The sequence below is a fragment of the Synechococcus sp. ATX 2A4 genome (assembly GCF_024346375.1).
Classification (GTDB): Bacteria; Cyanobacteriota; Cyanobacteriia; order PCC-6307; family Cyanobiaceae; genus MW101C3.
The window spans coordinates 56,289-112,550 of the sequence record NZ_JAGQCV010000011.1 but is presented as its reverse complement, the minus strand read 5'-3'; the positions used below and the strand labels follow the sequence as shown (position 1 = coordinate 112,550).

Annotated in this window: 50 protein-coding genes, 1 pseudogene and 1 riboswitch (1 of these 52 cut by a window edge); of the genes and pseudogenes, 32 read left to right on the top strand and 19 right to left on the bottom strand. The window is 67.4% G+C overall.

Features of this window, described 5'->3' with window-relative positions:
• Positions 1-44 precede the first annotated feature (44 nt).
• Together KBY97_RS11535 and KBY97_RS11530 are read left to right on the top strand one after the other, a co-directional pair.
• Positions 45-2,246, top strand: coding sequence for an FAD-dependent oxidoreductase (locus KBY97_RS11535; RefSeq protein WP_255147128.1), 2,202 nt, complete (start codon positions 45-47; stop codon positions 2,244-2,246).
• A gap of 41 nt (positions 2,247-2,287) precedes the next feature.
• Entirely contained in the window at positions 2,288-3,457 is a 1,170-nt protein-coding gene (locus tag KBY97_RS11530; protein ID WP_255147126.1) for a methyltransferase domain-containing protein, read from the top strand.
• A gap of 12 nt (positions 3,458-3,469) precedes the next feature.
• Here the strand turns inward: KBY97_RS11530 and KBY97_RS11525 are convergent, their stop codons facing one another.
• From KBY97_RS11525 to KBY97_RS11500, 6 genes are all read right to left on the bottom strand, one after another.
• Positions 3,470-4,246: a phosphate ABC transporter ATP-binding protein gene (locus KBY97_RS11525; protein WP_255147125.1), complete on the bottom strand. Its 777-nt coding sequence runs from the start codon at positions 4,244-4,246 to the stop codon at positions 3,470-3,472.
• 2 nt (positions 4,247-4,248) lie between these two features.
• Positions 4,249-5,118: a phosphate ABC transporter permease PstA gene (pstA, locus tag KBY97_RS11520; protein WP_255147123.1), complete on the bottom strand. Its 870-nt coding sequence runs from the start codon at positions 5,116-5,118 to the stop codon at positions 4,249-4,251.
• Entirely contained in the window at positions 5,111-5,992 is an 882-nt protein-coding gene (pstC, locus tag KBY97_RS11515; RefSeq protein ID WP_255147122.1) for a phosphate ABC transporter permease subunit PstC, read from the bottom strand. The genes pstA and pstC overlap by 8 nt, the downstream gene beginning before the upstream one ends.
• Positions 5,958-6,824, bottom strand: coding sequence for a phosphate ABC transporter substrate-binding protein (locus KBY97_RS11510; protein WP_255147120.1), 867 nt, complete (start codon positions 6,822-6,824; stop codon positions 5,958-5,960). The genes pstC and KBY97_RS11510 overlap by 35 nt, the downstream gene beginning before the upstream one ends.
• A gap of 18 nt (positions 6,825-6,842) precedes the next feature.
• Positions 6,843-7,442 (bottom strand): TVP38/TMEM64 family protein, encoded by a 600-nt coding sequence (locus tag KBY97_RS11505; RefSeq protein WP_255147119.1) that lies wholly within the window; start codon positions 7,440-7,442, stop codon positions 6,843-6,845.
• Between the two features lie 390 nt (positions 7,443-7,832).
• Positions 7,833-8,366, bottom strand: coding sequence for a cytochrome b (locus KBY97_RS11500; RefSeq protein WP_255147118.1), 534 nt, complete (start codon positions 8,364-8,366; stop codon positions 7,833-7,835).
• Positions 8,367-8,809: 443 nt separating this feature from the next.
• Here KBY97_RS11500 and KBY97_RS11495 point away from each other — a divergent pair.
• The 3 genes and pseudogenes from KBY97_RS11495 to KBY97_RS11485 all read left to right on the top strand — a co-directional run bounded on the left by KBY97_RS11495 (position 8,810) and on the right by KBY97_RS11485 (position 10,555).
• Positions 8,810-9,493: pseudogene (locus tag KBY97_RS11495) on the top strand (Coq4 family protein).
• Positions 9,494-9,681: 188 nt separating this feature from the next.
• Positions 9,682-10,023: a hypothetical protein gene (locus KBY97_RS11490; RefSeq protein ID WP_255147117.1), complete on the top strand. Its 342-nt coding sequence runs from the start codon at positions 9,682-9,684 to the stop codon at positions 10,021-10,023.
• A gap of 55 nt (positions 10,024-10,078) precedes the next feature.
• Complete coding sequence (locus KBY97_RS11485) at positions 10,079-10,555, top strand: hypothetical protein (RefSeq protein ID WP_255147116.1); 477 nt, start codon at positions 10,079-10,081, stop codon at positions 10,553-10,555.
• A 3-nt stretch (positions 10,556-10,558) separates the two neighbouring features.
• On the opposite strand, the gene KBY97_RS11480 is transcribed toward KBY97_RS11485, so the two are convergent.
• Genes KBY97_RS11480 through KBY97_RS11470 form a run of 3 tightly spaced genes read right to left on the bottom strand, consistent with a single transcriptional unit; the run spans position 10,559 to position 16,690 of the window.
• Complete coding sequence (locus KBY97_RS11480) at positions 10,559-11,620, bottom strand: acetate/propionate family kinase (RefSeq protein ID WP_255147115.1); 1,062 nt, start codon at positions 11,618-11,620, stop codon at positions 10,559-10,561.
• A 30-nt stretch (positions 11,621-11,650) separates the two neighbouring features.
• On the bottom strand, positions 11,651-14,188 hold the full coding sequence (locus KBY97_RS11475) for a glycogen/starch/alpha-glucan phosphorylase (protein WP_255147114.1): 2,538 nt from the start codon (positions 14,186-14,188) through the stop codon (positions 11,651-11,653).
• Positions 14,189-14,236: 48 nt separating this feature from the next.
• Positions 14,237-16,690, bottom strand: coding sequence for a phosphoketolase (locus KBY97_RS11470; protein WP_255147113.1), 2,454 nt, complete (start codon positions 16,688-16,690; stop codon positions 14,237-14,239).
• A 338-nt stretch (positions 16,691-17,028) separates the two neighbouring features.
• Here KBY97_RS11470 and KBY97_RS11465 point away from each other — a divergent pair, with 338 nt between their 5' ends.
• Positions 17,029-18,372, top strand: a complete 1,344-nt coding sequence (locus KBY97_RS11465) for a cation:proton antiporter (RefSeq protein ID WP_255147111.1) — start codon at positions 17,029-17,031, stop codon at positions 18,370-18,372.
• Between the two features lies 1 nt (position 18,373).
• On the opposite strand, the gene KBY97_RS11460 is transcribed toward KBY97_RS11465, so the two are convergent.
• The gene (locus tag KBY97_RS11460; RefSeq protein WP_255147110.1) at positions 18,374-18,688 is read right to left on the bottom strand and encodes a hypothetical protein; all 315 of its coding nucleotides are present in this window, start codon (positions 18,686-18,688) and stop codon (positions 18,374-18,376) included.
• Positions 18,689-18,729: 41 nt separating this feature from the next.
• Here KBY97_RS11460 and KBY97_RS11455 point away from each other — a divergent pair, with 41 nt between their 5' ends.
• Both KBY97_RS11455 and KBY97_RS11450 read left to right on the top strand, forming a co-directional pair.
• Positions 18,730-19,611 carry an alpha/beta fold hydrolase gene (locus KBY97_RS11455; RefSeq protein WP_255147108.1) on the top strand — a complete coding sequence of 294 codons (882 nt, stop codon included), beginning with the start codon at positions 18,730-18,732 and terminating at the stop codon, positions 19,609-19,611.
• A gap of 3 nt (positions 19,612-19,614) precedes the next feature.
• Positions 19,615-20,508: a galactose mutarotase gene (locus KBY97_RS11450; protein WP_255147106.1), complete on the top strand. Its 894-nt coding sequence runs from the start codon at positions 19,615-19,617 to the stop codon at positions 20,506-20,508.
• On the opposite strand, the gene KBY97_RS11445 is transcribed toward KBY97_RS11450, so the two are convergent.
• Complete coding sequence (locus KBY97_RS11445) at positions 20,495-21,700, bottom strand: FAD-binding oxidoreductase (protein ID WP_255147104.1); 1,206 nt, start codon at positions 21,698-21,700, stop codon at positions 20,495-20,497. The two genes, KBY97_RS11450 and KBY97_RS11445, sit on opposite strands and share 14 nt — an antisense overlap.
• Before the next feature lie 14 nt (positions 21,701-21,714).
• Between KBY97_RS11445 and KBY97_RS11440 the strand changes: the two genes are divergently transcribed.
• Positions 21,715-23,097, top strand: a complete 1,383-nt coding sequence (locus KBY97_RS11440; RefSeq protein WP_255147103.1) for a four-carbon acid sugar kinase family protein — start codon at positions 21,715-21,717, stop codon at positions 23,095-23,097.
• Here the strand turns inward: KBY97_RS11440 and bla are convergent.
• The 4 genes from bla to KBY97_RS11420 all read right to left on the bottom strand — a co-directional run bounded on the left by bla (position 23,030) and on the right by KBY97_RS11420 (position 27,771).
• Entirely contained in the window at positions 23,030-23,965 is a 936-nt protein-coding gene (gene bla, locus KBY97_RS11435) for a class A beta-lactamase (RefSeq protein WP_399217723.1), read from the bottom strand. The two genes, KBY97_RS11440 and bla, sit on opposite strands and share 68 nt — an antisense overlap.
• A gap of 85 nt (positions 23,966-24,050) precedes the next feature.
• Positions 24,051-24,815, bottom strand: coding sequence for an amidohydrolase (locus tag KBY97_RS11430; protein WP_255147101.1), 765 nt, complete (start codon positions 24,813-24,815; stop codon positions 24,051-24,053).
• Between the two features lie 60 nt (positions 24,816-24,875).
• Positions 24,876-26,291 carry a (Fe-S)-binding protein gene (locus KBY97_RS11425; protein WP_255147100.1) on the bottom strand — a complete coding sequence of 472 codons (1,416 nt, stop codon included), beginning with the start codon at positions 26,289-26,291 and terminating at the stop codon, positions 24,876-24,878.
• Positions 26,292-26,325: 34 nt separating this feature from the next.
• On the bottom strand, positions 26,326-27,771 hold the full coding sequence (locus KBY97_RS11420; RefSeq protein ID WP_255147099.1) for an NADP-dependent isocitrate dehydrogenase: 1,446 nt from the start codon (positions 27,769-27,771) through the stop codon (positions 26,326-26,328).
• Between the two features lie 152 nt (positions 27,772-27,923).
• On the opposite strand from KBY97_RS11420, the gene KBY97_RS11415 reads away from it, so the two are divergent.
• The 14 genes from KBY97_RS11415 (at position 27,924) to KBY97_RS11350 (ending at position 46,120) form a co-directional block, all read left to right on the top strand.
• A complete protein-coding gene (locus KBY97_RS11415; protein ID WP_255147098.1) occupies positions 27,924-28,385 on the top strand; it encodes a hypothetical protein in 462 nt (153 codons plus the stop codon).
• A gap of 77 nt (positions 28,386-28,462) precedes the next feature.
• Complete coding sequence (locus tag KBY97_RS11410; RefSeq protein ID WP_255147097.1) at positions 28,463-29,176, top strand: heme oxygenase (biliverdin-producing); 714 nt, start codon at positions 28,463-28,465, stop codon at positions 29,174-29,176.
• Between the two features lie 53 nt (positions 29,177-29,229).
• The gene (locus KBY97_RS11405; RefSeq protein WP_255147095.1) at positions 29,230-30,279 is read left to right on the top strand and encodes a glycosyltransferase; all 1,050 of its coding nucleotides are present in this window, start codon (positions 29,230-29,232) and stop codon (positions 30,277-30,279) included.
• A gap of 81 nt (positions 30,280-30,360) precedes the next feature.
• Positions 30,361-32,187: an ABC transporter ATP-binding protein gene (locus KBY97_RS11400; RefSeq protein WP_255147093.1), complete on the top strand. Its 1,827-nt coding sequence runs from the start codon at positions 30,361-30,363 to the stop codon at positions 32,185-32,187.
• On the top strand, positions 32,180-33,352 hold the full coding sequence (locus KBY97_RS11395) for a glycosyltransferase (protein WP_255147092.1): 1,173 nt from the start codon (positions 32,180-32,182) through the stop codon (positions 33,350-33,352). Before KBY97_RS11400 ends, KBY97_RS11395 begins: the two co-directional genes overlap by 8 nt.
• Positions 33,349-34,668, top strand: coding sequence for an O-antigen ligase family protein (locus KBY97_RS11390; protein ID WP_255147091.1), 1,320 nt, complete (start codon positions 33,349-33,351; stop codon positions 34,666-34,668). The genes KBY97_RS11395 and KBY97_RS11390 overlap by 4 nt, the downstream gene beginning before the upstream one ends.
• Before the next feature lie 16 nt (positions 34,669-34,684).
• Positions 34,685-35,701 (top strand): hypothetical protein, encoded by a 1,017-nt coding sequence (locus tag KBY97_RS11385; protein WP_255147090.1) that lies wholly within the window; start codon positions 34,685-34,687, stop codon positions 35,699-35,701.
• Positions 35,698-36,864: a glycosyltransferase gene (locus KBY97_RS11380; RefSeq protein ID WP_255147089.1), complete on the top strand. Its 1,167-nt coding sequence runs from the start codon at positions 35,698-35,700 to the stop codon at positions 36,862-36,864. Before KBY97_RS11385 ends, KBY97_RS11380 begins: the two co-directional genes overlap by 4 nt.
• Positions 36,857-38,128, top strand: a complete 1,272-nt coding sequence (locus KBY97_RS11375) for a glycosyltransferase (protein WP_255147088.1) — start codon at positions 36,857-36,859, stop codon at positions 38,126-38,128. The genes KBY97_RS11380 and KBY97_RS11375 overlap by 8 nt, the downstream gene beginning before the upstream one ends.
• Entirely contained in the window at positions 38,121-39,323 is a 1,203-nt protein-coding gene (locus tag KBY97_RS11370; RefSeq protein ID WP_255147087.1) for a glycosyltransferase, read from the top strand. The genes KBY97_RS11375 and KBY97_RS11370 overlap by 8 nt, the downstream gene beginning before the upstream one ends.
• Before the next feature lie 513 nt (positions 39,324-39,836).
• Positions 39,837-42,212 carry a UvrD-helicase domain-containing protein gene (locus KBY97_RS11365; protein WP_255147085.1) on the top strand — a complete coding sequence of 792 codons (2,376 nt, stop codon included), beginning with the start codon at positions 39,837-39,839 and terminating at the stop codon, positions 42,210-42,212.
• A gap of 528 nt (positions 42,213-42,740) precedes the next feature.
• Complete coding sequence (locus KBY97_RS11360) at positions 42,741-43,736, top strand: hypothetical protein (protein WP_255147084.1); 996 nt, start codon at positions 42,741-42,743, stop codon at positions 43,734-43,736.
• Between the two features lie 106 nt (positions 43,737-43,842).
• A complete protein-coding gene (locus KBY97_RS11355) occupies positions 43,843-44,709 on the top strand; it encodes a sulfotransferase (RefSeq protein WP_255147083.1) in 867 nt (288 codons plus the stop codon).
• 58 nt (positions 44,710-44,767) lie between these two features.
• The gene (locus tag KBY97_RS11350) at positions 44,768-46,120 is read left to right on the top strand and encodes a CCA tRNA nucleotidyltransferase (protein ID WP_255147082.1); all 1,353 of its coding nucleotides are present in this window, start codon (positions 44,768-44,770) and stop codon (positions 46,118-46,120) included.
• Here KBY97_RS11350 and KBY97_RS11345 read toward each other — a convergent pair.
• Positions 46,086-46,712, bottom strand: a complete 627-nt coding sequence (locus tag KBY97_RS11345) for an HAD family hydrolase (RefSeq protein ID WP_255147081.1) — start codon at positions 46,710-46,712, stop codon at positions 46,086-46,088. The genes KBY97_RS11350 and KBY97_RS11345 overlap by 35 nt on opposite strands.
• Complete coding sequence (gene kdsA / locus KBY97_RS11340) at positions 46,709-47,557, bottom strand: 3-deoxy-8-phosphooctulonate synthase (RefSeq protein ID WP_255147079.1); 849 nt, start codon at positions 47,555-47,557, stop codon at positions 46,709-46,711. The genes KBY97_RS11345 and kdsA overlap by 4 nt, the downstream gene beginning before the upstream one ends.
• A 26-nt stretch (positions 47,558-47,583) precedes the next feature.
• On the opposite strand from kdsA, the gene KBY97_RS11335 reads away from it, so the two are divergent.
• The 3 genes from KBY97_RS11335 to kdsB all read left to right on the top strand — a co-directional run bounded on the left by KBY97_RS11335 (position 47,584) and on the right by kdsB (position 49,641).
• The gene (locus KBY97_RS11335) at positions 47,584-48,294 is read left to right on the top strand and encodes a glycosyltransferase (protein ID WP_255147077.1); all 711 of its coding nucleotides are present in this window, start codon (positions 47,584-47,586) and stop codon (positions 48,292-48,294) included.
• Positions 48,285-48,755 (top strand): diadenosine tetraphosphate hydrolase, encoded by a 471-nt coding sequence (locus KBY97_RS11330; RefSeq protein WP_315857165.1) that lies wholly within the window; start codon positions 48,285-48,287, stop codon positions 48,753-48,755. Before KBY97_RS11335 ends, KBY97_RS11330 begins: the two co-directional genes overlap by 10 nt.
• A gap of 112 nt (positions 48,756-48,867) precedes the next feature.
• Positions 48,868-49,641: a 3-deoxy-manno-octulosonate cytidylyltransferase gene (gene kdsB / locus KBY97_RS11325; protein ID WP_255147143.1), complete on the top strand. Its 774-nt coding sequence runs from the start codon at positions 48,868-48,870 to the stop codon at positions 49,639-49,641.
• A gap of 43 nt (positions 49,642-49,684) precedes the next feature.
• Here kdsB and KBY97_RS11320 read toward each other — a convergent pair whose 3' ends face one another.
• On the bottom strand, positions 49,685-50,683 hold the full coding sequence (locus KBY97_RS11320) for an SIS domain-containing protein (protein ID WP_255147074.1): 999 nt from the start codon (positions 50,681-50,683) through the stop codon (positions 49,685-49,687).
• A gap of 67 nt (positions 50,684-50,750) precedes the next feature.
• Positions 50,751-51,248, bottom strand: coding sequence for an SsrA-binding protein SmpB (gene smpB, locus KBY97_RS11315; RefSeq protein WP_255147073.1), 498 nt, complete (start codon positions 51,246-51,248; stop codon positions 50,751-50,753).
• 59 nt (positions 51,249-51,307) lie between these two features.
• Here smpB and ruvB point away from each other — a divergent pair, with 59 nt between their 5' ends.
• The 6 genes from ruvB to thiC form a co-directional block, all read left to right on the top strand.
• Positions 51,308-52,390: a Holliday junction branch migration DNA helicase RuvB gene (ruvB, locus tag KBY97_RS11310; RefSeq protein WP_255147072.1), complete on the top strand. Its 1,083-nt coding sequence runs from the start codon at positions 51,308-51,310 to the stop codon at positions 52,388-52,390.
• The gene (locus KBY97_RS11305) at positions 52,390-53,136 is read left to right on the top strand and encodes a tetratricopeptide repeat protein (RefSeq protein ID WP_255147071.1); all 747 of its coding nucleotides are present in this window, start codon (positions 52,390-52,392) and stop codon (positions 53,134-53,136) included. The genes ruvB and KBY97_RS11305 overlap by 1 nt, the downstream gene beginning before the upstream one ends.
• 98 nt (positions 53,137-53,234) lie before the next feature.
• Positions 53,235-54,371 (top strand): amidohydrolase, encoded by a 1,137-nt coding sequence (locus tag KBY97_RS11300; protein WP_255147142.1) that lies wholly within the window; start codon positions 53,235-53,237, stop codon positions 54,369-54,371.
• Positions 54,368-54,604: a DUF3188 domain-containing protein gene (locus KBY97_RS11295; RefSeq protein WP_255147070.1), complete on the top strand. Its 237-nt coding sequence runs from the start codon at positions 54,368-54,370 to the stop codon at positions 54,602-54,604. The genes KBY97_RS11300 and KBY97_RS11295 overlap by 4 nt, the downstream gene beginning before the upstream one ends.
• A gap of 12 nt (positions 54,605-54,616) precedes the next feature.
• Positions 54,617-55,237: a HEAT repeat domain-containing protein gene (locus KBY97_RS11290; protein WP_255147068.1), complete on the top strand. Its 621-nt coding sequence runs from the start codon at positions 54,617-54,619 to the stop codon at positions 55,235-55,237.
• 50 nt (positions 55,238-55,287) lie between these two features.
• A riboswitch (TPP riboswitch) is annotated at positions 55,288-55,413 on the top strand.
• A 93-nt stretch (positions 55,414-55,506) separates the two neighbouring features.
• On the top strand, positions 55,507-56,262 hold the 5' portion of the coding sequence (gene thiC / locus KBY97_RS11285; protein ID WP_255147067.1) for a phosphomethylpyrimidine synthase ThiC. 630 nt of this gene lie beyond the right edge of the window; only the first 756 of its 1,386 coding nucleotides appear in the window; it begins with the start codon at positions 55,507-55,509; its stop codon lies off the right edge, out of view.

Genomic DNA, 56,262 nt, shown 5'->3' with positions numbered 1-56,262 from the left:
CCGCGCCACGGTGTTGCCGGTAGGTCTAGGGAAGCGCCTCCTCCATGTCCTCGTCTGTTTCCACGCCGGCCGGCCCGCAACGCTGGCGCCAACCCCTGCTGATCGCCGCCATCGTCCTGGTGGTGGTGCTGTTCTTCGGGCTGGGACTGCACCGCCAGCTCACCCTCGAGGGCCTGCAGCGCGCCCACGGCGCCCTGCTGGAGCGGCGGGCGCAGGCGCCGTTGCTGGTCGGGGGCGGCTACGTGCTGATTTATGTGCTGGTCGCGGCGCTGTCACTGCCGGGGGCCGCGGTGCTCACCCTGGCCGGTGGGGCGATCTTCGGCGTAGGGCTCGGCACCCTGCTGGTGTCGTTTGCCTCCAGCCTGGGCGCCCTGCTGGCCTTCCTGGTGGCCCGCACCCTGCTGCGGGATCTGGTGCGGCGTCGCTTCGCCCGCCAGCTGGCCCCGATCGAAGCCGGCGTGGCGCGCGATGGGGTGCTCTACCTGCTCAGCCTGCGGCTGGCGCCGGTGTTCCCGTTTTTTCTGGTGAACCTGCTGATGGCGCTGACGCCGATGCGGGCCGCCAGCTTCTATCTCACCAGCCAGATCGGCATGCTGCCCGGCACGTTTGTGTACGTGAATGCCGGCACCCAGCTGGCCCAGTTGCGCGGCCTCGGCGGCATCCTCAGCCCGCCGTTGCTGGGCTCCCTGCTGCTGTTGGCCCTGTTCCCCTGGCTGGCCAAGGCGGCCACCAGCTACTGGCAAACCTGGCGCCTTTACCGCCGCTGGCCGCGGCCCCGCCACTTCGACCGCAACCTGATCGTGATCGGTGCCGGTGCGGCAGGGCTGGTCACCTCTTACATCGCCGCCACGGTGAAGGCGCGGGTGACGCTGGTGGAGCGCGCCGAGATGGGCGGCGACTGCCTCAACACCGGCTGCGTGCCCAGCAAGGCGCTGATCAGCTCGGCGCGGCTGGCGGCCCGCATGCGTCGCGCCGACCGCTACGGCCTCGAGCCGGTGGAGCCGCGCCTGAGCGTGCGCCAGGTGTTCGCGCGGGTGGCCGCCAAGGTGGAGGCCATCGCCCCCCACGACAGCGTGGAGCGCTACGAGGGCCTGGGGGTGGAGGTGCTGCGCGGCCACGCCCGCCTGCTCGATCCCTGGACCGTGGCGATCCGCACGGGCGACGGCGCCGAGCAGAAGCTCACGGCCCGCGTGATCGTGCTGGCCACGGGCGCTGAGCCGGTGCGGCCCGACTGGCCCGGCGCTGACGCGGTGCCCCTGCTCACCAGTGAGACGGTGTGGAGCTGGCTGGGCAGCTCTGACCTGGAGCGCCCGCGGCTGGTGGTGCTGGGGGGCGGCCCGATTGCCTGCGAACTGGCTCAGGCCCTGGCCCAGCTGGGCCTGCCGATCACCCAGATCCAGCGCAGCGAGCGCCTGCTGAACAAGGAAGACGCGGATGTGGCCGCCGAGGTGCAGCAGGCCCTGGCGGCCGATGGCGTGACCCTGCTCATGGGCGCCCAGGTGCTCGGCTTCGAGCGGCAGCCCGGCCCCGGGGGGGCAGCGATGGTGCTGGTGCAGCGCGGCGATCGGCAGGAGCGGATCGCCTGCGATGCCGTGCTCTGCGCCCTGGGCCGCCGCGCCCGGCTCACGGGCTACGGCCTTGAAGACCTGGGCATCCCCACCGGCGCCACGGTCACCACCAACGCCTACCTGCAGACGAACTACCCGAACATCTACGCCGCCGGCGATGTGGCCGGACCGTTCCAGTTCACCCACACCGCCGCCCACCAGGCCTGGTATGCGGCGGTGAACGCCCTGTTCGGCAACCTGCGCGCCTTCAAGGCCGATTACCGGGTGATCCCCCGCACCACCTTCACCGAGCCGGAGGTGGCCAGCGTTGGGCTCACCGAAGCCGACGCCGAGCAGCAGAGCATCGCCGTGGACGTGACCCGCTTCCCCCTGCACGAACTCGACCGCGCCATCGTGGAGAGCGCCGAGCAGGGCTTCGTGAAGGTGCTCACCCCGCCCGGCAGCGACCGCATCCTCGGCGCCACGATCGTGGGCGATCACGCCGGCGAATTGCTGGCTGAGTTCGTGCTGGCGATGAAGTGGGGCCTGGGGCTGAGCAAGATCTTTGCCACCATTCACGCCTACCCCACCATGGCGGAGGCCAACAAGTTCGCCGCCGCCAGCTGGAAGAAGCAGCGCGTGCCCCACCACCTGATGCCCTGGCTGCGCCGCTACCACGCCTGGCGTCGTCGCAGCTGAGCCCCCCGAAGCCCTCACCTCCATCCCTCTTCATCCAACCCATGGCCAGCCCCACCGACACCAGCTGCTGCAGCCCGACGGCCACCAGCCAGGCGGCCACCAGCGCCCCTGATACCAGCCCCACCGACGTCAGCCGCGGCGTGCAGGAGTACTACGGCTCCACGCTCAGCAGCAGCGCCGACCTGCGCACCGACGCCTGCTGCGACGCCAGCAGCGTGCCGGCGGCCCTGCGTCCGCTGCTGGCCCGCATCCACCCCGAGGTGCTGTCGCGCTACTACGGCTGCGGCCTGGTGGTGCCACCGCTGCTGGAGGGGCTGCGGGTGCTGGATCTGGGCTGCGGCAGTGGCCGTGATGTGTATCTGCTGGCCCAGTTGGTGGGTGCCAGCGGCGCCGTGGTGGGCGTCGACATGACGCCCGAGCAGCTGGCGGTGGCCCGGCAGCATCAGCAGCACCACGCCGAGCAGTTCGGCTTCGCCAATGTGACCTTCCTGGAGGGCCGCATCGAGCAGCTCGATCAACTGCCGCTGGAGCCCGGCAGCTTCGATCTGGTGATCTCCAACTGCGTGGTGAACCTCTCGGCCGACAAGCTGGCCGTGCTGAACGGAGTGCGGCGCCTGCTCAAGAGCGGCGGTGAGTTCTTCTTCGCCGACGTGTACGCCGACCGGCGCGTGCCCGAGGCGCTGCGCCACGATCCGGTGCTCTACGGCGAATGCCTCAGCGGCGCCCTCTACTGGAACGACTTTGTGAGGCTGGCCCGCCAGGCCGGCTTTGCTGATCCCCGCCTGGTGAACGACCGGCCGCTTGAGATCACCGATGCTGAGCTGGCTGCGCGCACCGGCGCCATCCGCTTCTTCTCCGCCACCTACCGGCTGTTTTCCATCCCCGAATTGGAAGACGCCTGCGAAGACCACGGCCAGGCGGTGATCTATCGCGGCACGATCGCCGAGCACCCGCACGCCCTGCCCTTCGACAAGCACCACTGGATCGAGGCCGGCAAGGTGTTTCCGGTGTGCGGCAACACCTTCCGCATGCTCGCTGACAGCCGCCTGGGACCCCACTTCGATTTCATCGGTGATTTCAGCCGCCACTACGGCCTGTTCGAGGTCTGCGGCACGGCCCTGCCGTTTGGCGGGCCCGAGGCCACGATCGCTGCCGCACCCGCTGCCTCCTCCGCGGCAGCCACAGCCGCAACGAGTGGCTCCTGCTGCTGAAGCGCTGCCGCGTCAGCCCCTGGCTCCCTCCAGGTAGGCGGCGCTGATCGGTGAGCGGGGCGAGGTGAACACCGCATCGGCGCTGCCCTGCTCCTCCAGATAACCCACGCCGTCGCGGTTCCAGAACACGGCCACGTCGTCGGCCAGACGGCGGGCCTGGGCCAGGTTGTGGGTCACGATCAGGATCGTGACGCTGCCCCGCAGGGACGCCACCAGACCCTCCACCACGGCACTGGCGAGTGGATCGAGGGCACTGCAGGGTTCATCGAGCAGCAGCACCTCCGGCTCCAGCACCAGGGCCCGGGCCAGGCAGAGGCGCTGCTGCTGCCCCCCGGAGAGTTCGCTGGCCGGCCGGCCCAGGCGATCTTTCACCTCCTCCCACAGGCCCACCCGCTGCAGGGCCCGCCGGGCGGCGTCCTGGCGGTCGCTGCGGCGGCCCATGCCGTGGTGGCGCAGGGGAAAGGTGAGATTGCGGCCGATCGAGAGTGGCAGCGGGTTGGGCCGCTGCACGATCAGGCCGACGCGGCGGCGCAGGGCGAGCACATCGACCCCAGGGCGCAGGATCTCCTGCCCGTCGAGGCGGATGCTGCCCCGCAGCTCGCAGGCGGGGTTGAGGTCGTGCAGGCGGTTGAAGCAGGCCAGCACGGTGCTCTTGCCGCAGCCCGATGGCCCCACGATCGCCAGGATCCGCCCCCGCCGGGCCTGGAGGCCCACGCCGCTGACGGCCGGCCGGCCGCCGTAGCGCACGGACAGGTCGTGCGCTTCCAAGCAGATCTGCAGGTCGGTCATGGTCAGAAGGTGGTGGAGTGGAGGGAGCCAAGCCAGCGGCGGGCCGCCCAGCTGGTGAACGCGTTGATCAGCAACACCAGGGCCACCAGCACAAGGGCCGTGGCCGCGGCCTGGGAGCCGCCGCCCGGCACGTTCATGGCCAGGTCGAAGATGTGCACCGACAGGGCACGGCCCGAGTCGAGCAGGGAGTCGGGCAGCCGGTCCACATAGCCGCTGGTGAACAGCAGGGCAGCGGTCTCCGCCAGGGCGCGGCCGATGCCCAGCACCAGCCCCACCGCCAGGCCGGGCGCGGCGGCCGGCAGCACGATGTACAGCAGCGACACCCGCTGGGGCAGGCCGAGGGCGGCGGTGGCCAGACGGTGCTCGGCCGGCACGGCGCGCAGGGCCATTTCCATGCTGCGGATCAGGAGCGGCAGCACCATGCAGGCCAGGGTGAGCCCGCCCGCGAGGATCGAGAAGCCCAGCCCCAAGGTGATGCTGAAGAAGGCATTGCCGAACAGGCCGAACACGATCGACGGCACCCCGGCGAGGGTGTCGAGCGAGTAGCGCACCAGCGGCCCGAAGCCGCGGTGCCCGCGCTGGAACTCGGCCAGGAACACCGCCGTGGCCAGGCCGATCGGCACGCTCACCGCCAGGCACACTCCCAGGATCAGCAGGGTGGAGATCAGGATCGGCCGGATGCCGCCGCTGCGGCCGGCATCGCCGGGCAGCTCAACAAGAAAGGCCCAGCTCAGCCGCGGCAGGCCCTGCCGCAGCAGGTCGGCCACGATCCAGCCGACCATCCCCACCACCAGCAGGGCCACCAGCCACGCCAGCAGGGCCAGGGCGGTGTCGATCACCCGGTCGAAACGGGCGGCGCCGCGCTTAGCCATGGCCGGGGCTGCTCCGCAGGCCGGCCGCCAGGGCCATCACCACCGCCACCACCCCCATCAGCACCAGCCCACCCACGAACAGCACCGAGCGGTGCAGCTCGAGGGCATAGCCGAGCTCGAGGGCAATGTTGGCCGTGAGCGTGCGCACCGGATCGAACAAGGTGGCCGGCACCTGAATCACGTTGCCGGCCACCATCAGCACGGCCATGGTTTCCCCCAGGGCCCGGCCGCTGGCCAGCACCACCGCACTGAGCAGCCCACCCCGGGCAACTGGCAGCACCACCCCCTCCAGGGTGGCCCGGCGCGACAGCCCCAGGGCGGCGGCGGCCTGCAGCGATCCGGCGGGCACGTCGCGCAGCGCCTGTTCGCTGAGCATGGCGGAGGTGGGCAGGATCATCACCGTGAGGCAGAGAATGCCGGCCAGCAGGCTCTGGCCGGGCGGGTGCCACTGGCGGATCAGCGGGGTGAGCACCACCAGCCCCCAGAACCCCACCACCACCGAGGGGATGCCGCCCAGCAGCTGCAGCAGCTGCCGGTGCGGCCCGCGCAACCGGGGTGGGCCATAGCTGGTGGCGAACAATGCCGAGCCCAGGCCCAGCGGCGCGGCCAGCAGCACGGCCCCGCCGCTGGAGAGCAGGGTGCCGGCCAGCATTGGCAGCAGGCCGTAGTCGGCATCGCCATCCCCGCTGGCGGGATGCCAGCCGGGATCGCGCAGGAAGTGCGCCGGCCCGAGCTGCAGCAGGGCGGGCCAGGCCTCGCGCAGCACGAACAGCAGGATCAGGGCCACGATCAGGGCCGCCACCGCCGAGAGCAGCCGCAGCGTCCACAGCAGCGGCCGGTCAGCGTGCCGGTGGAACGAAGTACTGGGCTTCAACAAGATCGTGCACCTCGGGGGAGCGGGCAAAGGCGAGAAAGGGGGCCACCCCGGCCGCCGGCGGCGGCTGGATCACCAGATTCAGGGGCCGGGAGAGCGGGTAGCGCCCGGAGCGCACGTTCTCCAAGGTGGGCGCGATGCCGGCCAGGGGCAACAGCCGGATGGGGGTTCCCGCCGTTGCCTCCTGGCTGGCGGTGCCGATCGACACGTAGCCGAGCGCATGGGGATCGCCGGCCACCGTGAGGATGCCCTGCTGGTTGTCGCCGATCACCACCGACGCCCTGATCCGGCGGTTGTCGAGCCGGAAGTGCTCGAGGAACAGCTCCAGGGTGGAGCGCCCCTCCGCCTTGGTCACCACCGTGATGGGGGCATCCGCTCCGCCCAGCTGCCGCCAGTTGCTGATCGCCCCGGTGTACACCGCCCGGATCTGGTCGTCGCTGAGGCTGCGCACCGGATTGGCGCCGTTGACGATCAGGGCGATCCCGTCGATCCCGATCGTGGTGGCCACCAGATCCGCCTCCTCCGGCCTGAGCGCCCTGGACACCAGACCGATCTGGGCGGTGCCGCTGCGCGCGTCGGCGATCCCCCGGGAGGAGCCACCGGTCTGTACATCGACGCGGGTGCCGGGATGGCTGGCCTCGTAGCGCTTTGCGATCTCGGCGGCGAGGGGGGCCACCGTGCTGGATCCGCTGAGGCTGAGCTTCAGTTCGCGGGCCGCGCTGCAGCCCGCCACAGCTGCCACCAGAGCCAGGCCGGCCACGGCCCGGCGGATCGCTGGCCGTTGCTGTCGCCCCGAGGAATGCGGTGGCCTTGCCTTTGGCTGAACAGTCATGGGAAGGGAACACAGGATTCAGGGATGGGTCTGGGACTGGCTTGAAGCCGAGCCGGGCAGCAACCGGCGCGCCAGGAGCAGGGCGCAGGCCAGGGTGGCCAGCAGTCCGATCAGGCGCAGGCCTCGCGCCCCGACGCTGGTCCCGGCATCGGCACCAGCCCCGGCAACGGCCGAGCCCAGCGCCACATAGAGCACCGTGCCGGGCACGATGCCGATCAGCCCGAGGGCGAAGGTGAGTGGGGGGATGTCGCTGAGGCCGTAGGCCACGTTCAGGAGGCTGAAGGGCAGCACCGGTGAGAGGCGGGCCAGCAGCAGCACCCGCAGGCCTTCCTGGCTCACCACCCGGCGCAGGACCGCCAGGTGCCGGGAGCGCTCCAGCCAGCGGCTGGCCTGGGGGCGCAGCCAACACCGGGCCAGCGTGAACACCGCCATGGCCCCGAGCGACGCCCCGAGCACCACCAAGGCCGACCCCAGCGCCAGGCCGTAGACGCTGCCGGCCAGGACCGTGGCCGGTGCCGCCGGCAACAGCAGCAGTTCTGCCACGGCGTAGGCCAGCACGAACAGCACCTTCCCGGCCGGATGGTGCAACAGCGCTGGATCGAAGTCGCTGCTCATCATTCGGCACCTCTGCCTGTCGGCATCGCAATCGGCACCGGCACCCTCTGACCAGGCCGTGGCAGCGAGCCCGTTGACGCTGGGATGAGCAGCATCAGCGAGCCGCGCTGCAGCCACCGACCTTCCCCGCTTGCCTGGTGCCACAACCCCCGCCCGGGCAGCGCATGCCTGCCCGGGCACGCACCAGGGCACAGGCGCTGAGAGGGGAGGTAGCTGTCAGCACGGAGGGATGGACGGGATCACAGCACATACCCACGGCCGGGTGCTTTGGATTGCCGATCGACCTGGCGCCACACCAGCCGGTACGGCGCGCTCTTCAGCAACAGGAGTGCCTGAAGGAAGCCGACCCGTTCGGAGCGCCGATGCCGACCGCTTCAGGCCGATGCCGACGCTTCAGTGGGAAACAACCCCTGAGGCCCGCAGGCGCTTGATGCTGTCGCCCAGCCGGCGCAGGTTGGCCTGCACCACGCGCCACTGGGCGAGCGTGTGCAGAACGATGAAGGCCAGGAAGGTGTAAGAGAGCCAGAAGTGCAGGTTGCGGCCCAGATCCACCATCGCCTTATTTTCAGGAAACAGATCGGGAATCACAAGGCCGAAGAAGGCGACATTGCCTGCCTTGAACGAATTGGACAGCAGCAATCCGGCCAGTGGAACCACCACCATGAAGCCATACAGGAAGAGATGGAGCAGCGTGTTGCGCCACCACTTCGGGCTCAACCGTGGCAGATGCCGGGTGTACTTCTTCCACCACACCTGAAGCAGCACCACGATCCGCCAGAGCAGCAGGGCGATGGTGAGCAGGCCGATCGATTTGTGGATGTCGTAAAGAGAGCCACGAAAGGACACCTCGCGACTCAGCTGGGCCATGAAGGCGCCGCCGCTGAATAACAACAGATAGAGCCCTGCCATCCACCAATGCACCGACATCAGTCGCTGAAAGGCCGAGGTGAACCGTGGTCTTCGGGCAGTGGTGAGGTCTTGGCTCATGGGATGGCTCTCAGCCAGCGGAAGGGACTGATGGGTGCGGCTGTGCCTTCGGCAACCAACCGTGAACTCCGGTGCAGCCAGATTATCTCCACTTCGCAAACACCGCTGTTCGCCAGACTCGCTGTTCTCCTGGCTTGCAGTCTGCTGTTGGCACTGTTCGCCTGGTCTGCAGTCTGTCGTTGGCACTGTTCTCCTGGTGCGATCTTACCCATTCGCGATGACTGCGCTGGTCACTGCAGCAGAGTCAACACCTGCGGTGCAGTTGTGGTGATGTTGTTTGCCTTGCCATTGCATGTGCCGTGGAGTTCATGGATCGACGTATCCCTCGGCGGGTATTGGGATCACGGTGATCTGCGCCGGCCGCCCGTCACAACGGTGGCAACATGGTTGCAATCATCCACGCTTCCATGTTCAACCTTCCCCAGCGCCTGCAGTCGCTGCGCATGGTGGCGGCCCTGAGCGGCTTTCTGCGCAACCCCGACCAGCTCGACAGCGTGTTTGCGGTGGTGCGGAGTCTGCAGAACAGTCCGCTGTCCAATCAGATGCACCGCCATCTGCTCGCCAATCCGCAGATGGCGGCGTTGGTGGCAGAAGGTTGGCGACCACAACCGCTGGATCTTGAGGCGCTTGAAGCCATGCCGGCCGGCAGCCTCGGCCATGCCTATGCCCGGCATCTGAGCGAGCAGGGCCTGTCCCCGGAGGCGCTGCTTGATCCTGCGCCGATCACCTCCAACTCCGACTAACTGGTGCACCGCCTGAGGGAGACCCACGACATCGTGCACGTGCTCACCGGCTTCGGCACCGATGGGGTGGGTGAGCTCGGTCTGCAGGCCTTCAACCTGGCCCAGGTGCGCTCCCCGCTGGCGGTGATGCTGATTTTCGGCGGGCTGCTGAAAACGCTCCAGGACGATGAGCCGATCGCCCCGCTGCTGCAGGCCCTGAGCAACGGTTTCGCCATGGGCCTCTCGGCCGGCTCTCTGGTGATTGCCCAGCGCTTCGAAGACCACTGGGAGCGCCCGTTGAGCACCTGGCGCGACGCGCTGGGCCTTGGGGCGCTGAGCGCTTGAAGCTGAGCTGGAACCGCGGCAACCTCCTCAACGGCCCATGCTCCACCTGCGCCAGCACAAGGTTGCTGGCAGGGTTCACTGCCACTCTTCGCTGCTGCAGAATGTTTTCGAGGGGTAGCGGGCACTACCGCTGGTGCCGTGCTGCAAATCGCCACCGCCGCTAGTGTAGGCGAGGTCGTTTTCTGAGCATGACCCAGCTCCATGATCTGCGGCTGAGGCTGTTGGTGCAGCAGGAGAGCGAACGGATCGCCACCGGCCAGCCCGATGAGCTTGATCTTTCGGTGGTGCAGGCCCGTTGCCTCTGCTGGCTCGCCCTGCTCACCGAGGCGCACGAGGATCAGGCCGGTGAAGCCGAGCGGCGTGGCGATATGGAGCAAGCGATGAGCTGGTTCGCCGATTCGATGCGGCTGCGGGATGTGATTCAGGTGGTGAGCACGATCGAAATCCCACTGCCCGCCGCCCAGGTGGAGGATGGCGACCCCTTCGGTGACGACGACTTCAGCGGGGATTCCTGCATCGATCTGGCCTGACGGCAGAGGTTGGCGTCCAATGGCATGATGGGCTGAGAAGAACCAAGGGAGCGCGGTGCCCGAAGAGCCCTGCCAATGCCCTGATTGTCAGCGTTTCTATCGGGAGCACGACCGACTGATCCGCGAAAATCCCAGCCTGCGTCAGCAGCAGGAGCTCAACTGGGCTGCCCTTCAGGCCTTCCGCACCCTGGCGGGCCGCGTGCTGGAAGAGCTGCAGAAAACACACGGTGACGACGCCACCGACCCAGCGGCTGCCCCTGCTGCCGCCGCGCCCGACAACCTGGCGTCTGATGACGACGCTCCCGAGCAGGACAGCCTGCAGCAGGCGATCGGCGATCTCGAAAACATCAACGCCCACCTCTTTTCGATCGAAGCACTGATGGAGCGCATCTTTGATGTGCGGGTGCCGGAGGAGGTGGAGCAGAAGTTCCGGGAAACGGCCGGTGAACTGGCTCCCGATCCCCTCAACGCCGATCGCCTGCGCCTCAACCGCCTCCTGCACCAGACCCCCGATCTGCCCGATCGCAGCTGAGCGTCAGGTTTCGGTTGGCCCCGTGCCGTTGCTGGCACGGCGGCAGAGGCGGGCGGCCATGCCCTCCTCATCGGCGGCAACCCTCAGCAGGTCAAACGGCTGCAGCCAGGCCAGGCGCTCCCGCAGCTCCTGCTCCAGCAGTGCATCGTTCTGGCCGATGCCGCCGCTGAGGGCAATCGCCTCCACTCCTCCAAGGCTGGCGGCCATGGCGCCGATGCCCTGAAGTAGCCGGTGCAGGAACACCTCCAGCGCCAGCTGGGCCCCGGCGTGGCCCGCCGCCGCCGCCTGCCGCAGGGTGCGCATGTCACCGCTCAGCTCCGAGAGCCCGCGCAGGCCGCTCTCATGCTGCAGGGCGTGATCGAGCTCAGCGGCGCTCATGCCCTGCCGCAGGCGATCAAGCAGCAGGCCGGGATCCACAGAGCCGCTGCGGCTGGCCATCACCAGCCCCTCCAGCGGCGTGAAGCCCATCGTGGTGTCGATGCTGACGCCGTCGCGCACCGCCGCCAGGGAGCAACCCGCCCCCAGGTGGCAGCTGATCAGCCGCGGCACCGCCACCACTTCGCTCACGTGCTGGTGGTTGAGCCCATGAAAGCCGAAGCGCCGCAATCCCTCAGCGCGCCAGGCGGCGGGGATGGCGTAGGTGAAGGCCGCTGGTGGCAGGGTGCTGTGAAAGGCGGTGTCGAAGCAGGCCCACTGCGGCAGCTGAGGCAGCCAGCGCATCATCCAGCGGATCACCACCAGCGCCGGCCCGTTGTGCAGGGGGGCCAGCGGCACCAGCGCCTCCAGGGTCGCCTCCTGCGCTGGGGTGATTCGGGTGGGCGCCGTGAGCGCGCCACCGCCGTGCACCACCCGGTGGGCGGTGAGCAGCAGCCGCTGGCGCCATGGGGCCAGCGCTTCCGGCAAAAACGACGCCAGGGCCTCGTCTGCCGTGGCGGGATCCCAGGGGCGCTGGTCCTGCCAGAGCCGCGTGCCGGCCGGGTCGATCAGGCAGGCCTTGAGGCTGGAGCTGCCCACGTTGAGCACCAGCACCAGATCTGCCGCCTGTGTTGCGCTGCTGGGCTCCATCAAGGCCTCCGCTGCTTCACTGCCTCCGGCTCAGGGGGATTCAACCCCTTCGATGGCGCAGCTGATCGTGACCGGGAAGGGCTTCACCTTCCAGATGCGTTCGGCGTATTCACGAATCGAACGGTCGGAGGAGAAGAAGCCGGTGCGAGCGCTATTGAGCAGCGACATCCGGTTCCAGTGCTCCCGGTCGGCCCAGGCGGCACTGACCGCATCCTGGGCGCGCAGGTAATCGGTGAAATCAGCCAGCACATAGAAGGGGTCGCGGCCGGTGAGGTTCTCCACCAGCGGCTTGAACAGCTCGGTGTCGCCGTTGCTGAAATGGCCCTGATCAATCAGCCGCAGCGCTTCGGCCAGTTCCGGCATGCCGCTGACCCACTCCCACGGCCGGTAGCCCTGCTGCCGCAGGTCCTCGATGCCGTCGGTGGTTCTGCCGAACAGGAAGAAGTTCTCCTCACCCACCTGCTCGCGGATCTCGACGTTGGCGCCATCGAGGGTGCCGATTGTGAGCGCACCGTTCATGGCGAATTTCATGTTGCCGGTGCCGGAGGCCTCCAGGCCAGCGGTGGAGATCTGCTCGGAGAGATCAGAGGCGGGGTACACCCGCTCGCCCAGCTTCACGTTGTAATCGGCCAGGAAGATCACCCGCAGCCGCCCGTCCATGTCAGGGTCGGCGTTGACCGTATCGGCGATGCCATTGAGCAAGCGGATGATCAGCTTGGCCATGTAATAGCCCGGCGCCGCCTTGCCGCCGAAGATCACCGTGCGCGGCGCCTGGCCCTCGGCCAGCCCGTGCTTGATGCGCAGGTACTGCACGATCACCTGCAGCGCATTGAGGTGTTGACGTTTGTACTCGTGGATGCGCTTCACCTGCACATCAAACATCGTGGCGGGATCCACCAGCAGGCCTGTGGCCTGGTGGACGTAGTTGGTGAGCCGCCGCTTGACGGCCAGTTTCATCTGGCCCCAGCGTTCGAGGAAGGCGCTGTCGTGCTGGAAGCGCTCCAGCTCCTTCAGGAGGTCGAGATCGCGCACCCAGTCGGCGCTGATCGTTTCATCCAGCAGGCTGCGCAGCAGGGGGTTGGCCAGGGCAATCCAGCGCCGCGGGGTCACGCCGTTGGTGACGTTGAGGAACTTCTCCGGCCAGATGGCGGCGTAATCGGGGAACAGCTCGGTGCGCACCAGTTCGCTGTGCAGAGCGGCCACACCGTTGACGTGATGGGAGCCCACGGTGGCCAGATTGGCCATGCGCACGGCCTTTTCGCCGTCTTCAGCAATGATCGACACCCGCCGCAGAATCTGTTCGTTGCCGGGATACTTCATGCGCACCGTCTGCAGGAAGCGCCGGTTGATCTCGAAGATCAGTTCCAGGTGGCGCGGCAGCAGGCTGCTGAACAGGTCGAGGCCCCACTTCTCCAGCGCTTCCGGCAGCAGGGTGTGGTTGGTGTAAGACAGCGAGCGGGTGGTGATGTCCCAGGCCTGATCCCATCCCAGCTGTTTCTCATCGATCAGCAGCCGCATCAGCTCAGCCACCGCGATGGAGGGGTGGGTGTCGTTGAGCTGCACCGCCCAGTGATCGGGAAACTCGCTGATCGGCAACTGGCGGGCATCGAGGCTGCGCACCATGTCCTGCAGCGAGCAGCTCACGAAGAAGTGCTGCTGCTTCAGCCGCAGCCGGCGCCCTTCACCGGTGCCGTCATTGGGATAGAGCACCTTGGTGAGGTTCTCAGAACCCACCTTCTCTTCCACGGCACCGTAGTAATCGCCGATGTTGAAGGCATAGAAATCGAAGCTCTCCGAGGCCTCCGCCTTCCACAGCCGCAGCCGGTCACAGGTGTTCACCCGGTAGCCCAGCACCGGCACATCGTGGGGAATGCCGACAGCCAGCTGCTCCGGCACCCAGCGCACCCGCAGGCAGCCCTGGCCGTCGCGGTAGGTCTCGGTGTGGCCGCCGAACCCCACGGTGCAGGCCTGATCCGGCCGGGGCAGTTCCCACGGCCAGCCACCCTTCAGCCACTTGTCGGTGATTTCCACCTGCCAGCCGTCGCGGACCAGCTGATCGAAGATGCCGAACTCGTAGCGGATGCCGTAGCCGGTGGCCGGAATCTCCAGGCTGGCCAGGGATTCCAGATAGCAGGCCGCCAGGCGGCCGAGGCCGCCGTTGCCCAGCCCCGGCTCCTCCTCCACCTCCAGCACCTCCTCCAGGCTCTCGATGCCGAAGCGACGCATCGCCTCGGCCGCCTCGTTCTGGATGCCGAGCATCAGCAGGTTGTTGCCGAGCTGGGGGCCGATCAGGAATTCGGCCGAGAGGTAGGCCACCACCCGCCGCGGTGAGGCGGAGATGGCTTCCACCCCCGCCAGGTAGCGCGTCATCAGCCGGTCGCGCACCGCATAGCTGAGCGCCAGGTAGGCGTCATGGCGGGTGGCGACGGGCGCCAGCTTTCCGAGCGTGTAGAAGAGATGACCGGTGACGCTGTCGAACAGATCGTCAGCCGTGAGCCCGCTGCGCTGGGGATCGGTGTAACAGCCGGGCGTGGGTAGACGCAGCTGGCGGGCCTGGGTGTCGGTCATCGAGAGGGGCGGGTAGGGGGCGCGGAAGTGGGGAGAGAAGGCGCCGGGTCAGGCGCCTGGTGCTACCGACGGGGCCGGAAGGCTCCAGCGCCAGTTGGTCACTTCGGGGGTGTCCATGCCGTGGATGTGGGCGTAGGCGCGGTGCCGCAGGATCTCTTCCTTCATCCGCTCCTTGACGTGGGCGGCCCGTGATCCCAGCGCGGGCACCCGGTCGATCACGTCGATCACCAGATTGAAGCGGTCGATCTGGTTGTTCATCGCCAGCTCCAGTGGCGTGTTGATGTTGCCCTTCTCCTTGTAGCCCCGCACGTGCATGTTGGCGTGGTTGCTGCGGTGATACGTGAGGCGGTGAATCAGCCACGGATAGCCGTGGAAGTTGAAGATCACCGGCTTGTCCGTGGTGAACAGGCCGTCGAAGTCGCGGTCGGAGAGGCCATGCGGGTGCTCGCTGGGCTTGGTGAGAGCGAACAGCTTCACCACATTGATCACGCGGATCTTCAGGGTGGGAATCTGGTGGCGCAGGATCTCCACGGCCGCCAGGGTCTCCTTGCTGGGGATGTCGCCGGCGCAGGCCATCACCACATCAGGCTCATCCGGTGCGGTGCCGTCATCATCGTTGCTGGCCCAAGACACGATGCCGATTCCCTTGGCCACGTGGCGCCGCGCCTGCTCCAGCGTGAAGTACTGCAGGTGCTTCTGCTTGTCGGAGACGATCACGTTGCAGACGTTGGGCTCCAGGAACGCCTCCTCGGCCACCGCCAGCAGGCAGTTGGCATCGGCCGGCAGATACACCCGCACCACCTCACCGCTCTTGTTGCCGGCCAGGTCGATGAAGCCGGGATCCTGGTGGGTGAAGCCGTTGTGGTCCTGCCGCCACACGGTGGAGGAGATCAGGCAGTTCCAGGGGGCAATCGGTGCCCGCCAGGGGGCGTGGTGGATGCACGATTCCAGCCATTTGGCGTGCTGGTTGAACATTGAGGCGATCACGTGGGCGAAGGCCTCGTAGGTGTGGAACAGGCCGTTGCGGCCCGTGAGCAGGTAACCCTCCATCATTCCCACCAGCGTGTGCTCCGAGAGCATTTCCACCACCCGGCCGTTGCGGGCCAGTTCACTGCCGCCGCTGTCCTCCGGCAGGATCTCCTCCATCCACACCTTCTTGCTCACCTCATAGATCGCCTGCAGGCGGTTGGAGGCGGTTTCGTCGGGGCCGAACACGCGCATGCTGTCGGGGTTGCGGGAGATCGTGTCGCGCAGCAGCTCGCCCAGGGGCGCCGTGTTCTCGTGCTCGATCTGGCCGGGGTGATCCACCCGCACTTCGTAGGTTTCCATCGGCGGCAGGCGCAGCTTGCGGCGCAGCAGGCCGCCGTTGGCATGGGGGCTGGAGCCCATGCGCCGTTCGCCGGTGGGAGAGAGAGCCTTCAGCTCGGGCCTCAAGGTGCCGTTTTCATCGAACAGCTCCTCGGGGCGGTAGCTGCGCAGCCAGCTCTCCAGCATCTGCAGCTGCTCGGGGTCCTTGTTGGGGGCCGGCAGGGGCACCTGGTGGGAGCGCCAGAACCCTTCCAGTTTTTTGCCGTTCAGCTCGGTGGGACCGGTCCAGCCCTTGGGCGAGCGCAGCACGATCATCGGCCAGGCGGGCCGGAACGCGTCGCCGCTCTGGCGCGCCTGGGCGCGGGCGGTGAGGATCCGGTCCACCGCCTCATCCATGGCCGCGGCCATCGCCTGGTGCATGGCCTCCGGCTCGTGCCCTTCCACGAACAGCGGCGTCCAGCCGTAGCCCCGCATCAGGCTTTCCAGCTCGTCGTGGCTGATGCGGGCCAGCAGCGAGGGGTTGGCGATCTTGTAGCCGTTCAGGTGCAGCACCGGCAGCACGGCGCCGTCGCTGATCGGGTTGAGGAATTTGTTGACATGCCAGGAGGTGGCCAGCGGGCCGGTTTCCGCTTCGCCGTCGCCCACGCAGGCCAGAGCGATCAGGTTGGGGTTGTCGAACACAGCGCCGCAGGCGTGCGAGAGCACGTAGCCGAGCTCGCCGCCTTCATGGATCGAGCCGGGGGTTTCCGGGGTGCAATGGCTGCCGATGTGGCCGGGAAAGGAGAACTGCTTGAAGAAGCGGCGCAGCCCGTCGGCGTCCTGGGATTTATCGGGATAGATCTCGCTGTAGCTGCCGTCGAGGTAGGCGGGGCCGAGCACGCCGGGGGCGCCATGGCCAGGCCCCGACAGGTAGATCATCTCCAGGCCGTGGGCGCGGATCAGGCGGTTGGCATGGGCCCAGATGAACGCCTGGCCCGGACTGGAGCCCCAGTGGCCCAGCAACCGGTTCTTGATGTGCTCATGCCGCAGGGGTTCGCGCAGCAGCGGGTTGGCCTGCAGGTAGATCATCCCCACGGCCAGGTAGTTGGCCGCCCGCCACCAGGCGTCGAGCTGTTGCAGTTCCAAGGCCTCAAGCGGGGCCTTCGCTCCCGTTTCCTTCTTTAGGCCCAGTGCGCTGGCCGAGCTGATCGTCATGGAAAGGGTGGCGAAGGGCGGGGAGAGGGGCTCACGGAGCAAAAACACCGTAGGGAGGGTGCCGGAGAAAAAACGTCGGCTGCAGCACCCGGGCCGCTCCTGCTCACCCCAAGGCTGTTCAACCGTCGCCGAGACCGCAAGGGCCACCGCCCCCGGGTGGGCGTTCCCTCACCCCTTGTGTTCCCGCCTGGCCACACCCCGCGCTCACCCCCCGCCGCCGCCCCCTCGCGCCGGCGAATGCCGAATTCCGTCGGGCTCGACACCAGTCAGACCCGCAGGATTCCCATTAAGGTCCAACCCACTTTGCTGCTCCCCGCCGGGGAACGACTTCCACGCCAATGATCTCGTCTGTCCCTCAGTTGTTGCTCCAGATGGGCTCCCATGAGATGGAGGTGGCGTCCACCTTGATCTCCGTTGGGCGGATCCTGTTGATCTTCGTGGCGGCCCGTGCGCTCGCCGAAGTGATGGTGCGATTGCAGCTCCCCACGATCCTCGGGGAGTTGCTGGCCGGTGTGCTGATCGGTTTCTCCGGGCTGCATTTCATCCTGCCCCCCGAAACCGGCGCGCAGCTGAACAGCACCCTGCTGAACCTGGTCAGCTCCCTGTCGGATGTCACCCCCGACGTGGTGCAGTCGATCTACACCTCCACGTTCCCGAACCTGGAATCGCTTGCCACGCTGGGCCTGTTCGCCCTGCTGTTCCTGACCGGCCTCGAGAGTGAACTCGATGAGCTGGTGGCGGTGGGCCTGCAGGCCACCACCGTGGCCGTGACCGGCGTGGTGGTGCCCTTCGCGCTCGGCACCTTCGGGCTCCTTTATATCTTTCATCTCCCATTGATTCCGGCGGTGTTTGCAGGCGCGGCGATGACCGCCACCAGCATCGGCATCACGGCGAGTGTGTTCGGCGAACTCAAATATCTGCGCACCAAGGAAGGTCAGATCGTGATCGGCGCTGCCGTCCTCGATGACATCCTCGGCATCGTGATCCTCGCGGTGGTGGTGGCCCTGGCCGCTGGCGGCGCTCTGGAGATCGGCCCGATCATCAAGCTGCTGGTGGCCGCGGCGGTGTTCGTGGCGGCCTCCCTGTTCCTCAGCCGCACGGCCGCCCCCCTGTTCGATTGGGTGCTGGATCAACTCAAGGCCCCCGGTGAAGTGGTGGTGGCCTCCTTCGTGGTGCTCTGCCTCTGCTGCTTCGCGGCCCAGGCCATCGGCCTTGAAGCGGCCCTTGGTGCCTTCGCTGCCGGCCTGATCCTCAGCAGCTCGAAGCACACCCACCTGATTCAGGACACGGTGAAGCCGCTGGTGGCCCTGTTCGCCACCATCTTCTTCGTGCTGATCGGCACGAGCATGGACCTCTCGGTGCTCAATCCGATGGACCCCAGCAACCGGGAAGGTCTGGTGGTGGCCGCTTTCCTGCTCACCGTGGCGATCCTCGGCAAGCTGGTGTCCGGCTGGAGCTACCTCAGCAAGGAGAAAACCAACCGGCTGGTGGTGGGTCTGGGGATGATGCCCCGCGGCGAGGTGGGCCTGATCTTCCTTGGCCTGGGCACCCAGGCCAGGCTGCTCAACCCTTCGCTGGAGGCCGCCATCCTGATCATGGTGATCGGCACCACCTTCCTGGCGCCGCTGCTGTTGCGCCTCGTGCTCGGTGGCAAGGAGGCCCCGGCCGAGCAGCCGGCCTGACTCACTGCGAATCGCGGTCGCGGCGGCTGGCCAGCCCCCAGAAGGCTCCGGCCAGCACCGCCATCAGGCCGAGGCTGGCCGCCCAGCTCGGGCTCAGTGCCCAGCTCAGGCCCAGCTGGGTGATTCCCCCCACCGCCAGGGCCAGCAGCAGGCTGCTCACCACCAGGGCCAGCTGACGCAGGCCTTCGTTCAGCGGTCCGTCCGCCAGGGCTGCTTCGAAGCGGGCCAGCGGCACCGTCAGCGGCAGGTAGAGCGCCAGGGCCCACAGCGCCCCCCCCGACAGCAGGCTGGACCAGTCGCGCACGGAGCGGGCCACTCGAACTGCTCCCTAGCATCGACCACTGAGGCAGGCTTCCGGTGATCCCTTCCAGAGCAGATCCCTGGGCCTACCTGGGGCATGCGGTGCACGCGGTGCAGGCGGCCCCCGCCGAGCCGGTGGGTCCGGCCTTCCTGCTGGTGCATGGCTTCGGTGCCTCCACCGACCACTGGCGCTACAACATCCCGGCCCTGGCGGCACGGCACGAGGTGCACGCCATCGATCTGCTGGGCTTTGGCCGCAGCGCCAAGCCCGGCGAGCTGCGTTACGGCGGCGCCCTCTGGCGTGACCAGCTGGCCGCCTACGTGCACGAACGCATCGGCCGCCCCACCGTGCTGGTGGGCAATTCCCTCGGGGGCTTCGCTGTGCTGGCCGCCGGCGTGGCACTCGGCCCCGAGGCCGCCGGGGTGGTGCTGATCAATGCCGCCGGTCCGTTCAGCGATGAGCAGGCTCCTCCCCAGGGCTGGGGGGCGATCGCGCGGCGCACGATCGGTGGCGCGCTGCTGCGCAGCCCGGTGCTGCAGCGGCTGCTGTTCGAAAACCTGCGCCGCCGCTCCACGATCCGCCGCACGCTCAATCAGGTGTACATCGATCGCACCAACGTCGACGACGCGCTGGTGGAAGCGATCCTGCGCCCCTCGCGGGACCCGGGGGCCTTCGGTGTGTTCCGCACCGTGTTCGATATCCCCAGCGGTCAGCCGCTCGATGAGCTGTTCGTCGCCCTGACGGCACCGCTGCTGCTGCTCTGGGGCATCCGCGATCCCTGGATCAACGCGGTGGGCCGCCGTGGCGCCTTTCAGCGCCACGCCCCCGCCGGCACCGCCGAGGTGGTGCTGGAAGCGGGCCATTGCCCCCATGATGAGGTGCCCGATCAGGTGAACGCCGCCCTGCTGGAGTGGGTGGCCGGCCTGCCGAACGCCTGAGCCATGCCCCTCCTTCAACGCCAGCGTCCCTACCCCCATTGGGAGTTCAGCGCTCCGGTCAGCTCCGACGCTCCCGGCAGCCCCGACCTGCTGCGCCTGGTGCCCGAGCGGGGCGGCCTGCTCACCGGCTGGCGCTGCCATGGCCGCGAGCTGCTCTACCTCGATGCGGATCGCTTCGCCGATCCCGCCCTCTCGGTGCGGGGGGGAATGCCGGTGCTGTTCCCGATCTGCGGCAACCTGCCGGGCGATCAGCTGCCGTTGCCGGAGGGCAGCTTCACCCTGCGCCAGCACGGCTTCGCCCGGGATCTGCCCTGGCAGCTGCGGGCCCTGCCCCAGGAGGCGGGGGTGGAACTGGAGCTCTGCGACAGCCCCGCCACCCTGGCGGCTTTTCCATTCCCTTTCCGGCTGCGGCTGCAGCTGCGCCTTGAACCCTCTGCCCTGGCGATCACGGCGGTGCTGGAGAACAGCGGCAGCCGGCCGCTGCCGTTCAGCTTCGGGCTGCACCCCTATTTCAATGTGTCGGCGCTGCCGGAAGCGGAAAGCGGCAGCGCTGCGGTGCACCTCGAAGGTCTGCCGGAGCGCTGCTTCAACTATCTGGTGATGGCAGAGGCGGACACCGCCGCCACGCTCGCCCAGCTGGCCGCCGGGGTGGATTTCCTGGCGCGGCCCGAGGGCCCGGTGCGGCTGGTGGATCCGGCGGCCGGAATGGCGCTGGAGCTGCACCCCAGCGCGCCTTTCGATCTGGCCGTGGTGTGGACCGATCCGCCCCGGCCGATGGTGTGCCTGGAGCCCTGGACCGGCCCGCGCGGCGCTCTGGTGAGCGGCGACCGGCGGCTGGAGGTGGCGGCCGGCGAGAGCTGCACCCTGCGGAGCCGCTACGCGCTCAGGCCGCTCTGACGCCCGGCAGGCGCCCGCGCGCCAGCTGCTGCCTGGGGTCGAACTGGCGCTTGACCGCCTGGATCATCGCCGCAGCAGGGGCGTCCTCCCAGGCAGGCAGGCTGCTGCCGCTGGGTTGCCGCAGCACCGTGAGATGGCCGCCGAGGTCCTGGCAGCGGCGCCGCAGCGCTTCCACCCGGTAGGCGGGCAGGGCCGCCGCCGCCGACCAGGCGTAGCCGAGGCCGCTGCCGGCACCCAGGACCAGCGGCAGGCCGGCGACGGAACGATCCGCCAGCAGCGCCGCGGTGTGGCTGGGCAGCACGCCTGGCCGCAGCAGCCAGAGCGGTTCTTCCGCTCCGGCCGCCGGTTGCGGCTGTTGGCCGCCGAGCGCCAGCACACGCAGGGCCTCCAGCCGTTCGGGATCGAGCGGCAACCCCTTGAGCCCGTGGCTGTCGGCCTGGGCGCGCAGGGTGGCGAGCTGGTCGGCCAGGGCTTCGCCGCTCACGCTGGCCAGGGCCAGCAGCAGGGCGGGCTGGGCTTCGGCTCCGGCCTGCTCCGCCAGGGCCCCGCTCCACCAGTCGATCAGTTCGGGGGTGAGGCTGGAGCGCAGCAGCCACTGGCGCAGGCGCTCCAGGCCCTCCAGCGGACCCTGCAGCAGCAGGCCGCGCCGTTGCGGCGGAATCGGGAAGGTGCGCAGGGTGAGTTCGGTGATCAGGCCGAGCGCGCCCCAGCTGCCCGTGAACAGGCGCATCAGGTCGTAGCCGGCCACGTTCTTCACCACCCGCCCCCCGGCGTGAGCGGCCACGCCATCGGCGCGCAGCAGGCCGATGCCGATCACCTGATCGCGCACGCCCAGGTAGCGCTGGCGGAGACCGCCCCCGAGCCCCCGTGCCACCAGCCCGCCCACGCTGCCGGCGTTTTCGCCATTGGCACCCGTGCCCCAGGGCCAGTCGACGGCCAGCCACTGGTTGCGCGCCCGCAAGGCCTCCTGCAGCTCCTGCAGCGGCAGCCCCGCCTCCACGGTCACGGTGAAATCGCCGCTGGCGTGGTCGAGCAGGCGGTTCAGGCACGCCACGCTCAGCACCGTGTCGGTGTGCTGCACTGGCGGCCCCCAACCCAGGCGGCTGCCACTGCCGGCAGGCAGCCACGGCGTACCGGCGGCGTGCAGCTGCCGCACGAGGTCGGGCAGCTCGTGGGTCGCGGGAGTGATCACGGCACGATGGTGCCATGGCCGCCCCGCCCCCTCCAGCCGCGCCCCCGTTCAAGGTGATCGTCTTTGACGACGATCCCACCGGCTCACAGACGGTGCATGGCTGCCTGCTGCTGCTCCGCTGGGATCCAGGCACCCTTCAGAGCGCCCTGCGCGACCCGTCGCCGCTGCTGTTCCTGCTCACCGATACCCGTGCCCTGGAGCCGGGGCCGGCGGCCGCTCGGGTGCGGCAGATCTGCCGGTCGTTGCGGCCGGCGCTGGCAGCGGCCGGCATCGACCACTGGCTGGTGGTGAGCCGCGGCGACTCCACCCTGCGGGGGCACACGCCGCTGGAGGCGGAGGTGATCGCCGCGGAGCTGGGCCCCTTCGACGCCACCCTGCTGGTACCCGCCTTCCTTGAGGGCGGACGCACCACGGTGGGGGGCTGCCATCTGTTGCATGGCGAGCCGGTGCATCGCACGCCCTTCGGCCGTGATCGCCGCTTCGGCTACGGCACCAGCGTGCTGCGCGACTGGCTGGCCGAGAAGAGCGGCGGGCGGCTGGTGGCCCAGGCGGTGCAGCAGATCGGCCTGGACGAACTGGTGCCCGCCGGCCGCGAGGCCTTGATCCAGCGGCTGCGGGGGCTGTCGGGCAATCCCTGGCTGGTGGTGGATGCGGAGCGTGCGGAGCAGTTGCAGGTGCTGGGGGACGCGGTGCGCGCCGCCGTGCAGCCGGCGGCGGGGCAACGGCCGCAGCGGTTGCTGTTCCAGTCGGCCGCCAGCCTGCTGAACGCCCTGGTGGACGTGCCGCCGCAGCCCCTGACCCCGGCGGCCCTGGCCGGGCTGCGCCGGCGCGCGGCTACGGGCCCTCTGCCGGGGCTGGTGCTGGTGGGATCGCACGTGCCGCTGGCCGATGCCCAGCTGGAGCGGTTGCTGGCGGCGCCGGGTTGTGTGGGCGTGGAGATCCCGGTGGCCCGCGTGGCGCGGGCGCTGGAGGGCCCCCTCCCCGACCGCTTGCTGCCCTCGCTGGAAGCGGCCTGGCTGGCGCAGCAGCGCGCCGTGCTGGCCAGCGGCCGCACCCCGGTGCTGTTCACCAGCCGGGGGGAGCTGGTCTGCCGCCATGCCGAGGAGCGGCGGCGGCTGGGCCTGGCCCTGGCGGCGGCGATGGCCCGGCTGGGGGGCGCGTTGGCGCCCCAGCTGGGATACCTGATCAGCAAGGGGGGCATCACCAGCCAGACCCTGCTGGCCGATGGGCTGGGCCTCAGCCAGGTGCGGCTGGAGGGTCAGCTGCTGCCTGGGCTGTCGATGCTGAGCACAGGCGCGGAGCACCAAACCGCGCCGCTGCTGCCGCTGCTCACTTTCCCCGGCAATCTGGGCCAGGCAGACACCTTGCGGCAGGCCTGGGAGCAGATGGAGCAGTGATCGCCTGCACCACCAGCCGGGTGGCGGCGGCGATCACATCGTTGCGCACCAGGGCTGTGGCCTCCGGCTGGGTGTGAAAGATCGCCAGCACCACCGGCCGGCGACCGGGTGGAAACAGCACCCCCACGTCGTTGGCGGTGCCGTAGGCGCCGCAGGTGCCGGTTTTCTCGCCCACCTGCCAGCCGTCGGGCACGCCGGCCCGGATGCGGGCGGCACCTGTGGTGTTGCCCAGCAGCCAGGTGGTCAGCTGTTGCTGCTGCGGTGCCGGCAGGGCCGTGCCCAGTGCCAGCGCCTGGACGCTGGTGCCCATGGCCGCCGGTGTGTCGGTGTCGCGCGGGTCGCCCGGTAGGGCGGAATTCAATTCCGTTTCCCAGCGGTCGAGGCGGAAGCGGCTGTTGCCGATCGAGCGGGCGAAGGCGGTCATGCCGGCAGGGCCACCGAGCTGCCGCAGCAGCAGGTTCGCGGCGGCGTTGTCGCTGTATTGCACAGTCGCAGCAGCGAGCTCGGCGATCGTCATGCTGCTGCCCACCCGTTGCTCAGCGATCGGCGCATAGGTCACCAGATCGGCGGGGGTCACCGGCAGGCGCTGCTCCAGCAGGCCGGGCGTGCGGGTGCTCCGCTCCAGCATCGCCGCCGCCAGCAGCAGCTTGAAGGTGCTGCACAAGGGGAAGCGCTCCGCGCTGCGATGGCCGATCCGCAGGCCGGTGGCCGTGTCGAGGGCAAACACTCCGAGCCGTCCGCCCGCGCTGCGCTCCAGCTGCGCCAGTTCCGCCACCACGGCTGCCACCTGCCGTGGATCGGCTGCCATCACCGTCGCGCCGGCTGGCCGCGTGTCGGCGGCCAGCGCCGCTGGCGCCAGGTTCAGCAGGGTGGTGGCGACGGCAAGTAGACGGGCAGCAGCGCGCACGGGCTTGGAGAGCGACCCTCTCATCATCTTGTGCCTGGAGCTCTGCTCAGGCCAATGGCGGCGGCAGCCGGTAGAAGGAGGCCGCATTGCTCCACAGGGCCCCCTGTGCCGCCGGCTCGCCCAGGGTGTCGATCAGCAGGGTGAGATCGCTGGGGTGAAACGGCCGCGGCGCCCGTGTGGACGGCAGGTCGGTGCCGAACATCAGCGCCTGGGGATGGGCGGCGTGCAGGGCGCGCAGGGCCTCGGCCACCGGCAGCTCCACCCTTGAGAAGCCGCTGGCTTTCACGCGCACGCCCTGCTCGGCGAGCTGCAGCAGGGTGGCAAAGCCGTCGCGGGAGAGGCCGAGGTGATCGATGCTCACCGCCGGCAGCCGCCGCAGCAATGGCTGCAGGGCCGCCAGCTGCCGCGACTCCACATACAGCTCCACAGGCCAGCCCACCAGCGCGTGCAGGCGCAGTGCCAGCGCCTCCAAGTGCTGCACGCTTTCCGAGCCCCCACGCCGCAGGTTGAAGCGCACGGCCCGCACGCCCCTGGCGTTGAGCGCGAGGATCTCCGCATCGGTGGCCCGGGCCGACAGCTGGATCACGCCCACGAAGCCGGGGCCCAGTTGCTGCAGGGCATCGAGCAGAAAGCGCTGACCGAAGCCCTGGAAGGAACCCGATATCACCGCCCCCGCCGTGATTCCCAGGGCCTCGGTGCGGCGGCGGTAGTCGGCGACGGTGAAGGGTTCCGGCAGAAAACCGTGGTTTGGTAGCAGCGGAAAGGCCGGATCGATGATGTGGAAGTGCGCGTCGAAGCGTTGGTGAGGCATCGCGCTACGCGCGGTGTTGGTGCCTGGCGCTCCGCTGCATCGTTCGCCGCTTCCGGCCGCTCAAGCCGGCAGGTCGGATCCGCCACCCAGGCTCATGGCCAGCAGCTGCACCGGATGCAGCACCGCCAGCGGCCGCGGCGCGCTCTCCATGTGCTGGCGGATCTGCAGCGTGCAGCCGATGTTGGCGCTCACCGCCAGGTCCGCGCCGGTGCTGCTCAGGTCGGTGGCTTTGAGCCGGCCCAGTTCGGCGGCTTCCACGGGTTGCACGAGGTTGTAGATGCCGGCGCTGCCGCAGCACACCCCCGCTTCAGTGGCCTCCAGCAGCTGCAGGTGAGGGATCTGGCGCAGCAGCGCCCGGGGCTGTTCGCGCAGCCCCTGGCCGTGGAGCATGTGGCAGGCATCGTGATAAGCGAGCCGCAGCGGACGCTCGCCGCTGGCGCGGCTGCCATCGCTGTGGCGCAGCGGTTGCAACCGCTGGCGCACCGCCTCGCTCAGCCCCACCCGCTGCAGGAATTCCTGGATGTCCGCCACGCGGCCGCCAAAGGCGCTGCCGCGCGCGGCCCAGGCCGGATCACCGGCCAGCAGGCGGCCGTAGGCCTTGAGCGTGTGGCCGCAGCCGGAGGCCGCCACCAGCACCGCATCGAGCGGTTCGGCGCCCGCCGGCTTGCCCGGGCCGATCACGGCGTCGAAGGCGTCGATCAGGGCCCCGGCCAGGGCGTGGGTCTGGGCCTCTTCTCCTTGGTGGTGGGTCACGGCGCCGCAGCAGCCCTGGGCCGGCGGGATCACCACTTCGATGCCGTTGGCGCTCAGCACCTGCAGCGCCGCCCGGTTCACAGCGGGCTCGAACAACCGCTGCACGCAACCCAGCACCAGCCCCACGCGGTAACGCCGCTCGCCCTGGGCCGGGGTCACCAGCGGCAGCGGATCGCTGAACGACTCCGGCGCCAGCGGCGGCAGCAGCCGCTCCATCGCCGCCAACCCAGGGCCGAACAGGCGGGTGAGGCCACTGCGCCGCGCCAGCCGCTGCAGTGGCGTGCCGGCATAGAGCCGCAGGGGCTGCAGCACGGCCCGCAGCCGTTGGGGATAGGGCAGCAGCTGGAACAGCAGCCTGCGGAAGGCCCACTGGCCGCCGCTGCGCAACTCTGGGGCGTTGAGCTTCGGGCGGGTGGCCTCGATCAGTTCGTCGTAGCGGACACCGGCCGGGCAGGCGCTCACGCAGGCGAGGCAGCCCAGGCAGGAGTCGAAGTGGCTGGCCACGGTGGCATCCAGCTCCAGCTCACCGGCGTTGATCGCCTTGAGCATGTGGATGCGCCCCCGCGGCGAATCCATCTCCGTGCCCAGCACCCGGTAGCTGGCGCAGGTGGGCAGGCAGAAGCCGCAGTGCACGCAGGGATCTGTGGCACTGGCGGCTGGCGAGGCGCTGCCTGCAGGCGTGGTGCTGGCGGCTGGTGTGGCGCTGGGGGTGGCGCTGCTCATCGGCCCAGTCTGCCGTTCCGGCTTCGCGCCAGGCTCACCCCCCGAAGTGGCGCACCACCGCATCGGCGAAGCCGGAGCAGCTCACTGGCTCCACCCGCGGTTCCATCAGCCGGGCCAGGTCGTAGGTGACCTCCCCGTTGGCGATCGCGGCGCTGAGCCCCGTGGTGATCAGGTCGGCCGCTTCCTGCCAACCCATGTATTCGAGCATCATCACGCCCGACAGGATCACCGAGCCCGGGTTGATCCGGTCCAGTCCCGCGTGCTTAGGCGCGGTGCCGTGGGTGGCCTCGAAGATGGCGGCGTTGTCGCCGATGTTCGCTCCTGGCGCCATGCCCAGGCCGCCCACCACCGCCGCCGCCGCGTCGGAGATGTAGTCGCCGTTGAGGTTGAGGGTGCAGAGCACCGAATATTCCTGGGGCCGGGTCTGGATCTGCTGAAAGATGCTGTCGGCGATGCGGTCGTCAACGAGCACCATGCTCTTCCACTTGCCGTAGCCGTGGCTCTCGCCGATGCCATCGAGCACCCCTTTCACTTCCGCGTCCACCGCCGCTTTCTTCTCGGGCGTGAGGCTGTCGTAGCCGGGTTCGATCAGGCGGGCGTTGTCTTCGACGCTGAGGCCGTGGTTGCGCTCCAGGTTGCCGAGGATCCAGCTTTCCCGCTCGGTCACGCACTGGTCGCGGAATTCGCTGGTGGCCAGCTCGTAGCCCCAGTCCCGGAAGGCCCCTTCCGTGAACTTCATGATGTTGCCCTTGTGCACCAGCGTCACGTGGCGCTTGGCGCCCTCCAGCCCCAGGGCGTGCTGGATCGCCTTGCGCACGTGGCGCTGGGTGCCCGCCTTGCTCACCGGCTTGATGCCGATGCCGGCCCCTTCCGGGATGCGGCGCTTGCCGAGCTTGCCGTTGGCCGGAATCACCGTGTCATTGAGGTGGGCGATCAGCTCCACACACACCGGATCGGTGGCCTCCCACTCGATCCCCATGTAGATGTCTTCGGTGTTCTCCCGGTACACCACCACATCGAGGTCCTGGGGCCGCTTGTGGGGGCTGGGGGTGCCCTCGTAGTAGCGGCAGGGGCGCACGCAGCAGTAGAGGTCAAAGATCTGGCGCAGGGCCACGTTCAGCGAACGGATGCCGCCGCCGATCGGTGTGGTGAGCGGGCCCTTGATCGCCACGCCGAACTGCTCGATCGCGGTGAGCGTGTCCTGCGGCAGGTATTGATAGGTGCCGTAGAGCTCGCAGGCCTCATCGCCGGCATACACCTTGAACCACTCAATGCGCCGCTCACCGCCGTAGGCCTTGGCCACGGCCGCATCCAGCACCCGCTGGGTGGCGGGCCAGATGTCCACGCCGGTGCCGTCACCGCGGATGAAGGGAATGATCGGGTCGGAGGGCACCACCGGAAGGCCGTTCTCGAAGCGGATCGCCGTGCCGTTGTCGGGTGGGGTGAGCTTTTCGTAGGACGGAGCGGACAGGGTCACCATCGGCGGCAGCAGGGGGGAAACGGCGCGACCGACGGCAATTCGTGGTCGTGGTACCGGCCCGCTGGCGCAGCCTCCCTCGGGAAACTTCAGCATGGGCCGGCTCGCGGAGCCTAGGTTCCGTTCCATCCGCTGTTCTGCTCAGGGGAAACGCCATGAATGCGGCAGACCTGGCCCGAAGTCCGGAGATGGCCCACGCCATCGCCTCCGCCGCCGCCCTGTTCCGGCGCCATTTCCCTGATGCCCGCGCCAATCTCACCCCCTGGCGCGACGACCCCGACACCCGCCGCTTCGAGGAGCAGGCGTCGGTGGATCTGGCCTTTCACTTCCCCGGCTGGAGCCCCCGCCTGCAGTGCCGCAGCCTGCTGATGCAGCTGCGCCTGGCCGAGGCCCCGGCCGCCGGCGGCGGCGGCACCCCGCGGCTGCTGGGGGTGCTGCTCAGCGGCATGACCTTCCAGGGCGAGCAGTGGCGGCTCGCCACCGTGGGCGAGTGGGAGGCGAGCGGGGTGAACCTGCCCCAGCCGGAGGTGGCGGAGAAGCTGCGGCTCGTCTGCCGCGACCTGTTCGCCCTGCTGGGTGAGGGGCCCGCCGCCGCCGCCTGCGACGAGGCCGCTTAACCCTTCGCAACTTGAGCCGCCCGCGCCGACGGCACGGCCCTAACTTGTTCCCCACGACCTACGGCACACCGGCTTCGATGGCTGTCGCCCTTGCTTCACAGTTGCGCGAAGGCACCAAAAAAGCGCACACGATGGCCGAGAACACCGGCTTCGTCACCTGCTTCCTGAAAGGGGTGGTCGACAAGATCAGCTACCGCAAGCTGGTCGCCGACCTCTATTTCGTCTACAGCGCGATGGAGGAAGAGATCGGCGCCCTCAAATCTCACCCGGTGGTGGGGCCGATCGCCCACGATTCCCTCAACCGCCGCAGCGCCCTTGAGGCCGATCTTGCCTTCTACTTCGGTGCCGGCTGGCGTCAGCAGGTGCAGCCCACTCCGGGCGCCCAGAAGTATGTGGAGCGCCTCCATCAGGTGGCCAAAGAATCACCCGAGCTTCTGGTGGGTCACCACTACACCCGCTACATCGGCGATCTCTCCGGCGGCCAGATCCTTAAGAACATCGCTCAGAAAGCGATGAACCTGGGCGAACACGATGGCCTGCGGTTCTATGAATTCGATGCCATTCCCGATGAGAAGGCCTTCAAGGCCAGCTATCGCGAAAGCCTCGATCAGCTGCCGATCGATCAAGCCACCGCCGATCGCATTGTGGAGGAGGCCAACCACGCCTTCCACCTCAACATGGTGATGTTCCAGGAGCTGGAAGGCAACCTGGTGGCTGCCATCGGCAAGGTGCTGTTCGGCTTCCTCACCCGCCGCCAGCGCGCCGGCAGCACCGAGGCTGTCGCCGCCTGAGCCGGCAGCGGCCCTCCCCTGCGTCAGAGTCGCCGTTGGCTGCCGGATCGCCTTTGCGTCCCCTTCGCTTCCTCGTGCCCGGCAACAGCGGCCGCTTCCGCTGCGGAGGCCTGCAGGTGGAACTGCAGACGGCCCGTCTCACCGCTTCGATCGTGCCCACCGAAGTGGTCACCTATCGGCGACGGGAGCCCGGCAGGCCGTTTCTGGCCGATCTGCTGCGCCAGGAGCGGGCCCCCGGAGAGGCGCTCTGGATCGTGAGCTGGGGCTTTGACGTGCCCCGTCAGCTGCGCCTGCTGCGGGGGCGGCCGGTGGCATATCACGCCCATAGCAGCGGTTACGGCTTCAACCTTCCCGCCGGCGTGCCGGTGCTGGCGGTGAGCCGCAACACGCTCGGCTACTGGGGAGACAGGGCGCCGCGCAACCCGCTGTTCTTGGTGCCCAATGCCATTGACCCCCGCTGGGGCGACAACAACAGCGTCGCCGATCCCATCCTGGCGGCGGCTCGCCCGATCGATGTGCTGGTTCAGGCGCGCAAAAGCAGCGCCTATGTGCTGCAGCAACTGGTGCCGGCCTTGCGGGCCCAGGGCCTCCGGGTGGAGGTGCAGAGCGGCTGGGTCGATGACCTGGTGGGTTTGTTCCGCTCCGCCAAGGTTTATCTCTATGACTCGGCCGACTACTGGCGCAGCCAGAGGGTGAGTGAGGGGTTCGGACTCCCCCCGCTGGAGGCGCTGGCCAGTGGCTGCGTGGTGTTCAGCAGTGTCAACCACGCTCTCGCTGATTTCCTCGACCCAGGGATGGTGGGCCACCAGATTGGCTGTGGCACGCTCCTGGCAGACCTGGAGCGGATCGCTGCTGCGGCTGCCGATCCTGGCCGCTGGCAGGCCGACCCTGACCAACGCAGGGCGTTGTTGACCAGGTTTTCAGAGCAGGAACTGAGGCAGCGATGGGCAGAGGCGCTGACGTCCATCGGCCAACACTGGGATCGGTTGGCTTCTCTCACTCCACCGTTGCGAAACCCCTCGCCCGCGCGTCTGGAGGCCATGCGGATCCAGATGAAGCTGCGCAGCCTCGCCAGGCGCTGGCGTGGACGATCGGTTCTGTGACTGGCTTGGGCGCAGGCGCTGCGTCGGATGTGACCGATAAGGTTGTCGCACTCTTGAGCAGCGTCTTCGATCTCAGTGAAGTTGAGCCTTCCTGCCGGGCTGCAAAGCCAGACGCTGGCCCAACTGGGCCGACTGCTGTCCTTCTTGCCAAAAAAGCGTCTGCAGGGGCTGATTGCTCTGCTGGTGATTTCGATATTGGTTGGTCTGCTTGATCTTGTCTTTGTTGGGCTGTTGGCGCGGCTCGTTGGTGCTTTGAGCGGGGTCAAGCTACCGGACAGAATTCCACAGATCTGGTTCTTCGGTGGCGGCAGGGCGAACCAGTCCCTTTGGATGGTCGGCATCCTGATTGGGCTGATCTGGTTATCGACAGGCTTGAAATTTCTTACCGCCGTCCTTCAGAGTTTCTTGAGCGCACAGATCTGGTCGGATTATGGCAATCGGATCTACGCAAATATTTTGATGCAAGATTATGAGTATTTCCAAACCCAGAAATCCGCTCATCTGCTTGCTCGTCTCAATCGCATCCTCAGCAAGATATCTGATGACATTATCCTGCCGCTGCTGACAGTTGCTTCCGGAGCACTGTCTGTTGGAGTGCTGACCATTGGCGTCGCAGTCGTGCTGGGCCCTGTTGCCATCATTCTGTTCGTCACTCTCCTTGTTGCCTACACATCCGTGTCGGCTCTGCTGATCGCTCCCCTGCGGCTTGCCTCCAAGCAGAAGCTGCGGTTTGCCTTGAGAGTCAACGCATTGCTGGTAGAATCTATTCGTTCGATTCGAGATGTTCAGCTCTACGCAGCTGAGCAGCGATTTATCGATAAGTTTTGGTCAATTGGTGTCACAGGTAAGCGTTACGACAGAATTGCAAAGTTGCTTCCCGATATTCCTCGCTATATCATTGAACCCGCTGGCATCACGATGCTGTTTGCAATCGGACTCCTTCCTATCCTGTTGGACCCGGACAGGAAGCTGCAACAGGCCCTGCCCGCCTTGGCTGCTGTGATGTTTGCAGCCCTGAAGATCTCTGCGCCAATCCAGTCGATTTTTCGCTCGGTCAACCGCTTTCGAGGCAGTCTTCCTGATATCTCTGATGCCCTGCTGCTCCTGGATCTGGGGACGTCTCGGGCAACCTTGCTGAGCCCAGGCACGCCCTCACCAGCTGGGGTGATGCCCAAGCACACCATCAAACTGAACGATGTTTGGTTCCGCTATGCAAGTTCGGAGGATTGGGTGATCAAAGGGGTGAGCCTAACGATCCCGATTGGTTCAAGAGTTGCCTTGGTGGGTAAGACCGGCGGCGGCAAAACGACAACGGCTCACATCCTGCTTGCCCTCTTTAAGCCCCAAAAGGGGTGCATCGAATTGGATGGCATTGAATTGTCTTATGAAGAAACCCCGGCTTGGCAAGCTTGCTGCGCGATGGTGCCTCAATCGATTGTTTTGCTCGATACGAGCATCCGTGAAAATGTTGCTTTTGGTGTGGACGAGGCTGAGATTAATGATTATGCAGTCTGGGAGGCGCTGGAAGCTGCACAGTTGAATGAATTTGTCTCTGAGTTACCTTATGGCCTATACACGATGATCGGAGAAAATGGTTTGCGTCTCTCCGGTGGCCAGCGCCAGCGCCTCGCCCTTGCGAGGGCTTTTTATAAGAAGGCCAAGGTGCTTGTTCTGGATGAGGCCACCAGCTCTCTGGACAACAAAACAGAGAGCAATGTTTTAGACTCGCTCGAGTTGATCGGACGTCGATGCACCACAATTGTGATTGCGCATCGCTTGAGTACAGTGAGGAACTGTGATCGAATTTATGAATTTGCCGACGGAATGATCAGGGCCTACGGAGATTACAGGCAGCTTCAAGCCCGATCGGAATCCTTCAGAGAGCTCGTTTCGCTGGACAATGGCTGATATCACCCTTCTGGCTACTGCAGATTGGGATCAGTTGTTATGGACCAACAAGCAGCATGTTGCTTCCGAGTTGGCTGATCTTGGCCATCGTGTGCTTTATATTGAGTCGCTTGGTCTGCGTGCTCCGCGCCGTCAGGTACAAGATCTTGGCAGAATCCTGAGGCGTCTCGCCAAAGGCCTGAGGCCCCCACGCCAGGTGAAGAAAAATCTCTGGGTTTGGTCACCACTGGTTCTGCCGGGCGCGCGTGGTCAACTGATCACTCGGCTGAACCGATCAATTCTGCTTGGCGGTCTTGCTCTTGCACGGCGTTGGTTAGGGCTGCGATCTGAATTGTTATGGACTTACAATCCAAAAACACTTGCCTATGGGCTGCCCGGCCCTTATGGAATTCTGGTTTATCATTGCGTTGATGATATTCAGGCTCAGCCGGGCATGAATGATCCGGATCTCTCTACTTGGGAGGAGCGTCTTTGCCGCGCTGCTGATCTTGTCTTCGTAACTTCTCCTGCCCTTCAGGAGAGCCGTCGTCGTTACAACAGCAATACCCACTACTTCTCGAACGTCGCCGATTATGCTCACTTCGCTCAGGCCCTGAGCCCTGAGCTTGAGATCCCTCGCGATATCGCCGCCATTCCTCAGCCTCGCATCGGTTTTGTCGGAGCCATCAGTGCTTACAAGCTTGACCTTGACCTGCTGGCCAAGCTGGCGGAAGCGACGCCAGGCTGGTCTTATGTGATGATCGGGCCTGTCGGCGAGGGTGATCCCAGCACCCAGCTATCTGGCTTGCTGAAGTGTTCAAATGTTCACTGGCTTGGCGCTAAGCCATATCATGACTTGCCTGCCTATATGAGAGGCCTTGATGTTGGCTTGCTGCCACTTCGATTCAATCGATACACCCACTCCATGTTTCCCATGAAGTTCTTTGAGTATCTCGCTGCCGGGTTGCCAGTTGTGGCCTCCGCCATTGATGCTTTGGAAGATTACAAGTCCTTCGCTGCTCTTTGCGACCCCACAGTGGATTCATTCCTCGCTGCGTTAGAGCGCAGCCTGGATGGCTTTGGATGCCCTCAGCAGGTGCGTATTGAATGCGCAGCAGAGCATACTTATCATCGCCGCACGGCGGCCATGCTTAGCTATCTCCCCACGATTGTCTCGGTGGAATGAGCGAAGGCAGTCAAGTTTGGAACCGGCTTGTTTGCCCGCCCAAGAGGCTGCTCTCGCGTCTTTGGGTCATTCAGGTCTACGACGCCCTTCTTCCCGTTGTGATCACACTTCACTCCTTCACCGAAGGACGCAAGCCTGCGTTGGGATTGCTGGTGATCTGGATGTCTATCCGCTTGGTCAATAAGCTGGTGCCCCAGTTTCGGCAGCCCCCTTGGCGGCCGCCCTTGGAAGCCATCCTATTGGCCCTTTTGCTGGTCAATACGCGCGTGATTGTCCTCAGGGAGGATGTGGATGGCCCTACGAATTTCCTGTTGATTGCCCTCGGATTTGTGATTGGGTCGAGCCAGGGTTTACGAGAATGGAGAGCTTCGTTTGGCTGGCTGGCACTCACTCCTTTGTTGCTGGCGATCAACATTCTGAACCGTCATTCTGCGGCAAGCATTCTGAGCTCCTCCTTTGTAAAAGATGTGTATGAAGCGGTCATGGATGGCCATGGAGGCATCAATCGCTTCGCCACGATCTTGATGCTGGTCACTCTGAGTGCAGCTGCTTTTTCTTTGCTTGCTCGCTCGTTGTCGGGGCGTGTTTTCGGCACCACTGCAGCTTTGGCTGGCTACGCCCTCTGCGTTGGCACCGATTCTCGCCTGGCCCAGATCGCCCCACCATTGGCCCTTGTGATCGGCATGGCGGCTGCTCGCTGGAAAAAGGGCTTTACCAGGTTCGTTCTCTTTCTGTTTGGCGCCGCAGCCACCGCCGCCTTGCTTGTCGGGTCGTGGTGGTTCTTGTTCGCTCCCGATGCGAGCATCAATCAGTCTTCAGATCTAGGAAGGCTGAGAGCAGGAGCCTGCTGGCTGTCGTTGATGTTTACGGGAAACAACCGTTTCATTTACGGTGTGGGTTATGGAGCAAAAGCCAATGAAATGTGCAGCCACTTGCGAGAAGGAGGTGGCTTCGGCCATGCTCACAACACTATCGCTCAAGTTGGCGGCCAGCTGGGCCTGCTTGGCATCCTGGCCTTTCTGATTGTGGTGATTGTCATCTCCATGGGGCTCAGGCGCCAAGCTCTGAGCGTTGCATGCCCATCTGGCCAACCGCGCTTCCACCTTGCATTTTTTCAAGCAGCTGTGTCACTCAACGTGCTGCTTCTCCTCAACGCCCTCGCCACCACCATCTATCGCAGCAATCAGGTCACCCAGTGTTTGATCGGTTTCCTTGCGGCCACTTCGCTGTGCCTTTTCACTACTCCTGCCGCCACCACCCTTGCCGCTGAGCCGCCACCAGCCGCCCTTGAATCCAGCTCACTTGGAGGCAGATGAGGCACTCAGCCCATCCATGATCCAGCCCAATCGACGGCGAATCCGCACTTACCTGCCTGAGTGGGTTCTGGCCTGGGTGACGGTGGCGGTGGCTGCCGTCGCTAGCCGTTGCGGCAGGAGGCTGAGGGCTTATGGGTTGCTGAAGCAGTTTCTAAAACGGTGGCCACGCAATCCTGTGGTGCTTGCTGCGATCATTCCTCACGCTGTACGCCAGCAGGGCGATGCGTTTGCTGTGACCAGCATTGAGGATCTCTGGCTCAACTCTGGTCACACGCACTATCTGTACCGCTTGCTGTTCCGCCGCTCAATGCGGCCCGCTGATGTGCAGCAACGCCTTGCCTTGTTTCAACTGATCGCCGCCAGCAGCAGGCTTCCCGAGCATTATCGCTGGTATTCCATGATCATCATTGCTTACCAGGCGATTGCGATGGATGATGTGCCGCTGATGCGGCGGACGGCCACCGATCTTGAACGGCTCGTTCAACAGCTGGTCGGTGATGCCGACACCTTTCGTTGCCAGCGCTCCAATCGCGAAAATCGGGCCAAACTTCTGGTTTCAGTCTTCACTGCCCTTTCCAGATTGTATCTGGCCCTGCAGGACCTGGACGCCTTCGCCTCCGTGGGAATTCGCATCTCCGCGATCGTCGACACCATCGACTTCAAAGCGATTGATCAGGACAGTGCCTACAGGGCCACCCGCAACCTGATGCGTTGCCTGGCCATTGAATCCCTTCAGGCCTGGCACCAGCAGGATGCGGGCCGATGGCGGCTGGCCCGTCAGCGTCTTTGCCGCGTTTACGACCATTGCCATTGGCCTTGCTTTGATGCCAGCAGCGCCCAGGAAGACCATCGCGGCTTCGCCAAGGAGATGCTGAGGGCCGTGGCAAACACAGAAAGCACCGGCTGGTTGGTTGCCAGGGAAGATGAACAGATTCATCACTTGATCACTCTCATCATCAAGACCACCTTTGAGCCACGCTTCCTCCCCAAGATCCGCGTCATGTTTGCTTCCTATCTGGTTTCGTGGCCATGAACGTGCGCGTGGCGTTCTACATCGACTCTCTTAAGGCTGGTGGTGCTGAGCGCGTGACGCTGCGGATGGCGCAATGGTGCCAGGCAGCAGGCCATCGTCCTGTCCTGCTCACGCGGCGGCCGGCCAGCCACGACTTCTACCCCATCCCTGAGGGAGTTCTACGCCAGGTTGAACTCCCTGATCCCGTCTGGGTGGCCGCCTGGGGCTGGCTGGGATTCCCATGGCGGGTGCTGCAGTTGCGTCGCTGGTTGCGCCGAAACCGAATCGAGATCGCCATTGGCATGACCACCCTTCCCGCCATCAAACTGATCCTGGCGGCATGGGGCCTGCCGCTGAAATGCTGGATCTCCGAGCGCAACTATCCCCCCGCCAGGCCGCCATCGCTCCCCTGGCGCCTGCTGCGATGGCTCACGTACCGCCGGGCTGATCTTCATCTTGTGCAAACCCGCCAGACCGGCGCATGGCTCCAGCGGCATCTGGCCGCCACTCCCCAGTTGTTGTTGCCGAACGCGGTGAGCTGGCCCTTGCCGGCGTTTGCACCCCAGGTGGATCCAACTTCTGTTCTGGGTCCTCCCCTTCGGCAGGAGGATTCAGGCGCCAGGCCTCCGACCGCCCTGCTGCTGGCTGTGGGCACCAAGGCCTTTCAGAAGGGCTTCGATCGCCTGGTGCGGGCGTTTGCATTGGTCGCTGACGACTGTCCAGGGCTCCAGCTCGTGATCGCCGGTCTCACCACCAACCCCTACCGCGGCACCAACCAGGTGGCCGACCTTCAGGCCTTGGTGCCTCCCTCCGCCGCGGTCAGGGCGAGGATCCACTTCCCCGGCGTTGTGGGCAACATCGGCGCTTGGTATTCCGCCTGTCAGATCTTCATTCTTCCCTCCCGGTTTGAGGGCTTCCCGAACGTCCTGATGGAGGCGATGGCCAGCGGTTGCGCGTGTGTGGCCTGTGATTGTCCAACCGGTCCGGCTGACCTGATCCGCGATGGGCTGAATGGTCTGCTGCTCCCTGAAGCGGCCACGCATCTGGAGCTGGCGGACGCCATCCGCAGGCTTCACCTGGATTCAGCCTTGCGCCACCGCCTGGGCCAAGCGGCCCGGCAGGTGCGTGATCAGTTCAGCGACGCGCAACTGGCCCGCCGCTTCCTCGGAGCGCTTGATGGCTGATGACCTCTGGATCGTTTTGCCCCACCTCGGCCCGGGCGGCGCGCAGAAGGTGGCGATGTTGGCAGCCGCCCATTTCACTGAGCTGGGTTACCGGATCACCGTGGTTTCCCTGTTGCCCGACAAGGCTCCGGTCCATGTGGTGCCCCCCGGGGTCAGGCTGATTGATCTCGGCGATGCCGTCACGGCGGCGCGTCGTGGTGATTGGTGGAACCGCTCCCTGCAGGCCCGGGGTCGTCGCTTCCTCGGGCTGTGGTTGCCGCGATTGGCCTCCTGGTTTCTGTTGCTCACCCTGTGGCCCTGGCTGCGCCACTGGCGCCCGCCCACGGGAGCCGCTCTGCTGCGTTGGCTGATGCGCGGAGTGGGAGGGCCCCAGGCCGCGCTGCTGCGGGAACGGGTGCTGGCGGAACGGCCGCCGCGTCTGCTGGCCCTGCTCACCAAGACCAACCTGCTTGCCTGCCAGGCCTGCTGGGATCTGCCGATCCACCTGGCTGTCTCTGAGCGCAACGATCCCCGCCTGCAGACCCTCGGTTTCCCCTGGCAGCGGCTGAGGCGCCTGCTTTACACGCGAGCGGATGCGCTCACCGCCAACACCCGTGGGGTGCTGGAAACCCTGGGCACCGATCTCGGCCTGACGCACGCGCGCCTGTTGCCCAACCCGTTGCCGCCCGGAATTGCCTGGGCCGGCGAGCGTCCTCCTCAACTCCAGTCGCCCGTCATTTGCCTCACCGTGGCGCGCCTGGTGCGCCAGAAGGGGCTTGATGTGTTGCTGGCCGCCATGGCCCTTCTGCCACGCCGCCCGACGGAGTGGCGCCTGGTGATTGTGGGAGATGGGCCGGAGCGCCAAGCGTTGGAGGAGCAGTCAAGGGCGCTTGGACTCGCCGGCAGCGTTCGCTTCGATGGGTTTCAGAGCCACGTTCTCCCCTACCTGGAGCAGGCCGGGCTCTTTGTGTTGCCATCCCGCTTTGAGGGGATGCCCAATGCCCTGTTGGAGGCGATGGCGGCCGGTTTGGCGGTGATTGTCACGGATGCATCTCCCGGGCCGCTTGAGCTGGTGGAGCACGACCACACCGGCCTGGTGGTGCCGGTCGAGAACCCTTCGGCGCTGGCGGAGGCGATCGGGTCCCTGCTGCAGGATCCCCGGCGCTGCGTCCGGCTCGGTGCGGCGGCGCGCCACCGACTGGCCTCACAGGAGTGGAAGGAGATCGAGCCCATGTGGCGCTGGGCTCTGAACCTGCCGGCAGCATCGCCGCCGCACGATGGCTGACCGCTTGCTGCTGCTGGTGCCGAGCCTGAAGGCACCCTCGGAAACGTTCATCAGGGCCAATGCCGCCGGGCTTCCCTGCGACACGGTGGTGGTCAGCGCCGACGAGATCCCCTGGCGGGGACCGCCTGTACGCACGGCCTATGGCCTGTCGATTCTGGTGAGCAAGGCGTTGTACCGGTTGGCCGCCGTGCTGCCGGCGCGCCTCGGGGATGTGCTGAGGCGGCTCGGCAGCTGGCTGCCCTCCCAACTGATGGTCCGGATCTGCCGAACCGAGCGGCCTGATGCGGTGCTTGCCGAGTTCGGCTTCCATGCGGTGCAGGTGATGGAGCTGGTGCCTGCCACCGGACTTCCCCTGATCGTGCATTTCAGGGGGGCCGACGCCTCCGCCGACCGCTACCTCACCAACTTGAAGACGCGCTACCAGCGCTTGCTGCAGCTGGCAACGGCCGCCGTGGTGAAGTCGGAGTTGATGCGCACGACAGTGCTGGCTCTGGCCAGCCGACGCACCAGCCCCCTGCCGGTGCTGGTGAGTCCGTCCGGGGCGAACCAGGCCCTCTTCCACGGGGCCGCTCCCGCCAGCGCCCCCCCCCTGTTTGTGAGTGTGGGGCGCTTCGTGGCCAAGAAGGGCCCCCTGCTCACCCTGGAAGCCTTCGGCCTTGCCGCGCAGACCATTCCCGACCTGAGTCTCGTGATGGTCGGCGAAGGTCCACTGCTGGCCAGGGCGCGCCAGCACGCCGTCGAACTGGGCATCGCCGAACGGGTGCGGTTTGCCGGAGTGCTGCCTCCGGCGGAGGTGGCGGCGTTGATGCGGATGGCCAGAGGCTTTCTGCAGCACTCGCTCACCGCCCCTGATGGGGACCAGGAGGGGTCACCGGTGGCGGTGATGGAGGCTCAGCTCAGTGGCCTGCCCGTGGTGGCCACCTGGCATGCCGGCATTCCTGATGTGGTGGTCGACCATCAGACGGGGCTGCTGATCGCTGAAGGTGACTGGCGGGCGATGGGAGCGGCGATCAGGCGCCTTGCTGCTGACCCCGCTCTGGCGGCCACCATGGGAACGGCCGGACGGGAGCGGATCCTGAACGGATTCACCCAGGGCCACCACTGGCGTGCGCTGGCAGCGTTGGTGGGGCAGGTGGTGGTGGGGCAGGGTGGTGGCACCAACTCCGATCCCAGCGCCTGCCTTGGCGGCGGCTGATCGACCATGGGCGGCCGCTTGGATGTGAGCGTTGGCAGTGGGGAACTCGAATCGGTTCTCCTCAGACGGATGACCTGGGAGTGGAATCAGAGCTTGATCCAGCCGGATGGCCCAACGGGATTGGACCTCCATCAGCTGAATGGTGGGGGTTGAAGGGGCTCATGTGCTCCGGCATGGTTCGAGCGCTGCGGCGGAGTTGAAGGGCGTGCGTGCCTTGACGCGGCTGGCTGGGTGAGTGGGTTGGAGTGTGGTTCGGCGAGTGGGCTGGAGTGTGGATTGGAGTGTGCCATTTCCTCTGGTAAGGCTTGGCTTCGGTTCGCTCTGATGGGGTGATTTGTTGGCCATCTTTGCGCTGCCTGGCGAGTGAATCCTCGCTCTGAAGCTATGATCTTCAAGCCATCTGTTGGGCGTCGCTGATGTCATGATGGCAGCAAGATGCATGCATTCACCTTGTCGATTCTTCGCTGTTTCCGCGAATCGCTGCGTCGCGGGGTGGGATAGATTCGATTCAACATGAGCTTTCTTGCCGGCCTCAACGACGCCCAGCGCCGGGCGGTGGACCACCACAACGGCCCGCTGCTGGTGGTGGCCGGTGCCGGCAGCGGAAAGACGCGGGCGCTCACGCACCGCATTGCCCACCTGATCGGCCATCACGGCGTCGATCCGCACCAGCTCCTGGCCGTCACCTTCACCAACAAGGCGGCGCGGGAGATGAAGGAGCGGCTGGAGCTGCTGCTGGCCCAGCGGCTCGCCACCAGCCAGTTCGGCCAGCCGCTGAGCACCCTCTCGCCGGTGCAGCAGCGCCAGCTGCGCACCCGCATCTACCGGGAGATCACCAAGGAGCTGTGGATCGGCACCTTCCACGCCCTGTTCGCACGGTTGCTGCGCTTTGACATCGACAAGTACCGGGATCCCGAAGGCCTCACCTGGACCCGCCAGTTCTCGATCTACGACGAGGGCGATGCCCAAACCTTGGTCAAGGAGATCGTCACCCAGGAGCTGGGGCTGGATCCCAAGCGCTTCGAGCCTAAAAAGGTGCGTTGGGCGATCAGCAACGCCAAGAACCAGGGCTGGCTGCCCGAGCAGCTGGAGCAGGAGCAGCAGGGGCAGCGGGGAAAGATGGTGGCCGACGTGTACCGCCGCTACCGCCGCGCCCTGGCGGCCAACAACGCCCTCGACTTCGACGACCTGCTGCTGCTGCCGGTGCAGCTGCTGCAGAGCAACGAGCAGGTGCGCCACTACTGGCACGGCCGCTTCCGCCACGTGCTGGTGGATGAATACCAGGACACCAACCGCACCCAGTACGACCTGATCAAGCTGCTGGTCACGGGCGGGCGCGACCCCGAGCACTTCGACGACTGGGGCCAGCGCTCGGTGTTCGTGGTGGGGGACGCGGATCAGAGCATCTACAGCTTCCGCGCCGCCGATTTCACGATCCTGATGGGCTTTCAGGAGGATTTCGGCGACAAGGCCAGCGACGAGGCCACCCGCACGATGGTGAAGCTGGAGGAGAACTACCGCTCCACCGCCACGATCCTGGCGGCGGCTAACGCCCTGATCGCCCACAACAGCGAGCGCATCGACAAGGTGCTGCGCCCCACCCGTGGCGAGGGGGAGCCGATCCTTGTGACCCGCTGCGACGACGAGATCGCCGAGGCCGAGGCGGTGGTGCACCGCCTGCGCATGCTCGAGGCGGCTCACCCGGAGCTGCGTTGGGGCGACATGGCCGTGCTGTATCGCACCAACGCCCAGAGCCGGGCGATGGAGGAATCGCTGGTGCGCTGGGGCATCCCTTACATCGTGGTGGGGGGCCTGCGCTTCTACGACCGGCGCGAGATCAAGGATGTGCTCGCCTACCTGCGGCTGCTGGTCAACCCGTCCGACAGCGTCAGCCTGCTGCGGGTGATGAATGTGCCGCGCCGCGGCATCGGCAAGACCACCGTGCAGCGGCTCAGCGATGCCGCCAGCCAGCTGGGCCTGCCGCTGTGGGAGGTGGTCAACGACCCCGAGGCGGTGCGCTCCCTGGCGGGACGCTCGGCCAAGGGCCTGCTGCAGTTCGCCGAGCTGATCGGTGGTCTCAGCAGCCGCGTCCAGGACACGCCCCCCTCGGAGCTGGTGCAGCGGGTGATGGAGCAGAGCGGCTATGTGGCTGAACTGATCGCCGAGGGTAACGATGAGGCCGAGGAGCGGCGCCGCAACCTGCAGGAACTGGTGAACGCCGCCCTGCAATACCAGGAGGAAAACGAAGAGGGCTCGCTGGAGGGGTTCCTCGCCAGCGCCGCCCTGGCCAGCGACGCCGACAGCAAGGACACCGCCGCCGACCGGGTGACGTTGATGACCCTGCACGCCAGCAAGGGGCTGGAGTTTCCGGTGGTGTGCCTGGTGGGGCTGGAGCAGGGGCTGTTCCCCAGCTACCGCTCCCTGGAGGATCCCGCAGCCCTGGAGGAGGAGCGGCGCCTCTGCTATGTGGGCATCACCCGCGCCAAGGAGCGGCTGTTCCTCTCCCATGCCAGCGAGCGTCGGCTCTGGGGCGGCATGCGCGAGCCGGCGGTGCCGTCGGTGTTTCTCTCGGAGCTGCCGCCGGAGCTGGTGCAGGGTGACATCCCCCGCAGCGGCGGCGCTTCCCTGCGCCGTGAGCAGCGGCTCGACCGGCTCACCCGCGTCGACCGGGACGACAACCCGCGCAGCGCTGAGCCTGCCAATGCCGTGCGCCGCCGCGCCCCGGCGCGGCCCTGGGCGGTGGGCGACACGCTGCGCCATGCCAGCTTCGGCGACGGCATCATCACCCACCTGTTCGGCAGCGGCGAGAAGATCTCGATCGCAGTGAAGTTTGAGGGCATGAGCGCCAAGATCCTTGATCCACGCCTCGCTCCGATCGAGCCGCGGTGAAGGAAAGCTCCTATCCAACCGATACCAAGCAACAACGCCGGATTCTTCTGGCCGTTCTGCTTGGACTGATGCTCCTCTGTTCCAGAGGTGTGTTTCGGGCGTACTCTTACTGGCACGATGAATTGTTCTCCATTGGGGCTGCCAATGCTTCCTCATGGCCAGCACTGTTTACGGAATGGATCCTTCCTGACACCCATCCCCCCCTTCATTTAATCCTGCTGAGGGTCTGGGTCAGCATGTTTGGATCTGGTGAGATCCCGACCCGCTTGCTTAGCCTGATTCCGGCCTGGCTGAGCCTCGTTGCCATGGCATTGACCACCCGGACCGGTGGTTTCGCCCGCCAGATGATCGCAATACTATTCCTCGGTACAAGCCCACTATTCAGCCTCTATTCCCAGGAAGTTCGGCCTTATTCCTGGACCCTGCTGTTCGCAACAGTATCGGTGGGAGTCATGACCACAATCTGGCGGTCGCCCCTGCAAGGGTCTTCGGCCAATCTGCCACGCATCAAGAGGCTACGCCTTTGTTTTGGCGTTTCCCTTTTGCTGCTTTCCCTCAGTCACTACTTTGGTTTTTTCTATGCCATCACGCTATTGGCATTGGACGTGTTCAGAGGAGCGCCATGTCTTTCTTGGTCGTCGTCGTTGGGGACTGGCCCTGCTGCCAGCACTCTTGGCTTGGCCGTTGCTGCATGCCTTGGTCGGTGGTGCCGGAGGTGGACGAACCAACTGGATTGTTTCTCAGCCGTTCATCGGTGTGATCATGACCGCGATGAATGGAGTCTTTCCTGCTTTTTCTGTTGCACTGGCCTTGATCGTGCTCGCTTTGCTCATTGGAGTGATTGGAGGCCGGCAGCGATCAAGTGGTGAAGGGCTCCATCCATTGGATGTTGTTCGCAGTTCCAGGGAAGCGTGGTTGTTGTTGTCAGGGGCGGCTGCCTTCTTGATGCTCATCTGTTTGATCGACCTGATCAAGCCACTGGCCGTTGAGCGATATTTTATTGTTCTTCTCCCATGCTTGGCTCTCGCGTTGGGCGATGTGGGGCAAGGGCTGATTGGCTCGGGCAGCCCGAAGATAAGACGCGCAACCATATTTGTATTGACCGTGATTCTAAGCATGCATCTGTGGCATTCCCAGGAAGTGATTTCAGCAAAAGCCTATCCTCTCCAGAATTACAAAGCATTGTCTCGCTTTATTGGTGATTCAGGAATTTGCAGCCAAGGATGTGCGAGCGTTTCTGCCAAGAAGAGCAGGCTCAAGCCCTACTTCAATGCCATTCATCTGGTGCGCGTCGACCCTGATAAAGCTGAAAACTTATCTGCTATAATGTTGCCCTTTGTAGGTCTGCACGGGGAGCAAAAGTTCATTCAACCTCTCCTAGAGGCTCATCCAGGAGCATCGTGTTGGGAGCCTCGTCAATTCACATCTTCAAGCACCTTTGTGGTGATCGGTGCAGATGCTCAGGTGCGGCCCAAATCTTATGGACTGCGGGAATGTGCCCGGCATCATCGCCACAATCGATGACGCTCAAGGGCATGCGCCTGAATCGGTTTTGAGCCCATGAATGATGGGAAAACCACCCTGACCTTACCCGCTGCTTGATTCCAAAAAGTCACGATCTTCTTACGCGATGCTGCCCCTCCCGAAGCTGCTGCTGATCCGTGGACTGGGACATAGCGGCACAACCCTTCTTGACCTGGCGCTCGGTGCCCATCCCCAGATTCAGGGCTTCGGCGAGGCGGTGCGGCTGTTGCGTAGGCCCGCGCCTGGCGAGGAGGGCGGCGGCCCGGCCCGCCTGCGGCGCGAGCTGCGGCACGAACGCCTCTGCACCTGCGGCCGTACGGCGGCGCAATGCCCTGTCTGGGGACCGCTGCTGGAGTGGCTGCCGGTCCACGACCACTTGCCGTTGGCTGAAAAATGGCAACGCCTGGCTGTACAGGCTCGAGAGCAAGCCGCCGCCCAGCCGCCACTGCGCTGGATGGTCGATTCCTACCAGTCGGACCTGGAGTTGCTGACCCTGCCGGATGCGGAGATCGGCATGGAAATCCGGGCGGTGTTCCTGGTGCGCGATGTGCGCTCCTGGGTTCATGCGATCGCCCGCCGTCCTCGGGGGCAGCGGGCCAGCGGCTGGCGGTCGCTGGCCCGTTGGCACCGCATCAACGGCCAGCTGGAACGGCGGCTGCAAGCGGCAGGCAAGCCCGTGTTTCAGCTGGGCTATGAGGAGCTGGCCCTGGCCCCCGAAGCCGCGCTCAGCCGCCTGTGCCATTGGCTTGAGCTGAGCTTCGAGCCGGGGATGCTCACCCCGGGCCCCTCTTCAAGCAGCCACATCCTCAGCGGCAATTCCATGCGCTTCGATCCGCTGAAAAGCGCCCACATCCGCTACGAGGCTGCCTGGCTCAACAGCCCTTTTCTGCCGGTCCACCTGGCCTTGCTGCTGCCCAGCTGGCAGGCCATGAACCGGAGGCTGGTGTATTCCAACCATCTGGTGGATCCCTGAGGTCCGCTCTGACAACCGGCGGGTTTCGGGCATGCGCTGAGGGGTGATGTGTTGAAGGGTGGCGCTGGAGCCGCCTTCACCCAGCCTGCAGTGGCAGCCTGCCGCCATGCTGGTGCCGCAGCGGCCCTATGCCCCGCCCATGCCTGGCCTTTCGCTGCTTGATGCGCTCGAACCCTCCGTGCAGCGGGTGCTGGCCACGGTGGTGCGCGCCGCAGCGCCCCTGCGGGTGGCCCTGGTGGGCGGTGCGGTGCGGGATCTGCTGCTGCACCGCGTCCACAACGACCCATGGCGTGGCCTGCCTGATCTCGATCTGGTGGTGGAGGAGGGCGGCCAGGCCGCGGAGCCGCCGGCGGCCCACCGGGTGGTGGAGCGCCTGCGGGGCACACCGGGTGCGGGGCTGGGCTTCTGCCAGCTGCATCCGGCCTACGGGACCGCCGAGCTTGAGATCGATGGGGTGGTGCTGGATCTGGCCACGGCGCGCGGTGAGGGCTATGCCCATCCGGGTGCCAACCCCACGGTGTTCTTCGGCTCCCTCGACGACGACCTGGCCCGCCGCGACCTGAGCATCAACGCCATGGCCCTGGTGCTCGCCGATGGCGCCCTGCTCGATCCCCATGGCGGCCTGGCGGATCTGGCCGCGCGTCGGCTGCGTTTCCTCCACGCCGGCAGCCTCAGCGACGACCCAACCCGGCTGGTGCGGGCGGCCCGTTATGGCGCCCGCCTGGGCATGGACCTGGCGCCCGGCAGCCGCCAGCAGTGGACCGACACCCTGGCCCGCTGGCCCTGGCCGGCGGCGGGCACGGTGCCCTCGCTGGGCACGCGCCTGCGGCGGGAACTGGAGCTGCTGCTCGGCCGCGAACCCTGGCCGCAGGCCCTGCAGCTGCTGCAAGGCTGGCAGGGGCTGGCGTTGCTGGCCCCGGGTCTGCAGGGCGACAACACCTGGCGGCGGCGGCTGCGCTGGGCCGACCGGCTGCGGGCGGCAGCGGATCTGCCGGGCTGGTCGCCGGGCCCGTGGCGGCTGCTGGCCCTGCTGGCCGCGCTCGACGATCCGCTGCCGCCCGCGCAGCGCCTGCAACTGCCGCAGCGCAGCCTGCAGGCGCTGCGGGGCCTGCAACGCCTGCCCGCCGGCTCCCTGCCGCGCTCGCCGGCGGCGCTCAGCCAGCAGCTGGAGCGCAAGGGCCTGCCGCTGGACGCCGTGGTGCTGGCCCTGGCCTGCGGCTCAGGGCCTGGTGCTCCTGCCCCTGGGCTGGCGTTGCGCCGGGGCCTGCTGCGCTGGCTGCTGCGCTGGCGCCGGCTCCCGCCCCCCTGCACGGCGGCGGAGCTGCTGGCCACGGGCCTGACCCAGGGGCCAGCGCTGGGCGAACGTCTGCGTGCCCTCAGAGCCGAGCGGCTCGACCGGGAGCGGTGGTGAGCGGCGCTGCGGGCCCGTCGTTGCGATCGAGCCAGCCGGCACCGGCCAGCGCCTGCCAGCGCCCCTGCGCCTGCAGGATCGCCTCCGCCAGCAGGCGCACGGCCCCGTCCCCGCCGCGACGTGGCAGCACCCAGTCGCAGCGACGCCGCAGGGGGGCCGCCGCGTCGGCGGGGCACAGCAGCAGCGCCACCACCGGGCGCACCGGCAGGTCGTTGAGGTCGTCGCCCACGAAGGCCGTGGCGGCGGGGGGCAGCCCCAGCTGCTGCTGCAGGGCCGCCAGGGCGGCAGGCTTGTCCTTCACGCCGGTGAGGCAGTGCTGCAGGCCCAGGTAGCGGGCCCGCTGCTCGGTGGCACCGCTCTTGCCGCCGCTCAGCAGGGCCACCTCCAGCCCGGCCTGCTGCAACAGGCGGATGCCCAGCCCGTCGCGCACATCGAAGCGCTTGATCACCTCACCGCTTTCGGTGGTCCAGAGGCCGCCATCGGTGAGCACCCCGTCCACATCCAGCACCAGCAGCTTCAGCTGCCGCAACCGGTCGCGGCAGCGCCGCGCCGCCAGCCGGCTGCGGCCGCGGGCCAGCCAGCCTCCGTTCACAGCGTGCTGACCGCTTCTGGGCGCTGCTGCAGCGGGGCGCGGATCGCCAATAGCTGCTCCAGCAGGGGTTCGAGGCGGTGCAGCGGCACCATGTTGGGCCCGTCGCTGAGGGCGTTCTCCGGGTCCGGATGCACCTCCATGAACAGGCCATCCACCCCCACGGCCACGGCGGCGCGGGCCAGGGGCGCCACGTATTCCCGCTGGCCGCCGCTGCTGCTGCCACGACCACCGGGCTGCTGCACCGAGTGGGTGGCATCGAAGATCACCGGGCAGCCGAGCGCCCGCAGCTGGGGCAGGCCGCGGTAGTCGACCACCAGGGTGTTGTACCCGAAGCTGGAGCCCCGTTCGGTGAGCCAGAGCTTCTCCACGCCGGCCTCGCGCAGCTTGGTCACCACCTGGGCCATGTCCCAGGGAGCGAGGAACTGGCCTTTCTTCACGTTGATCGTCTTGCCGGTGCCGCGCACGGCGTCAGCGGCGGCCAGCAGCAGATCGGTCTGGCGGCAGAGGAAGGCGGGGATCTGCAGCACATCCACCACGGCGGCAACGGGGGCGGCCTGGTGGCTTTCGTGGATGTCGGTGAGCAGCGGCAGCCCGGTGCGGCGCTTCACTTCCGCCAGCACCTCCAGACCTTCGGCCACGCCGGGGCCGCGGAAGGAGCCGCCGGAGCTGCGGTTGGCCTTGTCGAAGCTGGCCTTGAACACGTAAGTGATGCCGAGCCGCTCGGTGATGGCCTTGACCCGCTCGGCCACCTCGAACACAAGTTCCGGGCTTTCGATCACACAGGGGCCGGCGATCAGGATGAAACTCACGGTCCACCGCGTGCAGAGGCCCTCAGCATGGCCCACGGGAGCCGGGACATATGCTCACCGCAATGAGTCGGCCCATCCCCATTTTTATCGGTGTCGATCCGCGGGAGCGGGCGGCTACCAATGTGTTGATCGACAGTCTGTATCAGACCAGCACACAAACGCTGGCGATCACACCACTTGACACGCCGCAGTTGGAGTGTCAGGGGTTGTACTGGCGCCAGCGGGATCCCAGGCAGAGCACGGCTTTTTCGTTCACTCGCTTCCTGGTGCCGCAGCTGTGCGGCTATCAGGGTTGGGCGATTTTCATGGACTGCGACATGCTCTGTCTCAGTGATATCACTGAACTCTGGGCGCTGCGGGATGACCGTTATGCGGTCATGTGCGTGCAGCACGATCATGTTCCCGCTGAAACCGTGAAATTTCTTGGAGAGCGGCAGTCGGCCTATCCGAAGAAAAACTGGAGTTCGCTGATGCTGTTCAACACCAGCCGCTGCACCGCGCTCACCCCCGACTACGTGAACACCGCCTCCGGCCTTGATCTGCACCGCTTCCACTGGCTGGCGGGCGATCACGAGATCGGTGCCCTGCCCGACCGCTGGAACCATCTCGTCGATGTGCAGGCGCCGCCGCAGCTGGCGCCGGAGCCCGGCGGTGCCGCCCTGCTGCACTGGACCCTGGGCGGCCCCTGGTTCCGCGAAAGCCGCACCATGGGCGGACCCCTGGCGGCCCGCTGGTATGCCGCCCGCGACGACGCCACGCGCCTGTGGGATTGAGTGAGCCGGCCGCCGGTTGCGGTGTCTGCCGCCTGCACGCCGAGCCTGAAGCGATCGCCCGGTACGAGATCCTCCGCCAGCCCCTGTGGCTGCTGCGGCACCACCCCACACCGGCGCCGCTGCCGGGCTGGCTGCTGCTCGATGCCGTCCGCCACCTTGATGGCCCGGCCGCCTTCACGGCCGCGGAGGCGGCAGGCTTCGGGCCGATGCTGCAGCGCTGCAGCGCCTTGGTGCGGCAGCTCACCGGCTGTGAGCGCGTGTATGTGATCGCCTTCGGGGAGGGGGCCCGCCATCTGCACGCGCACCTGATCCCCCGCCATGCCGCCGACCCCGACACCGCCGCCTGGCGGGTGGCGGATGTGTACCGGCAGATGGAGGCCGGCAGCCGGCCAGCGGCGGCACCGGAGCGGGTGGAGGCGCTGGTGCGGCAGGCCCGCGGCCTCACGGCGCTGTGGGAATAGGCTCCCGCCACCAGGGTTTTGGCGGCAGATGGCGGGCAGCGGCTTGAGCGATCAGCAGCACCGCAGCGGCGCCCCGGCGCCGGAGCACGCCGCCTCCGCCACCCCCCCAGCCCTGGCCTACGTGGTGGCCGTGCCGGCGCGGCTGGAGTCGTCCCGCCTGCCCAACAAGGTGATGGCCGACATCGGCGGCCAGCCCATGCTGCAGCGGGTGCTGCTGCGTTGTCGCCAGGCCCGGCAGCCTGCCGCCGTGGTGCTCTGCACCGACAGCGAGGTGCTGCGGGCGGCGGCCGAGGGCTGGGGTTTTCCGGTGCTGATGACCAGCCCCGGCTGCGGTTCCGGTAGCGAGCGGCTCGCCTCGGTGGTGGAGGCCCTCACCGCCCGGGCGGGGGGCGCAGGCGGCGCCGCGGCCCGCAGCGTGATCATCAATGTGCAGGGGGATCAGCCGTTCATCGATCCGGCCGTGATCGATGCGATGGCGCTGGAGTTCGCGCGGCGCACGCCCACGCCGGAGGTGCTCACCCCGATCTACCGGATGCCGCCGGAGAAGATCCACGATCCCAATGTGGTCAAGACGCTGCTGGCCGCCGACGGCCGCGCGCTCTACTTCTCCCGCTCCGCCATCCCGCATGTGCGCGGTGAGGATCCGCAGCAGTGGCACGCCCATGCGCCCTACTGGGGCCATGTGGGCATCTACGGCTACCGCGCCGACGTGCTGGCCCGCTGGGACGGGCTGCCCCACTCGCCGCTGGAGCACACCGAGAAGCTGGAGCAGCTGCGGCTGATCGAGGCGGGCATCACGGTGGGCACCTTCCCTGTGGAAGGCGATTTCCTCTCGGTCGACACCGCCGCCCAGCTGGAGCAGGCCCGCCGCCTGGCTGCCGCCTGAGGGGGCCCTACCCACCATCGAGGGCGCCCATGGGGCCGCGCCGTCAGCTCAAGCTGGAGCTCAGCCCCGCCTGGATCAGGTCGTGCAGCCGCAGCAGGCCCAGCATGGATCCCGTCTCATCGAGCACGGGCAGCACGCCGATCGGCTTGCGGCTGTTGCGCTCCATGCGCTCCAGCGCTTCCACCGCCAGCATGCTGGGCCCCACCGTGATCGGATCGGCCGTCATCAGCTGGGCGGCGCACAGCTCAGCCCAGCCCGACGCAGCGTGATGTTCCAGGGCCCGGCGCAGGTCACCGTCGGTGATCAGGCCCGCCAGCTGCTGCGGTGCCCCGCTGCGGCGCACCCAGCAGGCACCGGCACCGTCGCGGGTGAGCAGGGCGATCACGGCGCTGAGGCTGTCGCTTTCCTCCAGAGGGTGCAGCTGGGCGGTGGGCAGCATCAGATCGGCCACCGTGAGCGTGAGCTGCTTGCCGAGCGCACCGGCCGGATGGTTGCGGGCGAAGTCGGCCGGGGAGATGCCGCGCCGCTCCATCCACACGGCGGCCAGGGCATCGCCGATCGCCATCGCCACCGCTGTGCTGGCGGTGGGGGCCAGGTTGAGCGGGCAGACTTCCCGGTCGACCGAGGCGTCGAGCACCACATCACAGCCGCGAGCCAGGCTCGATTGCAGTTTCCCCACCAGGGCGATGCGGCCGGTGCCGCGCCGGCGCAGGTGGGGAAGGATTTCGAGCAGTTCGCCGGTTTCGCCGCTGTTGGAGAGCAGCAGCGCCACATCCTGCGGGGCCACCACGCCCAGATCACCGTGCAGGGCATCGAGCGGGTTGAGGTACAGCGACATCAGCCCGATCGAGGAGAAGGTGGCGGCGATCTTCCGCGCCACGATGCCGCTCTTGCCCACGCCGGTGATCACGAGCTTGGCCCGCTGGTCGGCGCAGCGCTCCAGCATCGCCAGGGCCGCATCCACCTGGCGGCTTTCGATCCGGCCGGCGGCAGCGGCGATCGCAGCGGCCTCTTCCTGCAGGCAGCGGGTCAATGCCGACATGGCAGCTGCTGGCGATGGAGCGTGGTGACTGTATGGCGTGCCGCAGGGCCCGAGGCGGTGGCCGGTTTCAGCCCCGGGCCAATGCCGAGCGCACTTCCCGGTCGGCGTCCTTGCGGCGTTCCTCCTGGCGTTTGTCGTGCAGCTTGCGGCCCTTGGCCAGGCCGAGCGTGAGCTTGATCCATGAGCCTTTGAGGTGCAGGTTCAGGGGAATCAGCGTCAGTCCCTTCTGGTCGATGGCGATGCGCAGCTTGTCGATCTCGCGGCGATGGGCCAGCAGCTTGCGGGTGCGCAGTGGCTCGTGGTTGAAGAAGGCGCCGGCATAGCTGTGGGGAGAGATGTGCACGTTGTGCAGCTGCAGTTCCCCCTTGCGGATCAGGCAGAAGCCGTCGCGCAGGTTGGCCTTGCCGGCCCGGATCGACTTCACCTCGGTGCCCACCAGCTCCAGGCCGGTTTCCAGTGTTTCGAGAATCTCGTACTGGTGACGGGCGAAGCGGTTGTCGGCCAGCAGCCGGTTGGCCGCATCACGGGCTGCCCGTGCGGCTTTCTTTCCCGCTGCCTTCGCCATTGCCACCCCCGGCCCCTGGCCCGACCCTAAGCAGGCCCGGTCCTGCCTACGCTCCTGGCATGGCGATCGTGTCCTCCGGCCCGTCCGATCGAGCCTCCGGCAAGGGCTCCAGACGCCTGGTGGATGCACAGCCCCATCCGGACGACGGCGCAGCCAACACCGCCGAGGCGGCCGAAGCCCCGCGGGCCCTGCGGGAGGACACGCTCCGCCCGCGCCGGCTCGACGATTACATCGGCCAGCGGGAGCTCAAGCAGGTGCTGGCGATTGCGGTGGAGGCCACCCGCAACCGCGGCGATGCGCTGGATCACGTGCTGCTCTACGGCCCCCCTGGCCTCGGCAAGACCACCATGGCCCTGGTGCTGGCCGAGGAGCTGGGGGTGCGCTGCCGCATCACCAGTGCGCCGGCGCTGGAGCGCCCGCGCGACATCGTCGGGCTGCTGATGAACCTGCAGCCGCACGATCTGCTGTTCATCGATGAGATCCACCGGCTCAACCGGGTGGCGGAAGAACTGCTTTACCCCGCCATGGAGGACTGCCGGCTGGACCTCACCGTGGGCAAGGGCACCACGGCCCGCACCCGCGCCGTGCCGCTGGCGCCGTTCACGCTGGTGGGGGCCACCACCCGGGCGGGAGCGCTGAGTTCACCGCTGCGGGATCGCTTCGGGTTGATCCAGCGGCTGGAGTTCTACGACCTGCCCGATCTGCAGGCGATCGTGGAGCGGGCCGCCGGCCTGCTGAAGCTGGAGCTCGGTGCTGATGCCGCGATTGAGGTGGCCCGCCGCTGCCGCGGCACCCCCCGGATCGCCAACCGCCTGCTGCGCCGCGTCCGGGATGTGGCCAGCGTGCGCGGCCACGCCTGCATCGATGCGCCGCTGGTGGCCGAAGCGCTCAGCCTGCACCGCGTGGATGCCCGCGGCCTCGATGCCAGCGACCGGCGGCTGCTGCAGCTGCTGCTGGAGGGCTACGGCGGTGGTCCGGTGGGCCTCGACACCCTGGCCGCCGGCCTGGGGGAAGACCCGGTCACGCTGGAAACGGTGGTGGAGCCCTTCCTGCTGCAACTGGGCTTCCTGCAGCGCACCCCGCGCGGCCGCATCGCCACCGCCGCCGCCCGCCAGCACCTCGCCTGGCCGGAGGCGGTCTGATGCTCGCCACCTTGCTGGCGGTGCTGCTGGCCGCCCAGCTGAGCGTGCCCCAGCTGTTCGAGGCGGCGCTCGACGCCAGCCGCGAGGGGCGCTTCGGCGATGCCCTGCCCCTGTGGGACCAGGTGGTGGAGCAGCTGCCCCGCGATGCCTCCGCCTGGAGCAACCGCGGCAACGTGCGGCTGGCGATGGGGGATCCGCAGGGCGCGATCAGCGATCAGAACCGGGCGATTGCGCTCGAACCCGGCAGCGCCGACCCCTACCTGAACCGGGGCATCGCCGAGGAGGCCCTGCAGCAGTGGGAGCTGGCCGCCGCCGACTACGAGGCGATCCTCCAGAACGATCCGGCCGATGCGGCGGCGCTTTACAACCTCGGCAATGTGCGCGGTTCCCAGGGGCACTGGGACCAGGCGCGCCGTTGCTTCGAAGCGGCCGATCTGGCCCGGCCGGGTTTTGCGATGGCTCGCTCCAGCGCCGCGCTGGCGGCCTTCCAGCAGGGGGATGGGGCGGCGGCCGAGCGGGAGCTCCGCCAGCTGATCCGCCGCTATCCGCTGTTCGCCGATGCCCGCGCCGGCCTCACGGCTGTGCTGTGGCAACGCGGCGCGTCGGGGGAGGCGGAGAGCAACTGGGCGGCGGCCTCCGGCCTCGACCCCCGCTACCGCCAGCCAGAATGGCTCCTGCAGATACGGCGCTGGCCCCCCTCGCCGGTGCACGCTCTTCAGGATTTTCTGCATCTGGCCCGTCGATGAGCTCTGCCGCGTCAACGCGTCCGTCCCTGTCCAGCCTGCCGGCTGCGCCGCTGACGCTCTGGCAGCAGTTCGAGCTGGAGGCAGCCCTGCGGCAGGCGATGCCGGAGCTGATCGGGCTGCGCCGTCACATCCATGCCCACCCGGAGCTGAGCGGGGCCGAACACCAGACCGCTGCCCTGGTGGCCGGTGAGCTGCGCCTGCTGGGGTGGGACGTGCGCGAAGGGGTGGGCCGCACCGGCGTGGTCGCGGAGCTGGGCCCGGCAGCGGCGCCGCTGGTGGCCCTGCGGGTCGACATGGACGCGCTGCCGGTGGAGGAGCGCACCGGCCTGCCCTTCGCCTCCTGCCATCAGGGGCTGATGCATGCCTGCGGGCACGATCTGCACACGGCGATCGGCCTGGGCGTGGCGCGGCTGCTTTCGCCCCTCGCCCACCGGCTCACGGCCCGGGTGCGGCTGCTGTTTCAGCCGGCTGAGGAAATCGCCCAGGGGGCGGCCTGGATGCTGGCTGACGGCGCCATGGAGGGGGTGCAGGCCCTGTTCGGGGTGCATGTGTTTCCGAGCCTGCCGGTGGGCAGCATCGGCGTGCGCAGCGGCAGCCTCACGGCCGCGGCGGGCGAGCTGGAAGTGGAGGTGCTGGGCGAAGGCGGGCACGGGGCTCGGCCGCACCAGTCCACCGATGCGATCTGGATCGCGGCCCGGGTGGTGAGCGGCCTGCAGGAGGCGATCAGCCGGCGGCTGGATGCGTTGCACCCGGTGGTGGTGAGCTTCGGCAAGATTGAGGGGGGCAAGGCCTTCAATGTGATCGCCGACCACGTGCGCCTGCTGGGCACGGTGCGCTGCCTCGACACCGAGGTGCACGCCGAACTGCCGGGCTGGATCGAGGACACGGTGCATGCCATCTGCCGTGGCTATGGCGGCGAGGCGCGGGTGCGCTACCGCTGCATCTCGCCGCCGGTGCACAACGATCCGGCGCTCACCGAGCTGGTGGAAGAAGCGGCCCTGGCGCTGCTCGATCGGCCGCAGGTGCGGCGGCTGGAGCAGCCGTCCCTTGGGGCGGAGGATTTCGCTGAACTGCTCACCGCAGCGCCCGGCACCATGTTCCGGCTGGGGGTGGCAGGGCCGGAGGGCTGCCCGCCCCTTCACAACGGCGGCTTCAACCCCGATGAAGGGGCGATCGCCGTGGGCGTGCAGGTGCTCACGCTCAGCCTGCTGCTCTGGATGGAGCGCCGGGTGTGACCCCCCGCAACCGCCGGATCATCCGCGCGCTGCTGGCGCTCTCGGCGCCGCTGCTGATCCTGCTGGCGTTGATCGGCATCGTGTCGCGTCAGGGGATCCAAAGGGCACAGGGGCTGCCGGCGCTGCTGATCGGCAGCGGTCTGCTGGTGAGCAGCAGCCTGCGCCGCCGCCGCCGCCGCCGCGTGGTGCGGGAATGCCTCCGCGATGTGCAGGCAGTGCCTCCTGCCCCGTGACAGGGTGGAGCGATGGCTGATTCCTCCCCCGACAGCAAGTCGCCGCTGAATCCAGACGCCCTGCGCGCCGCCATTGTCTCCGGTGATCCGGTGCAGGCGATGCCAGCGCTGGCGGGGCTGCGGAGTGTGGAGAGTGAAGTGGCGATCCCTCTGCTGTTGCTCGGCCTGGAGCAGGAACCCTTCATCGTGCGGTCGCTCAGCTGCGCCGGCCTGGGCGTGAAGCGCAGCGCGGCGGGCTGGGAGGCGTTGCAGCGGGCCCTTCGCCACGACGACGACGCCAACGTGCGGGCAGAGGCCGCCAACGCCCTGGCCAGCTATGGCGCCGAGCAGGCCTGGCCGCTGCTGCGCGAGGCCTTCGCCGCCGACAACCAGTGGCTGGTGCGCTGCAGCATCCTTTCGGCCCTGGCTGAGCAGGCGGTGATGGGCTTTGAGCCGCTGCTGGAGCTGGCGCGCATGGCGATCGCCGACGCCGACAGCACGGTGCGCGTGGGTGGCGCCGAAATCCTTGGCCGGCTGGCCCATGAAGAGGCTCCCGCAGAGGGTGCAGAGGCGGTGCGGGAGTTGTTGCGCGGTCTGCAGCACGACCCCGACCACCGGGTGGTGGCCGCCGCCCTCAACGGACTGCAGCGCTGAGTGGGTTCGGCGGTGAAGCCCAGCATTCCCTGACACCCTTGCTAGCTTTGACCGGTCACTAGGGGTGCCGCCCCGAGCCTGCTTCTCACCGGAAGCGCGCCTGGGCCTCGGCTGAGATCACACCCTCCGAACCTGATCCGGGTCATGCCGGCGCAGGGAAGTGTCCCGAATGCAGCCGCGGTCCGATCGGGCCCGGTGGCGCCCGGTTCCGGAGTTGTGTCCTCGCTTCCCAGCGGCCCGGTCCGAACGCCCCATTTCTCGAGTCGATCATGCGCAGCGCCTGGATTGAGAAGCGTCGCGGCGACGCCAACGTGTCGCAGATGCACTACGCCCGCCAGGGTGTGATCACCGAGGAGATGGCCTACGTGGCCAGGCGGGAGAACCTGCCCGAATCGCTGGTGATGGAAGAAGTGGCCCGGGGCCGCATGATCATCCCCGCCAACATCAACCACACCAATCTCGAGCCGATGGCGATCGGCATCGCCTCCAGGTGCAAGGTGAATGCCAACATCGGCGCTTCCCCCAATGCGTCCGACCTTGATGAAGAGGTGGCGAAACTGCGCCTGGCCGTGAAATATGGCGCTGACACGGTGATGGACCTCTCCACCGGCGGCGTCAACCTCGATGAGGTGCGCACGGCGATCATCAACGCCTCACCCGTGCCGATCGGCACCGTGCCGGTGTATCAGGCGCTCGAAAGTGTGCACGGCTCGATCGAGAAGCTCGATGCCGATGATTTCCTGCACATCATCGAAAAGCACTGCCAGCAGGGCGTCGACTACCAGACCATCCACGCTGGTCTGCTGATCGAGCACCTGCCGCTGGTGAAGGGCCGCCTCACCGGCATCGTGAGCCGCGGCGGCGGCATCCTGGCCCAGTGGATGTTGTACCACCACAAGCAGAACCCGCTGTTCACCCGCTTCGACGACATCATCGAGATCTTCAAGCGCTACGACTGCAGCTTCTCGCTTGGAGATTCCCTGCGGCCGGGCTGTCAGCACGATGCCTCCGATGCCGCCCAGCTG

Excerpts from the sequence above, each read along its gene's own strand:
- KBY97_RS11535 (WP_255147128.1), top strand. The coding sequence starts at position 45 with ATGTCCTCGTCTGTTTCCACGCCGGCCGGCCCGCAACGCTGGCGCCAA.
- KBY97_RS11530 (WP_255147126.1), top strand. The coding sequence starts at position 2,288 with ATGGCCAGCCCCACCGACACCAGCTGCTGCAGCCCGACGGCCACCAGC.
- KBY97_RS11525 (WP_255147125.1), bottom strand. The coding sequence starts at position 4,246 with ATGACCGACCTGCAGATCTGCTTGGAAGCGCACGACCTGTCCGTGCGC.
- pstA (WP_255147123.1), bottom strand. The coding sequence starts at position 5,118 with ATGGCTAAGCGCGGCGCCGCCCGTTTCGACCGGGTGATCGACACCGCC.
- KBY97_RS11510 (WP_255147120.1), bottom strand. The coding sequence starts at position 6,824 with ATGACTGTTCAGCCAAAGGCAAGGCCACCGCATTCCTCGGGGCGACAG.
- KBY97_RS11505 (WP_255147119.1), bottom strand. The coding sequence starts at position 7,442 with ATGATGAGCAGCGACTTCGATCCAGCGCTGTTGCACCATCCGGCCGGG.
- KBY97_RS11500 (WP_255147118.1), bottom strand. The coding sequence starts at position 8,366 with ATGTCGGTGCATTGGTGGATGGCAGGGCTCTATCTGTTGTTATTCAGC.
- KBY97_RS11490 (WP_255147117.1), top strand. The coding sequence starts at position 9,682 with ATGACCCAGCTCCATGATCTGCGGCTGAGGCTGTTGGTGCAGCAGGAG.
- KBY97_RS11480 (WP_255147115.1), bottom strand. The coding sequence starts at position 11,620 with ATGGAGCCCAGCAGCGCAACACAGGCGGCAGATCTGGTGCTGGTGCTC.
- KBY97_RS11475 (WP_255147114.1), bottom strand. The coding sequence starts at position 14,188 with ATGACCGACACCCAGGCCCGCCAGCTGCGTCTACCCACGCCCGGCTGT.
- KBY97_RS11470 (WP_255147113.1), bottom strand. The coding sequence starts at position 16,690 with ATGACGATCAGCTCGGCCAGCGCACTGGGCCTAAAGAAGGAAACGGGA.
- KBY97_RS11465 (WP_255147111.1), top strand. The coding sequence starts at position 17,029 with ATGATCTCGTCTGTCCCTCAGTTGTTGCTCCAGATGGGCTCCCATGAG.
- KBY97_RS11450 (WP_255147106.1), top strand. The coding sequence starts at position 19,615 with ATGCCCCTCCTTCAACGCCAGCGTCCCTACCCCCATTGGGAGTTCAGC.
- KBY97_RS11440 (WP_255147103.1), top strand. The coding sequence starts at position 21,715 with ATGGCCGCCCCGCCCCCTCCAGCCGCGCCCCCGTTCAAGGTGATCGTC.
- KBY97_RS11430 (WP_255147101.1), bottom strand. The coding sequence starts at position 24,815 with ATGCCTCACCAACGCTTCGACGCGCACTTCCACATCATCGATCCGGCC.
- KBY97_RS11425 (WP_255147100.1), bottom strand. The coding sequence starts at position 26,291 with ATGAGCAGCGCCACCCCCAGCGCCACACCAGCCGCCAGCACCACGCCT.
- KBY97_RS11420 (WP_255147099.1), bottom strand. The coding sequence starts at position 27,771 with ATGGTGACCCTGTCCGCTCCGTCCTACGAAAAGCTCACCCCACCCGAC.
- KBY97_RS11415 (WP_255147098.1), top strand. The coding sequence starts at position 27,924 with ATGAATGCGGCAGACCTGGCCCGAAGTCCGGAGATGGCCCACGCCATC.
- KBY97_RS11410 (WP_255147097.1), top strand. The coding sequence starts at position 28,463 with ATGGCTGTCGCCCTTGCTTCACAGTTGCGCGAAGGCACCAAAAAAGCG.
- KBY97_RS11395 (WP_255147092.1), top strand. The coding sequence starts at position 32,180 with ATGGCTGATATCACCCTTCTGGCTACTGCAGATTGGGATCAGTTGTTA.
- KBY97_RS11390 (WP_255147091.1), top strand. The coding sequence starts at position 33,349 with ATGAGCGAAGGCAGTCAAGTTTGGAACCGGCTTGTTTGCCCGCCCAAG.
- KBY97_RS11385 (WP_255147090.1), top strand. The coding sequence starts at position 34,685 with ATGATCCAGCCCAATCGACGGCGAATCCGCACTTACCTGCCTGAGTGG.
- KBY97_RS11380 (WP_255147089.1), top strand. The coding sequence starts at position 35,698 with ATGAACGTGCGCGTGGCGTTCTACATCGACTCTCTTAAGGCTGGTGGT.
- KBY97_RS11375 (WP_255147088.1), top strand. The coding sequence starts at position 36,857 with ATGGCTGATGACCTCTGGATCGTTTTGCCCCACCTCGGCCCGGGCGGC.
- KBY97_RS11370 (WP_255147087.1), top strand. The coding sequence starts at position 38,121 with ATGGCTGACCGCTTGCTGCTGCTGGTGCCGAGCCTGAAGGCACCCTCG.
- KBY97_RS11365 (WP_255147085.1), top strand. The coding sequence starts at position 39,837 with ATGAGCTTTCTTGCCGGCCTCAACGACGCCCAGCGCCGGGCGGTGGAC.
- KBY97_RS11355 (WP_255147083.1), top strand. The coding sequence starts at position 43,843 with ATGCTGCCCCTCCCGAAGCTGCTGCTGATCCGTGGACTGGGACATAGC.
- KBY97_RS11335 (WP_255147077.1), top strand. The coding sequence starts at position 47,584 with ATGAGTCGGCCCATCCCCATTTTTATCGGTGTCGATCCGCGGGAGCGG.
- KBY97_RS11320 (WP_255147074.1), bottom strand. The coding sequence starts at position 50,683 with ATGTCGGCATTGACCCGCTGCCTGCAGGAAGAGGCCGCTGCGATCGCC.
- smpB (WP_255147073.1), bottom strand. The coding sequence starts at position 51,248 with ATGGCGAAGGCAGCGGGAAAGAAAGCCGCACGGGCAGCCCGTGATGCG.
- ruvB (WP_255147072.1), top strand. The coding sequence starts at position 51,308 with ATGGCGATCGTGTCCTCCGGCCCGTCCGATCGAGCCTCCGGCAAGGGC.
- KBY97_RS11305 (WP_255147071.1), top strand. The coding sequence starts at position 52,390 with ATGCTCGCCACCTTGCTGGCGGTGCTGCTGGCCGCCCAGCTGAGCGTG.
- KBY97_RS11300 (WP_255147142.1), top strand. The coding sequence starts at position 53,235 with ATGCCGGAGCTGATCGGGCTGCGCCGTCACATCCATGCCCACCCGGAG.
- KBY97_RS11290 (WP_255147068.1), top strand. The coding sequence starts at position 54,617 with ATGGCTGATTCCTCCCCCGACAGCAAGTCGCCGCTGAATCCAGACGCC.